Raw genomic sequence first — 55595 nt, forward strand, 5'->3', positions numbered from 1 at the left:
CAGACGTCTGCGCTGCTCCGCACGACCACAGGCAGCCACCACACGATCCACCAACCCGGGCCGATACACCCAGGTCAGCAATCCCAGCCCCGATACCTCGCCGATATCCGCAGACACCCGCACCACCCCCGGGAAGCACTACGCAGCAGCGTACGCCCGCAGGCTAAAACAACGGCATTGCAGCTAAGGGGTGTCGCAAGTCGCGTGTGTCGGGTCCTTCCAGGGCGGACGCATGCCTACAGGCGACGGACTCCGAGGTCAGCGAGCCGCCGGGCTGTGAGCGGAGGTCCGGCACATGGCGGACACATCCTGTCCGCTATTCCTGGAACGGTGAGCGCCGAGCCCATCGAAGGAGTCCCACCATGACCGTCCTCGGCGTCCGCGCCCTCAACCGCGCGGCCCTCGCCCGCCAGTTCCTGCTCGCCCGCGGCGACGTACCGGTCCATGACGCGGTCGCGCGGTTGTGCGGGATGCAGGCGCAGGAGCCGCAGGAGCCGTTCGTCGGCCTGTGGTCGAGGCTGCGCGGCTTCGCACCGGGCGCTCTGGACGGTCTGCTGACCGGGCGGGAGGTGGTCCGCACCCATCTGATGCGCCGTACCGTCCATCTGGTCACGGCCGACGACGCGCTGGCCTGGCGCGCCCGTCATGACGCCATGCTGCGCCAGCGGGTGCTGGCCACCTACCGTCGGGAACTCGCCGGTCTGGACCTGGCGGAGGTCGCGGCGGCGGGCCTGGCGGTGATGGCCGACGGCGAGCCGCGCACCATGGCCGAACTGGTCCGGGCGCTCGACGGCCGCTGGCCCACGCCCCCGCCCCGGGCGCTGGGTGAGCTGCTCGTCGCCGCCCTGATCCCGATGGCCCAACTGCCGCCGCGCGGGCTGTGGCGGGCGCGGGCGGGCGTCCGCAATGTGCCCCTCGCCCGGTGGCTGGGCCGCGAGATCGCGCCACCGGCGCCCGAGGGCTCCGACCCGACGGGTCAGGCGCTCGTACGCCGCTACCTGGCCGCGTACGGCCCTGCCGCCACGGCCGATGTGCGCGCCTGGTCCGGCCTCGCGGGGCTCCCCGCGGCGGTGAAGGCCCTGCGGGAGGAACTGGTCACCTTCCGCGACGAGCGGGGCCGCGAACTCCTTGACCTCCCCGACGCCCCGCGCCCCGACCCGGACACACCCGCGCCGGTCCGGTTCCTCCCGGCCTTCGACAACGCGATCCTCGGCTACGACGACCGGAGCCGCATCATCGACGACGCCCATCGCGGGCTGTCGGTCGCCGGTGAGCGGGTGGTCCTGGTGGACGGCCGGGTGTCGGCGACCTGGACCGTGCGGGAGGGCCTGCTCGACGTCACCCCGCTCCGCCCCTTCTCGGCGGCCGAGCGCGCCGACGTCCTGGAGGAGGGTCAGGCGTTGGCGGCGTTCCTGACCGAGGGTGGGAGTGACGTCGTACGGATCGAGGCCGTACTCCGCTGAACTGTCCAGGCCGTACTCCGCTGAGTCACCGCGCGCTGCGGGCGTCCGCCGCGGCGAGCAGCTCGTGGGCGAGCGCGTTCACGGGCTCGGCCGCGCCCTGGAGGTCGAAGCGGAAGAGGACCGTCCCGCTGGTCTGGGCCCAGGTGCGGGCCTGCGGGGTGTAACCGGCGAGGGAGAAGAAGACGCCCGTCTTGCCCTCGTTGACGGCGACACCGTGGAGCTGCTGCACCACGGGCCGACCGGTGGCCTTCGCCTCCATCTTCACCTGGGCCACCGCCCGCGCGCTGGTCACGTCGATGCCGCCGTCCGCGCCGACCGGGGTGGCCGCCGCGTCCTCGAAGCCGAGGTAGCGCATCCACTCGACGGCGACCAGCTCGCCGTCCCGGGCCTCGCGCAGCAGGCGCTCGGGGGGCCTGCCGGACGGCACGGCGACGGTACGGCGCTTGGCCGCGGCGAACTCACGGGCGGCGAGCGCCACGTCCAGGCCGTGGTTGTCGGAGAAGGTGAAGACGCGCGGACCGGAGCCGAGGAAACCGTATTCGCCGGGCTGGGTGTCCGGGGCCTCGTCGCGGTAGACGACATCGCGGTCCTTCACCACCACCGCACGGTCGGTGACGATGACCAAGGCCTGGCTCGCGTTGCCCGTGCCCCGCTCAGGGCCGGTGGCGACCCCGAGGATCCACTCGTCGGCGGCGACGTGGGCGCGCGCCAGCTTGGTGAACCGCACCTCCAGGGGCTTGGAGTCCCAGCGTCGCAGCCGGGCGACGCACGCGGCGATCGAGTCCTCGATCGTGGCGCCGAGCGGGGGCAGTTCGGCCAGCAGTTGTCGGGCTTCGCTCTCGATGTCCCGCGCGGGCGGTGTCACGGATGCCGCGCCTGCCGCCGCCCGCTCCACCACCTCGATCGCCCGGCGGTCCGCGGCGGCCACCCGGGCGGCGGGGCTGAAGCCCGCCTTCCACACGACCGCGCCCGAGGCGGCGGCGAGGCACACCCAGAACACCGTCCAGGACGTGGAGCCGATCCCGGCCACCACACTGGCGACGTAGGCGAGGCAGCCGAAGGCCGGAGTGTTCAGCCCGGCGGCTGCCTCCGGCGGGCACAAGGCGCCGTCCGCCCGCTGGTGGCGAGCCATTCCCTGCCGGGTCGCCGGGACCTGCTGACCGCACAGCGGACACGCCAGTGCGCTCATCCGCCCACCCCCCCGTTTGGCTTGGTCGTTTCCCCCGGCGCGGAGGATAACAGCCGGACATGCCGGGTTTCGCCCCAGCGGGCGGGGGCGGGCCCGGTCGGCGGGCGGTCCAGGTGCCGGGTTGCCGTCGGGGCGATACGGCTCCCGGTGGCGGCGTGGTGACCCCCGTGCCAGTCGCCGGTCACCGGTCGGCCGCCCCGTCGGGGTCGCCGTCCAGGGAGTGCAGGGTGATGCCGTGCTCGGCGGCGAGGGTGTCCGGCAAGTCGGCCAGGGCGGGGAGCTGTTCGATGTGGTGGACGCCGGGTGGCGGGCCGCCGGTGAGGAGATCGCGGGTGACGTACGCGGCGACCAGGCCGGTGACCCGGCTCTGTCCCCGGCCGGTGAGGGCGCGGGCCGCGTGCCGGTCGTCGCGGGTGGCGTCGGCGCGGATCGCGAAGGCGTCGCCACCCAGGTGGACGCCGCGGAAGGCGCCGGTCAGCAGTCGTTGCACGCGTGGGCGTCGGGCGGCCCGCAGCAGTCCGGTGCGGCGCAGGGCGAAGAGGGTGGCCGTCAGGGGCCGGGAGTCCAGGCAGAGCCGGGTGGTCACCTGCGGGACGCCGAGCGTGCCCGGCAGGGTGTGCTGGTCGGAGAAGGGGAAGGGGTGCGCCGTCCGTGTGCCGTGGCCGGGGAGCGGGGTGCGGCGGGGGCGGGCCGTGACCGGGTCGGCGAGATGCTCGACCGTCCAGCGCACCGCGTCGGCGCCGTGCCGTTCGCCGGAGCCGAGGAGCACCGTGAGGTCGAGGCGTGCCGCGCCGCCGACGGCTTCGTGGGCGCGACGGGCGAGCAGGTTCGTCAGGCCGGGGGCGACCCCGACGCTGAGCACGGCCGTGGCCCCGGCGTTCACGGCGGTGTCGTGCAACGCGGCGACGGCGTCGAGGAGTCGCGGGGTGGCGCCGATGTCGACGACATGGATGCCGCGTTCCAGGCAGGTCCGGGCGATCCCGGAGTCCGGGGGCTCGACGCACAGCACCACCACGGCCACGTCACCGAGCCCGTCGAGCACCTGCCCGAAGCCGTCGGCGTCCGTCACGTCGACCCGTACCCCGCCCCCGCGCCGCGCCCTCGCACCGTCCCGCCCACCGGGCAGCACTCGGCCCGGGAACCATCCGGCGAGCGTGGCGGTCACGACCTCGCCCACGGCGCCGTAGCCACCGACGACCAGGATCCGCCCGGCGATGCCCGACTCCCCTGTTTTCACTGTAGTCATACTACAGTGACTAACACTGTAGTCTCACTACAGTCAAAGGGCGTTGTGCACCAAGGAGGCTCCGTGGCCGCCCCCCTGACCCGCGCCGAGAAGGCCCGCCGCACCCGGCGCCGGATGCTCGACGCCGCCGCCGGACTCTTCACCGAACGCGGCTGGGCCGGTACGACGGTCGAGGACATCGCCCGGACCGCCGAAGTCGGCGTGCAGACGGTGTACTTCACGTTCGGCAACAAGCGCGCCCTGCTGAAGGAGGTCCTGGACACCGCGATCGCCGGAGACCTCGACCCGGTCGCGACCCTCGACCGCCCCTGGGCACGCGAGGTCCTCGACGAACCCGACCCCGCCACCCAGCTCGCCCTCCAGGCCGCGGGCGCCCGCCGGGTCCTGCGCCGTGCGGCACCGGTCCTGGACGTCGTACGTGGCGCGGCGGCGGCCGACGCGGAGCTGGCCGCGCTGTGGCGGACCAACCAGGAGCAGCGCCACACCGTCCAGCTCCGTTTCGCCGAGGCGCTGGTGGCCAAGACGGGCGGCGCCCTGCGGGACGGCCACGACGCCGCGTCCGCCGCCGACATCGCCCTGGCGGTCCTCGGTCCCGAGACCTACGGCCTGCTGGTCACCGGTCGCGGCTGGTCACCGGCGCGCTGGGAGACGTGGGCGGCGGACGCGCTCGTACGCCAACTGCTGCCGTGAGCACGACCGGACCTCGTACGCCAACTGCTGCCGTGAGCACGACCGGATCCCGTACACCAACCACTGCCGTAAGCACGACCGAATCCCGTACACCGACTACTGCCGTCAACGCGGACGTATCCCGTATGCCATAGGCGAAGGCCCATCAGGAACCGTCCGGCGCCGTAAGGAACGACAGGTGCGCCAGATCACCGGGTGGGGGCGTGCTCACCGACCAGAGCGGGGCTGCCGTGCCGTCGGCGACCGCGGCCGGGGCGTCGGTCAGTCGCATCCGGTCGCGCAGTCGGCCGTAGAAGTCCATCGGCCCCAGCCGTACGGCCCGCAGTCGGCGGCGGGCGGCGTACACGCCGATCCAGTCGCCCGGACCGAGGACGCCCCGCAGTTGGCCGTCGATGCTGACCGCGGCCCGCCCCGAGCGTTCCAGCACGCGCAGCCCGACGGGCTCGTCGGGGGCCGTGACGACGGAGCGGTTGAACGCCATGTGCGGGGCGACCGGGGTGAAGACCAGGGCCTCCGCGCGGGGCGAGACGACCGGTCCCCCGGCGGCGAAGCTGTAGGCGGTCGAGCCGGTCGGGGTGGCCACCAGCAGGGCGTCGGCGGAGTACGACGCCAGCAGGCGGCCCGAGACATAGACCCCGATGGACACCTGCCGGTCCCGGGAGAGCTTCTCCAGCACCACGTCGTTGAGGGCGGTGACGCGCAGCGGGATGCCCCACTCGTCGTCGACCTCGCAGTCCGTCCGCACCTGGGGAGGCGGCAGGAGCGGGCCGCGGCCGTACCGCATCAGCGCCTCCATGTCCTCCGGGACCTCCAGCCGACGGGAGGCGCGCAGGGTGAGCAGCATGCGGCTGTCGACCCTGATCCGCTCCTCGCGCACCGCCTCCAGCGCCGAACGCACCGCGTCGGCCGACACCTCCGTGAGGAATCCGACGCGGCCCAGGTCGACGCCGAGGAGCAGGGCGTCGTTCTCCGCCGCCAGCCGCGCGCCGCGCAGGAAGGTGCCGTCGCCGCCCAGGGTGACGACGAGGTCGGGGTCGCCCGCGGCGTCGACCTCCTCGCGGGCGCTGTGCCGTCCCCCGTCGCCCCACACGTCGATCTCCGCGCACCGCACGGCGTGCTCCGCGCACCACGCGCGGACCACGTCCGCCGCCTCCAGCGCCTCAGCGCGCCCACCGTGTACGACCAGTCCGAGCCGGTTCACTGTCATGTCTGCCTCCGGGCCATGCTCGTCGCCCGGCGGCGGGGACGGGGGGAGCGCGGCGCGGGTGTCACCTGTCCGGACGCGGGCGGCCGGTCGCCCCGGGAGCCCGCGCCCTCGCGTCAGTCCCCGCCCTTGGACTCGACGCGGCCCAGCGGGGCGGCGCCGTCCGCCAGCGTGCGCCGCACGTCCGTCCAGCCGGTGTCGTCGATGCCGAGGGCGTGACGCAGGTAGGCGAGGGTGGCCCGCTGGACCAGGGCGAGGCGCTCGGGGTGTTCGTCGGTGGTCTCCCTGACCTCGTATCCGGCGATCCCGCCGAGTGAGTGTTCCGCGCCGAACAGGGTGAGCAGGCTCTTGGGGCCGGGGCTCAGGTGGTACGGGTCGGTGAGCCACTCCGGGCCCCTGACGGTGAACGGCAGGTCGTCCTTGTCGCCGACGACGACCAGGGCCGGGGTCGTCATGTGGGTGAAGTCGGGGTTCATGAAGGGGAAGTTCTCGGCGGCGTACGGGGTCAGGCTGGAGCCGCCGGTTCCGGCCGTGGCCAGCAGGACGCCCGCCTTGACGCGCGGGTCGGACAGGTCCTCCCCCTCCCCGCTGACGGGATCGATGACGCGCAGGCCCAGCAGGTTGCCGACGGTCTGGCCGCCGAAGGAGTGTCCGGCCGCGGCGATCCGGCCGTGGTCGAGACGGCCCGCGAGACCGGGTACGGCGGCGGCCAGCAGGTCCAGGTTGTCGAGGACGCGCTTCAGATCCTCCACGCGGAACCGCCACACCCGCGAGTGGCGGGCATCGTCCTGGGGCAGGCCGACGGTCCTGGAGTCCAGATGTGTCGGCTGGATCACCACGAAGCCGTGCGCGGCCCAGTGGTCGGCGAGGGGGCCGTAGCCGTCGAGCGAGGAGCCGTGGCCGTGGGAGAGGAGCAGCACCGGCAGCTCACCGCCGGTCACCGGCGCGGAGACCCGCACCCTCAGGTCCTCACCGCGTCCCGGTGCCGCCAGCACGATCGGTTTCACCGAGACCACGGGGATGTGTGCGGACATGGGGAGACTTCCTTCCGGCTGTCTGTCATCATGCGTGCGGAGACGTAAACGAGACGACGTCCCGTTTACGTTGTCGCCGAATATACGGGACACTGTCCCGGTTAGCCAGGCCCGGCCGGGCCGACAGCGAAGGGAACGGTGCGGTGAGCGGCAGCGACCAGGGCACAGGACGCGCCCCCAGGCCCAAGCGGGCGGACGCGCGGCGCAACGAACAGGTGCTGCTCGACGCCGCCGCCGCGGTGTTCGTCGCGTCGGGCGTGGAGGCGCCGATCCGCGACATCGCGGCCCGGGCCGGGGTCGGGACGGCCACGATCTACCGCCACTTCCCGACCCGGGCGGACCTGATCGTCGCCGTCTACCGGCACCAGGTCGAGGCCCTCGCCGAGGCCGGTCCCGCGCTGCTGGCGTCCAGTACGACGCCGTATGCCGCCCTGGAGCGCTGGATCGACCTCTTCGTGGACTTCGTGGTCACCAAGCAGGGACTCGCCTCGGTGCTCCAGTCCGAGGACCCGTGCTTCGACCCGCTGCACTCCTACTTCCTGGAGCGCCTCGTGCCCGTGTGCTCCCAACTGCTGGACGCCGCCGCCGGGTCGGGAGAGATCCGCTCCGGTATGGACGCCTACGCGCTCATGCGCGGCGTGGGCGGCCTGTGCGCGGGCGCGGGCAACAACCCCCGCTACGACGCCCGCCGAATGGTCGGGATCCTCGTCGCCGGGCTGCGCCGGACGGACTGACCGTCGCCCGGGGGAAGCGGCCGACGGGCGATTGTCAGTGCCGGGTGTCACTCTGGGGGGCACACAGGATCTGCGGAAGGGCCAGCACCATGATCACCACAGATTTCGTCCCCGGTTCCCCCTGCTTCCTCGACCTCGGCGCCCCGGACGTCCGCGCCGCCGCGGCCTTCTACAGCGCCGTGCTCGGGTGGGACTACGAGTCCATGGGCGAGGAGGGGGAGATGGAAGGCGGCATGTTCCGCAAGGACGGCAAGATCGTCGCCGGACTCGGCAAGCTGACCGAACAGGGCGCGCGTTCGGCCTGGATGATCTACCACTCCGTGCCCGACGCCGATGCCACGACCCAGGCCGTTGAGCGCGGCGGCGGCACCGTGCGGGTGGCGCCGATGGACCTCGACGAGTGGGGCCGGATGGCGCAGTACACCGACCCGCTGGGCGGCCAGTTCGCCGTCTGGCAGCCGGGGACCAGCAAGGGCGCCGAGCTGGTCGACAAGCCGGGCTCGCTGTGCTGGACCGAGCTGCTCACCAGCGACGCGGCGGCCTCGAAGGACTTCTACGCCAGCGTCTTCGGCTGGCAGTTCGGCGACATGGAGCTGCCCGGCGGCGGGGGCACGTACTCCCTGATCACCCCCGCCGGACAACCGGAGGAGCGGATGCACGGCGGCGTGATGGAACTCCCCAAGGAGGACCTCGCCCTGACCGGCGGACAGCCGTACTGGCACCCGGTCTTCGCCGTCGACGACTGCGACGCCGCGGTCGCCCGGGTCACCGAGAACGGCGGCAGTGTGCAGATGGGCCCGGAGGACGCGGAGGGCGTGGGCCGACTGGCCGTCTGCCTCGACCCGGCGAACGCGGACTTCGTGGTGCTCGTCCCGGCGGAGGGCTGAGCCCGCCCGGGGAGCGGCCCGGGGAACGGTCCGGGGAACGGTCCGGGGAACGGCCCGGGGAGCGGCCTGGGGAACGGTCAGTGGCCGATGTCGTGTTCACCCGCCTCGACCAGGCCGCTCTCGTACGCGAAGATCACGATCTGGATCCGGTCGCGCAGCCCGAGTTTGGTGAGGACGCTCGACACATGTGACTTCACCGTGGCCGCGCCGATGACGAACCGTTCGGCGATCTCCGCGTTGCTCGCGCCCCGGGCCACCGCGGTCATGATCTCGCGTTCGCGGTCGGTGAGGCGTTCCAGGCGCTGCGTGGCGGCGGTGTTGACGACCCGGCGCCGCGCGAACCGGTCGATGAAGCGCCGGGTGATCGAGGGGGCCAGCAGCGTCCCGCCCTCGGCCACGGTGCGTACGGCGGTGGCCAGTTGCTCGGGCGGGATGTCCTTGAGGACGAAGGCGCTGGCGCCGGAGCGCAGCGCCTTGTAGACGTACTCGTCCGGGTCGAAGGTGGTCAGGATGAGTACCCGCGCGTCCCAGTCGGCCTCCGTCAGGATCCGGGAGGTCGCTTCGAGGCCGTCCATCTCCGGCATGCGGATGTCCATGAGGATCACGTCGGGGCGGTGCCGGTGGGCCGCCTCGACCGCCTCGACGCCGGTGCCCGCCTCGGCGACCACCTCGATGTCGGGGTGCACCCGCAGGATCATGGCGAAGCCCCGCCGGACCAGCGCCTGGTCGTCGGCCACGACGACGCGGATGGTCACGCGGGCTCCCCCTTGGTGGGCAGCCGGGCGGTGAGCCGGAAGCCGCCGCCCGCGCGTGGCCGGGCGTCGAGGGCGCCGCCGAGCAGGAGGGCGCGCTCCCGCATGCCGACGATGCCGTGCCCGGGAAGGCCCTCGTGCGCGGTGGCCACGGCCCGGACGGCGGCGCCGTGGCCGTCGTCGAGCACCTCGACGGTGATGCCGTCACCCTCGTCGCGCAGCCGCACCTCGGTGCGGGTGCCCGGCCCGCTGTGCTTGAGCACGTTGGTCAGCGCCTCCTGGACGATGCGGTACGCCGAGAGGTCCACGCGGGCCGGGAGCGGCCCCGGTACCGTGCCCGTCAGCGACACGTCCAGACCCGCCTCCCGCACCTCCGCCACCAGCCGGGGCAGATCGGCCAGGCCCGGTTGGGGTCCCAGTCCGTCGCGCTCGGCGTCCGGGCGCAACACTCCCAGCAGGTGGCGCAGTTCGTCCAGCGCCTGGCGTCCGGCCTCCTCCACCGCCGCCATCGCCTCCAGGGCGCCCCGCGGGTCCTCGGCGGCGACCATCCGCGCCGCACCGGCCTGCACCGTCATCATGCTCACCCGGTGGGCGACCACGTCGTGCAGTTCCCGGGCGATGTGGGTGCGCTCCTCGGTCACGATCCGCCGTGCCTCGGCGGCCTGTTCGCGGCGCTGCCGCGCCGCCCGCTCGGCGCGCAGCCGCAGTCGGCGGCCGAGGTACCAGATGCCGGACATGACGAGCGCGCCGAAGCCCACATCACCCCAGGCGGTGGAGTGGAAGAGGGCCTCGACGACGAGGGCGGCGACGGCGACGGCGACGCCCGGCGGGCCCCACCGGTTGTCGTCGGCGTACCGTCCGACGCTGTACAGCGCGACGATCACCAGGCCGCCCATGATGGAGTAGCGGGTGCCCAGTGTCGGCGCCCAGGCGGCGAGTATCACGCCCAGGACGGCGACCGGCCTGCGCCGACGCTGGCAGAGCGCGGCGGCGGCCACCACGAAGAGGAGCAGCGCCGGGTGGAGGATGTCCCGCATCGGGCGGACGGCCATCGTGTCCCCGGGGCCCTCCTCCAGGAACCCCGTCAGCAGGAACAGCACGGCGGCGAGGGTGGCGTCCGCGCTTCTCGGCCAGCGCCTGAACGGACCGCGGAGCCCACCCGGCGCGCGGCGGCCCGGTGTCTCGGCGTGCGGCACCGTGCGGTTCATCGTCGCTCCCACAGAGGCCTCCGGTGCCCTGGCGCGGGCCGTCGGGGCCGACCGGGCACGCCATCGTAAGTCCGGCCGCGCGCCATGGTCACCCGCCTGCGGGCGGATACGGCCCTCCCCCGCCGGACGGAGACCGCACCCGCTGCTCCCCGCCGGGGGCGGGAGGCCCGAACCCCCCGGGCGGCGGGAGACGGCACCGGTGGCCGACGCCCACGATGGAGCCGCTCAACTCCCGGCCACCGCAGGCCTCGTCGGCGCGTCCGACCCCTCTCAGAGGAGCCCCAGCCATGAACCGACTCACACGCCGGATCGGCGACGCGAGCGCCCGCCGACCATGGGCGGCCATAGCCGCCTGGATAGCCGCCCTGGCCCTGGTCCTGCCGCTGGCCGGGCTGGCCGGGAGCGCGTTCGTGGACGACCTCGTCGCCCCCGGCAGCCAGAGCGAGGAGGCGATGGAGCTACTGGAGGAACGGTTCCCCGAGGCGTCCGGCGGCAGTGCCATGGCGGTGTTCGCCGTCCCGCAGGGAGAGCGGATCGACCGGCATCGGACCGCCGTCGAGGCGGCGGTCGCCCGGATCGCCGACGTGGACCAGGTCGCCACGGCCACCGACCCGTTCGCCACGGGCTCGGTCTCCCCGGACGGCCGCATCGCCTACGCACAGATCGCCTTCGACGTACCGGCGATGGAGGTGGACCCGGAGCACATCGAGGCGCTGGACGGCGCGGTCGAACCCGCGCGCGGCGACGGTGTCGTGGCCGAGCTGGGCGGTGACGCCGTGTTCATCAACGGGGAGACGCCGACCTCGGGCGCGGAGGCGGCGGGGCTGCTGACGGCGCTGGTCATCCTGGTGGTCGTGTTCGGCACGGTCGTGGCCGCGCTGGTCCCGGTCGCGCTCGCGCTGGTCGCCGTCGCCCTGGGGCTGGGCGGCATCACCCTGTTGTCGCACGCCATGAACGTCTCCAGCGCCGCCCCCACGATCGGCGCGATGATCGGGCTGGGCGTGGGCATCGACTACGCCCTGTTCCTCGTGGCCCGTTGCCGGGAGAACCGTGCCGCGGGCCAGGACGACCGCACCGCGCTGTCGAACGCCATGGGGTCGTCGGGCGCGGCGGTGCTGTTCGCCGGGGGCACCGTGGTGGTGGCGATGAGCGCGCTGGCGCTGACCGGGCTGGGCTTTCTGACCTCGATCGGGCTGAGCACCTCACTGGTCGTGCTGTTCGCCGTGGCGACCGCGCTGACCCTGCTGCCCGCCCTGCTGGCGCTGCTGGGCGAGCGCGTCCACCGAAGCCGACGGCGTAGGGGCGTCTGGTCACGCCCGCGCCCGAAGCGGCCCGAGGACACGGCCTGGTGGCGGTTCGCGCACCGGGTCTCGGGCCGCCCCTGGCCGTATCTGCTCGCCGCGTCCGCCGCGCTGATCGCGCTGGCGCTCCCGTCGCTGCGGATGGAGACGGGTTTCCCCGACGCGGGCGACGACGCCACGACCACCACGCACCGCCGCGCCTACGATCTGCTGGCGGAGGGCTTCGGCCCCGGTTTCAACGCCCCGCTGCTGATCGTCGCCGACCTGCGCGCCCCCGGCGTGGACTCCGACGGCATCCCCGCGCTGTCCCGGCTCGTCGCCGAGGACCCGGGCATCGCGTCGGTCGGCGCACCACAGGTCTCCACGGCGGGCGACACCGTCGTACTCCCCACCCTGCCCACCACCGCCCCGGCGGACGCCGCGACCTCCGACACCCTCGCCCGGATCCGCGACTCCGTCCCCGACAACGTCGCCGTATCGGGCCTGACCGCCATGACGGACGACCTCACCCGGCAACTCTCCGACACCCTTCCGGTGTTCATCGCCGCGATCATCGTGGTGTCGTTCCTGCTGCTGATGCTGGTGTTCCGCTCCGTCGCGGTACCGCTGAAGGCGGCGGTGGTGAACCTGCTGTCCATCGGCGGCGCGTACGGCGTCGTCGTCGCCGTCTTCCAGTGGGGCTGGCTCGGGGGCCTGTTCAACCTGGACGAGACCCTGCCGATCGCCTCCCCCATGCCGACGATCTTCTTCGCGGTCCTCTTCGGGCTGTCCATGGACTACGAGGTGTTCCTGCTCTCCCGCGTCCGCGAGGAGTACGACGCCACCGGTGACCCCGCCGAGTCGGTGGCCCGCGGCATGGCGGTCACCGGCCGGGTGATCACCTCCGCGGCGCTGATCATGACGGTGGTCTTCCTCAGCTTCGTCGCCAACCCCTCACCGCTGGTCAAGATGATGGGCCTGGGCCTGGCCACGGCCGTCGTGCTGGACGCGACGATCGTCCGCATGGTGCTCGTACCCGCGACCATGGCCCTGCTGGGCCGCCGCGCCTGGTGGCTGCCCACCGCACTGGACCGGCGTCTGCCCCGCATGACGCTGGACGTCCCCTCGGAGCAGGCGCCTCTCGCATCCGACCCCCGGCCGACGGCCGCGAAGCGACCGGCAGCGCGATGACGGCGTTGCCGAGGAAGAGGGCACGCTCCCGCGCAGGGCCGTGCCGGGACCTCGGGCCCCGTGTCACACCGCCGGACCCGGTGTCGCTGGGCAGGGGGAACTGTCGGCGTTTCCGTGCGGTGACGAGGTGGGCTTGGCCATGCTGGGTCCCCTTGTACGACGGCAGTTGATGCCACCGGAGGAGAGAGCCGTGGGTCGTGCCCACGGTGGGGGGAACGGCGTGTCCGAGGCTGAGGTGGACGGCGACTCGACGAGCGGTGCGGTACCGCAGGTACGTGGCGGGGAGCGGGGGCGCCCGGCCAACGTGCGAAGGGATCAGGGGGAGTTCGCCCGGCTCGTGCGTGAGCAGATCTTCGAACCCCTGCGTGCCCGCGGATGGACGTATGCGCGGATCAGCGAACGGCTCGGGGCGGGGCCGTGGTTCGGCGCGGAGGCGCTGCGCCGTATCGCCGCCGGGGAGTGCCTGCCCGACGATCCGGCGCTGGAGGCGGTTCTGGACCTCGTGGGCGAGGTGTCCGGCGTGCCGGTGACCCGGGAGGCCAGGGATCATGTGCGCAGGGAGTATCTGCGGGCCCTCGAGGCGGTGCGGCCGAAACTGCACCAGGAGTACTTGTGGACCTTCGTCAACGAGCAACTCCGGGCGGACACCGCTCGCGTACGCCACCAGCACCAGGTGCAGCCCACTCACGACGAGGCCGAGCGGCCGGGACCGCACCCCGCGCTGGAGTTGCGCCGTGAGGTGGTCCGGCACGTGGACGAAGCCGTCCGCGGTGGTGTCGTCGTCCCCGTCCGGCTGCTGGGCCCGGAGCCGCCAGCCCCGGTCGATGTGACGGCGGTCCTCGATGAGATCGACGAGGCCCTCCAGCACATGGCCCGTGCGCTGCGCCGGGCCGTCGCGACGGAGGAGGCCGCCATGGCCGGGGCCGACGCCCACAGCCCCGAGCCCTCCTCGGCACCGCCGACGGTCCTCCCCCAACCGGACCCCGGCGACGACACCCTGCAGCGCGCGGGCCGTGCCGCCGCCTACACCGTCACGGCCGTACTGCTGGCCGCGGTCGTCCTGCTGGGCTACTTCTTCCTGCCGTCCCTACGGGACAAGATCGGCGGCGATGGAGCGGGGGCGGCCGGTCCGACCCCGTCCACCCTCACCGACGCCCCCGACGACGGCGACGCGGACGGCGGCGACTCCGATCACGGCTCGACTCCCGACCCCGCGACCCCATCCGACAAGGGCGATACGGACCGAGACGGCCCGGACGGCAACCAGAGCCCCGGCTCCACCACCCCCACCCCCGAGGACGAGGGCGCCAACGGCAACAACCGGCCCAGCCCCGACGTCACCGAGCAGCCGAGCCAGTTGGAGACCGACGAGGACACCGGACCGGTCCTCGGCGGCGCGGGCATCAACGCCTCGCCCCGGCTGGACAGCGCCGACTGCTCCCAGCCGGTCGTCTTCACCTTCTCCGCCGCCGCGCAGCGCCCCGGCACCATCGAGTACACCTGGCTTCCGGACGACCGGCTCCTCGCCCGCGGCGTCCAGGGCCGCACCGGCACGATGACGTTCACCGCCCCGAACGAACAGCACGACGAGTTCGCCGTCCAGCTGACCGGCGCCCAGCCCGGCGAGCGCGTCCAGGGCGGCATGAACCTGGAGGTGACCTCCCCGGAGGCGGACCGCACCGTCATCGGGGACGCCTTCGACATCACGTGCGCGTGACGGCGCTGGCGGACGAGACTCGAGGGCGACCACGGTCAGGACCACGAGCCCGCAGCCCGCCCTCTCGGCGGGGATGTCAGCGACCGGCCGCACCCCGCCCCGCAGTCCGACGGGCCTGCGGCGCGCTGGCCTGCGGTTACCAGCCCCCGGCGACATCGGCGCGGGGCCACTGTCAGTGCCGTGTGGCACGATCGGGAAATGACCAGCAAGACCGCCACGGCGCCCCAGCACCTGCGTGATCTCGCGTTGCTGCGCCGGGTCCGTGACCGGATCGACCGGGAGTACGCGCAGCCGCTGGACGTCACGGCGCTTGCTCGTGGCGTGAACATGTCGGCCGGGCATCTCAGCCGCCAGTTCCGGCTCGCCTACGGGGAGTCCCCGTACGCGTACCTCATGACCCGGCGCATAGAGCGCGCGATGGCGCTGCTGCGGCGGGGTGACCTCAGTGTCACCGAGGTGTGCTTCACGGTCGGGTGCTCCTCGCTGGGCACGTTCAGCACACGCTTCACGGAACTGGTCGGTATGCCGCCCAGCACCTACCGGCGTCTCGCGGCGAGCGCGACGGCGGGGCTGCCGTCGTGTCTGTCGAAGCAGGTCACGAGGCCGGTCAGGAATCGAGAAGCAGCCATCGGCCGGGCGCACTAGCGTGACCGGCATGAGCATCACGATTCACTCGAGCTTCCTCCCGCACGACGACCCGGGCGCCGCGCTGGGGTTCTACCGCGACACCCTCGGCTTCGAGGTCCGCAACGACGTCGGGTACGGCGGGATGCGCTGGATTACGGTCGGTCCCCCCGACCAGCCCGGCACGTCGATCGTGCTGACTCCCCCGGCCGCCGACCCCGGTGTCACCGACGACGAGCGGCGCACCATCGCCGAGATGATGGCCAAGGGCACCTACGCGGGCATCCTGCTCGCCACCGCCGACCTCGACGGCACCTTCGAGCGGGTGGAGGCCAGCGGCGCCGAGGTCGTCCAGGAGCCGACCGAGCAGCCGTACGGGGTGCGTGACTGCGCCTTCCGCGACCCCGCGGGCAACATGGTCCGCATCCAGGAACTGCGCTGACGAAGTAACCGACGCAGCCCGCGAGGGCGGACCGACCCCATCGGATGGAGAGACGAACAGCATGACCACGAGGACGGACACGCAGTCGACCGCGCCGCGGCACATCGCCGACAGCCACGAGATGATCCGCGTGCACGGCGCGCGCGTGAACAACCTCAAGGACGTCAGCGTCGAGATCCCGAAGCGCCGTCTGACGGTGTTCACCGGTGTGTCCGGATCGGGCAAGAGTTCGCTGGTGTTCGACACGATCGCCGCGGAGTCGCAGCGGCTGATCAACGAGACCTACAGCGCCTTCCTGCAGGGCTTCATGCCGACGCTGGCGCGCCCCGAGGTCGACGTGCTCGACGGCCTGACCACCGCGATAGCCGTCGACCAGCAGCGGATGGGCTCCGACCCGCGCTCCACCGTGGGCACCGCCACCGACGCCAACGCCATGCTGCGCATCCTCTTCAGCAGGCTCGGCAAGCCGCACATCGGCCCGCCCGGCGCGTACTCCTTCAATGTCGCCTCGGTCTCGGCGAGCGGCGGGTTCACGGTCGACCGCGGCGCCGAGAAGACCAAGACGGAGAAGGTGACCTTCAGCCGCACCGGCGGCATGTGCACGCACTGCGAGGGCCGGGGCACGGTCTCCGACATCGACCTCACCCAGCTCTACGACGACTCCAGGTCGCTCGCCGAGGACCCGTTCACCATCCCCACCTACACCGGGGACGGCTGGGTGGTGCGGGTCATCAGGGAGTCCGGTTTCTTCGACCCGGACAAGCCGATCCGCACGTACACCAAGCAGGAGCGGCACGACTTCCTCTACCGGGAGCCCACCAAGGTCAAGATCAACGGGATCAACCTGACCTACGAGGGTCTGATCCCCAAGCTCCAGAAGACGTTCCTGTCCAAGGACCGGGAGTCGATGCAGCCGCACGTGCGGGCGTTCGTGGACCGGGCGGTCACCTTCGCGCGGTGCCCCGGGTGCGACGGCACCCGGCTCAGTGAGCTGGCCCGGTCGTCGCGGATCGGTGACGTCAACATCGCCGACGCGTGTGCCATGGAGATCCGTGACCTGGCGGAGTGGGTGCGCGGGCTGAACGAGCCGACGGTGGCGCCGCTGCTGGCCGCGCTCCAGCACTCCCTGGACTCGTTCGTGGAGATCGGCCTCGGCTATCTCTCGCTGGAGCGGCCGTCGGGCACGCTGTCGGGCGGTGAGGCACAGCGCGTCAAGATGATCCGCCACCTGGGCTCCTCGCTCACCGATGTCACCTACGTCTTCGACGAGCCCACCATCGGTCTGCACCCGCATGACATCCAGCGCATGAACGACCTGCTGCTGCGCCTGCGGGACAAGGGCAACACGGTGCTCGTGGTGGAGCACAAGCCGGAGATGATGGCGATCGCCGACCATGTCGTGGACCTCGGCCCCGGCGCGGGCACGGCGGGCGGCACGGTCTGCTTCGAGGGCACCGTCGAGGGGCTGCGGGCCAGCGACACCGTCACCGGCCGCCATCTCGACGACCGGGCCGCGCTCAAGAAGTCGGTGCGCAAGCCCACCGGCACGCTGGAGATCCGGGGCGCGTCGGCGAACAACCTGCGGGACGTCGACGTCGACATTCCGCTCGGCGTGCTCACCGTGGTCACCGGCGTCGCCGGGTCCGGCAAGAGTTCGCTGATCCACGGCTCGATCCCGGCCAGCGAGGGCGTGATCTCGGTCGACCAGACCGGCATCCGCGGCTCGCGGCGCAGCAACCCGGCGACGTACACCGGGCTCCTGGACCCGATCCGCAAGGCGTTCGCCAAGGCCAACGGCGTGAAGCCCGCGCTGTTCAGCGCCAACTCCGAGGGCGCGTGCCCCACCTGCAACGGCGCCGGGGTGGTCTACAGCGACCTGGGGATCATGGCCGGTGTCTCCACCACGTGCGAGGAGTGCGACGGCAAGCGGTTCGAGGCGTCGGTCCTCGAGCACCGCTTCGGCGGGCGGGACATCAGCGAGGTGCTGGCGATGCCGGTGACCGAGGCCGAGGAGTTCTTCGGCGCGGGCGAGGCGCGTACGCCCGCCGCCCACAAGATCCTCCAGCGGCTGACGGACGTCGGGCTCGGCTATCTGACCCTCGGCCAGCCGCTCACCACGCTGTCCGGCGGTGAGCGGCAGCGGCTGAAGCTGGCCACGCACATGGCCGACAGGGGCGGCGTGTACGTCCTGGACGAGCCGACCGCGGGCCTGCACCTCGCCGATGTCGAGCAGTTGCTCGGCCTGCTGGACCGGCTCGTCGACGCGGGCAAGTCGGTGATCGTCGTCGAGCACCACCAGGCCGTCATGGCGCACGCCGACTGGATCATCGACCTCGGCCCCGGCGCCGGTCACGACGGCGGCCGGATCGTCTTCGAGGGCACCCCGGCCGACCTGGTCGCCGCCCGCTCCACCCTCACCGGCGAGCATCTGGCGGCGTACGTCGGGGCCTGACCCGGGGTCCCCGGAGTGCGGGGCTCGATGACGGTCGACTGCGCCAGGCGTCGGCGGCGGCCGTCCCGGCGGCTTCGCGCTCCATCCGGAACGCGGGGTGGAGGAGGCGAGGGCCGTCTGGCGGGAAGGGGAGAGATCACCCGGGCCATGAGCTGGTAGCGGGGTGCCCCTCGACGCCACCGGCCAACGGTCGAGCGGGACGGCCGTCCGGTGGGCGATCACGGGGTGCCGCCGCGTTGGGTCATGGTCCATGTGATCGAGGAGTACGCCCGTCACAGAGGAGTACGCCTGTCACAACGGCCACGCCGATCTGCTCCGTGAGCGCGTCGACGGAGTCACCGGGGCGTGAGCGGGCCTCAGCCGGGTGGTCGCACCGCCGTCAGCAGGGCGTAGCCGAGGACCCCGTCCGTGACGGCGGTGCGGGCGGCGGCCAGTACGGCCGGGGCCGCGTCGAGGTGCACGGCGGCGTCGGTGAGGCGGTCCGGTGCGGTGATGCGCAGCAGGTTCAGCCGGGCCTCGATCTGGTCGATCATGCGGAGCAGCGCCTGGTCGTGCCGCTCGGTGACCTGGGTGCGCAGCCCGGCCGCGGCGAGGATCCCGGCGTACTCCTCCAGCGGCCGGGCGTCGGCGACGCAGGCGATACGGGCGCTCAGGCCGCGCAGTTCGGGCGGGAGCCGGGCGGTGTCGGCGGTGACGTCGGTGATGCCGAGGCGTCCGCCGGGTCGCAGAACGCGGTGGAACTCGGCGGCGGCGCGGGGCTTGTCGGGGAAGGTGCACAGGGCGCACTCGCACACTACGGCGTCGAACACCCCGTCTCCGTAGGGCAGTTGCTCGGCGTCGCCGGTGGTGAAGGCGGCGCGGTCGGTCAGCCCGGCGGCTTCGGCGGCCCGCCGGGCGTGCGCGGTGGAGGCGGGGGCGTAGTCGACGCCGTCGGCCTGGACGCCGTAGCGGTCGGCGAGCAGGAGTGCGGTGGTGCCGCGGCCCGAGGCGACGTCGAGGACCCGCGTGCCGGGGGCGAGGGCGAGCCGGTCGGCGAGGCGGCGGGTCAGGGCGGTGCCGCCGGGGTGGTAGGAGTCGCCGAGCAGCAGCGCCACGATGTCCCGCGTGTAGGCGTCGGCGCAGCAGGACTTGATGTCCTCATCGGTCACGGCCGTCCGCTCCTGGTGTCTCGGTGCGGCTGGTCCTGGAGCCGTACGGGGTGGTCGTCAGCCGTCCGGTGAGGGGCAGGGCGTTGGGTACGACCGGGGCGACGGGCACGCCGGACTGCTCGGCGCGGACCTGTTCGCGGTAGCCGACGGAGTTGTAGGCGCAGAAGGGGATGAGCCGTCCGTCGGGGGTGATCTCCTCGACGCAGCACTTCATCAGTTGCCTGACGTTGAGGGTGTACGGGTCCTGGAAGTCCTGCACGACGACCATGAACGCCTTGTCGTCGAGGTCCTTCACCGCCTCGGGCAGGTCGATCCCGCAGGCATCGGCGCAGTCCAACGCCTCGGCGGCGGCCCGCAGTCGCTCCTCCGTGGTCGCCGTTCCCATGACCGCGGAGGCCGACCACAGCCGCTCCAGGGCCTCGCGGACCCCGGCGTCCGGCAGGACGCGGTTGGTGACGTAGTCGAGGTGGTCCTCGATGTTCAGCAGCCGTGGGATCGGTACGACGGTGCGGTTGCCCGGTTCGCCGTCCACCAGGAGGTAGGTGATGGAGCGGCAGGTTGGGAAGCAGCAGGGCACGGGGAAGAAGTCGCCCTTGCGGAACCAGTCCGGCCGCTGTTCGCCGATCAGCCGGATGACGTCGGGGTTGGTGAGCCGGTGCAGCGGGTCGAACTCCCGGTGCCGCCCGGAGTGGGTGACCGGCTGGAACGCCACGGAGCGTACGGCGGGATGGTCGATGCCGTACTCGATGATCGCGCCGAGTTCGTGCTCGTTGAGGCCGCGTTCGACGGCGGCGACCAGGGTGACGGTCAGGCCCGCCGCCGCGCAGTTGTCCAGGGCCCGCTGCTTGAAGGCGCGCAGGTCACGGCCGCGGATCTCGCGATGGGTGCGTTCGTCGAAGCCGTCGAACTGGAGGTAGACGTTCACGGACCGGCCCGGCACCCGGTTGCGTTTGCCGAGTTCGGTGACGAAGTCCCGGTCGGTGGCCAGGCGGATGCCGTTGGTGTTGAGGGTGACGTTCCTGATCGGGCGGGTCTGGGCGAGGTCGATGAAGTCGAGGATGTGCTGGTGGATGGTGGGCTCCCCGCCGGAGAACATCACCACCTCCGCCTCCCCCTCGGACGCCACGAACACGTCGAGCATCGCCGCGCACTGCTCGGCGGTGATGGAGTAACCGTCCGGCTGGTGGCCGGAGTCGGCGAAGCAGATCGGGCAGTCCAGGTTGCAGCCGGTGTTGACCTCGATGATCCCGAGGCAGGCGTGCTGTTTGTGCTCGGGGCACAGCCCGCAGTCGCTGGGGCAGCCGTCCCGCACCTCGGTCTGGAAGGTGAGCGGGAGGGTGCCGGGCTTGTTGAAGCGCGCAGAGCCGAGGTATTCCTCGGCGTCGCCGTACACCAGCGCCTCGAACTCACCGTGGTCGCGGCAGCGTTTGCGCAGGTAGACCTTGTTGTCGCGGATGTTCACCTGGGCGTCGACGGGGGTCTTGCACAGGGGGCAGACGGACTTGGTGAACTCCACGAACACCTCGTCCCGGTCCTTCTTGCGGCGCGGCGCGGGTGTCTGGGTCATGACGGGCTCCGTCCCGGGGGTCGCTGCTCTTGCGCCTTGTCCCTCTCTACGGCCTTCGTGGCAGGGACGAGCGCCGTTCCGCCTCCTGGCGGACCGCCACGAGGGACGCGGCGACGGTCGCCTCCCACCGCGGGGCGACCAGGTTGCCCCACCACTGCCCGGCCCGCCACAGGTCCGTGGCGAGTTCCCCCTCGTACACCAGCCGGGTGCCGGTTCCGTGCGGCGTCAGCGTGAACGACTCGGTGACGGCGGGCACGGGCCCGCGCACCAGACGGAAGTCGATCCGCTCCGGGCGGGTGAACCGCACCGTCTCCACCGTCGTCGCCGTCAACCGGCCGTCGGCGACGGGGGTGCGGTGGGCGGCGAGCACCATGTCGGTGCCGCGTTCCAGCACCCGCACCTTCTCCCGTACCGCCCGGGTGGCGCGGCCCAGATACGGCTGGGCGATGACGTCGAACACGACGTCCCGCGGCGCCGCGATGTCCATCGTCCGCGGCCCGAGCGGACGGCTGCGCCGCCCCACCCCCACATCCAGGGGCAGCGCCCCGGTCACCAGTCCCAGATACCCGGCGGCCGCGCTCCCGCCCGCCACGGCCACAGCCGTCACCGCACCGATCCGCACCATCGTCCGCCCTCCACGCGTGTACGTCGTCCCTCACCGACGCTAGACGGGTCGTACCCGGCGATCCGTGAGCGCGCTCCCGTGCGCCCGGCGCGCCCCGCCTACGCTGAACGCAGGAGGGGCCATCACCCGGCGAAGGACGGGAGGGCGAGGGAACGTGGAGTCCGTGTCCCGGCTGGCCGACAGCCGCGCCGCGACGGACGCGCTGCTGGCCGGTCCGCGCGCGGAGTCCTTCACCCTGGCGGCCGTCGCCCGCTTCCTGGGCCGCGCCACACACCGTTCGCTGGTGCAGGCCGCCCGGCGCCCACGGGCCCTGGCCGAGCTGACCGCCCTGCACGGCGGCTGCTGGGCGCTGGCCTCCGGCCGACGGCCCGGACGGCGCTGGGTGCTCGCCAGCTGGGCCCTCGCCGTCACTCACCTGGGGCTTTTGGAGCACCGCACGCGGCTCGCCCCCGCCGACGTCCTGACCCTGCTGCGCGCCAACCTGCCCGCGCTGCCCGCGGGAGCCGGGCGGATGTCCGGCGTACTGGCGATCGGCCTCGATCTCGCCGACGGCCGCCTGGCCCGCCGCCGGGGCACGGTGTCTCCCTTCGGTGACTACGCCGACACCTTCGCCGATGCCGCCTACTGGACGTGGCTCACCCTGCGCCATGAACGGAGCCGCGCCGTGCGGGCGGCGGCGGTGGCCGCCTGGGCGCTGCCCGTCGTCACCGTCACGGCCGTCGCCCTGCACCGTGGCACCATGCCGGAGCGGCCCCGCCCCGCCGTGCTGAGACCGGCCGCCGCGCTCCAGTGCGTCGTGGCGTTCCGCCACCTCCGCAGGCCTTAGGGCAGCGCGGCGAGTACGGCCCGGTGGACCGCCCGGGCCAGGCGGGCGCCCCACAGGGAACGGGGCCCGGCGAAGACGTGCGGCGGAGCGTCCGGGGTGGGGACGGGAGCGGCGACGCACACGGCGTCGGTGGGGGTGCCGGAGCAGTCCAGGCCCGCTTCCAGCAGCGCCTGCACCTTGGCCTCGGTGGCGGTGGTCACCGCGTTGACCAGGGCGGCGTCGGTGAGCGGCACGGGGAGGGCGACGAGGATGTTGATCGTGCCGGGCGCGGCGAGGGCGGCCGTGCCCTCGGCGTCGGAGGCGGCCCAGCCGCGTACGTTCACGCCCGCCGTGACGACGGCCTCCACGCCGCCGTCCCGTGCCTGGGCGTACGCCGACACGTCGGCCGCCGTCATCAGGCCGACGCCCGCCGAGCGCAGGCCGAGGCCGTCCGCCAGCTCGGCGAGGTGCCGGTCGGGGTCGGTGCGCCGGTAGCCGTGGGCGACCTGGGCGTTGAGCACCCAGGCGCGCTCGCCGATGCCGCCGCCCAGCACGGCGTTGCTGATCATCCGCCGTCCCGGCCCCGGGGACCACAGCAGGGTGTGCAGTTCCTCACCGTCCTCCCGGCGGGGCAGGCACCGCACGGACAGCGGGACGGGCGCGGACCGGGGCGGGGGGACGAGCGTGGACAACGGACGGGGCTCCTTCGCGGGCGTGGGACCCGGTGATCGTACGTGGGGCCGTCCGGGTGTCGGGAATGCGGCGGTGGGGGTGTGTGTTGACGGAGGCGTGGCTGGCATGCACGGGTCAGTGAACGAGGACCTGGAACCCGTGGTGCCGGTGGAAGGAGGAACCCATGGCCCGCAGCACAGTGCGGCCCGTCGTCACCCTGCGGTCGACGGCCGGGACGGGTGTCACCTACGTGACGCGCAAGAACCGGCTCAACGACCCCGACCGGCTGGTCCTGCGCAAGTACGACCCCGTGGCCGGGACGCACGTCCCGTTCCGCGAGAGCCGCTGAACCCAGCGTTCGCAAGGAGGTGCACGGTCATGAAGGTGCGCAAGTCGCTGCGCTCGCTGAAGTCCGTGCCGGGGGCGCAGGTGGTGCGTCGCCGGGGTGTGACCTACGTGATCAACAAGAAGAACCCGCGCTTCAAGGCCCGCCAGGGCTGACGCCTCGGGCTCCCGGTCGTACGGCCCGGCTCCACATCCCGTGGGGCCGGGCCGTTCGCGGTTCGGGGCTCCTTGCCTCAGGCGCAGCCCCAGGCGCCCATGCCCTGGATCCTGGCCAGCCGCTTCGCCACGGCGATCTGCTGTTTGCGGGTGGCCAGATCCGCGCGCGCGGCGAACCGGAGGCCTCCGGCCGCGACCCAGCTGCGCATGGTGAACTGCAGTCCGCCGTAGTAGCCGTTCCCGGTGTTGGCCCTCCAGTTGCCACTGGACTCGCAGGCGGCGATGGCGTCCCAGTCGGGGCCGAGGGGGGCGGACGGCTGGGCCGCCGCGCCGGTGGTGGTGAGGGTCACGGTGACGGCCAGTGCCGCCAGGGCGGTCCGCGGACCGCGGCGCGCACGGACTCGGGGGCGCGCTACGCGTTCATCGTTCGACATGATCATCACACCGGGACCGTGGCACATACTCACGCGCAGTCGCGGTATTGAGTGGGCGACGACCGGCCGGTAACCCTCCGACGGCCCAACGGGGGCCTCCGCCCGCCGCTAGGGCCTCGGCGTCAGCACGTCCTGGAGCAGCGCGCCGTAGCGGACGACGCGTTCCTTGCGGTCGGCGCGGTGCAGGCCCTCGCCCCTGGCCACCCACAGGGCGTAGCGCAGCCCACCGGCCAGGGCGCCCCGCCAGCCGGGCGCGGAGGTCGGCGTCGGGGCCGGTCAGCCGGGCGCGCAGGTCGGCGTCGGGGCCGGTCAGCCGGGCGCGCAGGGGTTCGGCGAAGAGGGTCTCGTGGGTGGCCCGCAGGCAGGTCCGCCGCCGCCTTGCCCCGCCCTTGACCCCGCCTTGAGAAGTTCCGTCAACAATGTTGACGTGCCGTTCGGGCGACCGCACATTACCTATGAGTAAAACCCCTCGGTAACCCCACACCGGACCACGGGCACCTTCCGCCGTGAGCCGCCCTGTCGACGACGAGAAGAGAGCACCCGCCGATGAAGTTGCCCCGCAGCATCCGCGATGTCCGTAGTGTCATGCTCGCGTCAATCACCGCGCTGAGTGCGGTGACCCTCGGCCTCACCGCCCCCACCGCCCAGGCCAACGCCAGCGCCACGGCCCTCGACTACGTCGCCCTCGGCGACAGTTACAGCGCCGGTAGCGGAGTGCTGCCCGTGGACCTCAGCTCACCGCTGTGCCTGCGGTCCCTCGCGAACTACCCGCGCGTCATCGCCTCCAGAACCGGCGCCCGGCTGACCGACGTCACCTGCGGCGCCGCCCAGACCAAGGACTTCACCGAGGCCCAGTACCCGGGCGTCCCGCCCCAGGTCGCGGCGCTCCGTGCGGACACCCAGCTGGTGACGCTGACGATCGGCGGCAACGACAACGGCACCTTCATCAACGCCCTGACCGCCTGCGGTACCGCGGGCCTGCTCAGCGGGGGCAAGGGCAGCCCCTGCAAGGACAGGCACGGCACCACCTTCGACGACCAGATCGAGGCGAACACCTATCCCGCGCTCAAGGCCGCCCTGCGCAGTGTCATGGCCAAGGCCCCGAACGCCCGTGTGGCGGCGCTGGGTTACCCCTGGATCATGCCGCCTGCCTTCGATCCGTCCTGCTTCGTCAAACTGCCGGTCGCCTCGGGCGACGTGTCCTACCTGCGCGGCATCCAGGCACATCTGAACGCGGTCGTCGAGCGGGCGGCCCGGGAGACCGGCGCCACCTTCGTGGACTTCGCACAGGTGTCAGAGGGCCATGACGCCTGCAAGCCCAGCGGCACCCGGTGGATCGAGCCGCTGCTGTTCGGCACCAGCCTCGTGCCCGTCCACCCCAACGCCCTGGGCGAGTCACGCATGGCCCAGCAGACCATGAGCACCCTCGGCCTCGGCTGACCGGCCGCGTCCCGCCCCTCACGCGGCCAGCGTCGCCGCCCGCCTGACCGTGACCGCGCCGGCCGGGCGGGCGGTCCGGACCCGGTAGGTGGTCTTGGCCGGATCGACGAGGGGCTCGCCGAGCACGATCCGGTGCGCGGCGTACAGCTCGTCGCACACGGCGGTGGGCAGGGCGACGTAACAGGCGCCCTGCCCAGGGGTGGAACCCAACGGCCGCCAGTAGCCGTATCTGCGGCGACCGCCCTCGTGGACCGTGACGAAGACCGGCGTGCCGGGGTCGGAGACGATGCGCAGGACGTCGGCGGCGGTCCGGCTGACCGGGGCGGAGGAGCGGGAGTTCACCAGCGGCCTTTCCACGAGGGATTTCGAGACCGCCTACCCGGTCCGGCCGGAGTTGATCTCGCTTGACCGCAGTCTTCACCATGGCACTGACATCGGCCCGCGCCTCCGCGCCCGGTCCTGACCTGCCGTCAGAAGGTCAGCTTCCAGCTGTCGATGTAACCCGTGTCCTGCGCCGCGACGTCCTGCACGCGCAGCCGCCAGGTGCCGCTCGCCGACTCGCTCGACGCGTCGACCGTGTACGTGGCGATGACGTTGTCAGCGGAGTCCGAACTGCTGGAGTTCTTCAGCCGGTAGGCCGTGCCGTCCGGCGCCAGCAGGTCGACGACGAGGTCACCGCGCCAGGTGTGCTTGATGTCCACCCCGACCCTGAGCGCCGCCGGGGCGTTGCCGGTGCGGCCGGAGACGGCGAGGGAGGAGGTGACGGCGGCGCCGTTGTCGGGGATGGCGACGTCGGCGGTGGTCTCGTACACCTCGCCCGGCGGCAGCGGATCGCCGGTGCCCAGGGTCCAGACGGCGTGCGCGAGGGCGTCGCTGTTGCGGTCCAGGGCGGTGTCGTTGATGTTCGAGGTGGTGTCGCAGGAGGAGTGGTAGCAGCGGTCGAAGGCCTGCCCGGCCGTGCCGCCCCACTTGGCCGCCTGCGCCGACGTCTTGGTGCGGCTGGCGCCGGTGAACAGGCCGCCGACCGGTATGCCGACGTTCTTGAAGGAGGCGTGGTCGGAGCGGCCGTCGCCCTCGGTCTCGATCTCGGTCGGCACCCCGATGCCGGTGTACCAGTCCTTGAAGACCTTCTCGATCGCCGGGTCGTCGTCGTAGACGAAGTAGCCGGGGTTCGGGGAGCCGACCATGTCCAGGTTGACGTAGCCGGAGATCTTCGCGCGCTCGGTGGCCGGGAGGTTGTTGACGTAGTACTTGGAGCCGACGAGCCCCAGCTCCTCCGCGCCCCACCAGGCGAAGCGCAGGTGCTTGGTGGGCTGGAGCTGGGCGCGGGAGACGGCGAGGGCGGTCTCGAGTACGGCGGCGGAGCCCGAGCCGTTGTCGTTGATGCCCGCGCCGGAGCTGACCGAGTCGAGGTGCGCACCGGCCATGAGCACCTGGTTCGGGTCGCCGCCGGGCCAGTCGGCGATGAGGTTGTAGCCGGTGCTGCCGGAGGAGGTGAACTGCTGGACGGTGGTGGTGAATCCGGCCGCGTCCAGCTTGGCCTTCACGTAGTCGAGGGAGGCCCGGTAGCCGGTGCGGCCGTGGGCGCGGTTGCCGCCGTTGGCGTTGGCTATCGACTGGAACTGGGTGAGGTGCGCCTTGACGTTGGCCAGCGGGATGTCCGGGGCCGCGAGCGCCGCCGGGGCGGCTGAGGAGGTGGCCGTCGGGGCCGCGAGCAGGCCCGCGAGGACCAGCACGGCCACGGCGGTGGCGCGTCTCGAGGTGGTTCGGGGCAGTCTTCGGGAGGTCGAAGAGGTCATGTGGGGGCCGCACTTTCTCGTCGGTGGGGATCTCGAACATGTGGGGTTCGAGCGGTGCCTGGAACGGTGGTGCCAGAGCGGTGCGAGTGCGGTACGCCGACTGCTGTGCGTCGGAGGTGCGAAGTGCGCGCCTGATGTTCAGCCAGATGTGGACGGATGGTCAAGAGCTGTATCCGGTCACGACCGTCCGCTTTGCGGACACCATCGGCTTCGACGAGTGGCGTTGCCCAGGACAGCGGGCTCTGATGATGTGGGGCGCATGGCTGATGCAACGATGAACGTCCTGTTGGTGCGCAACGCCCCGCGCAGCGGTCCCGGCCGACTGGTGCCCTGGCTGCGCGACGAGGGACTGGTCCCGACGGAGCTGCCCGGACGGTCGGCGCCCTCCGACCCGGCCGGTTTCGCCGCCGTGGTGCTGCTGGGCGGCGGCTTCCTGCCCGACGCCGACGCGGACGTGCCCTGGCTGCCCGCCCAGCGCGGCCTGGCCCGGCAATGCGCCGCTCACGGCGTGCCGTTGCTCGGCATCTGCCTCGGCGCCCAGGTGCTGGCGGTGGCCACCGGCGGCGCGGTGACCGGCGCGCACGGGCGGCCGGAACGCGGGTCCTGCACGGTCGTACGGCGTCCCGAGGCCGCGCGCGATCCCCTGCTGGCCGGGGTTCCGGAGTCGTTCCCCGTCATCCAGAACCACCGCGACCAGATCACCGCACTGCCGCCCGGCGCCGTCCATCTGGCGCGGAGCGCGGACTGCCCGGTGCAGGCGTTCCGGGTGGGCGAGCGGGCCTGGGGCGTGCAGTTCCACCCCGAGGTCGGTGCCGAACGGCTGGCCGACTGGGACGAGGCCGCGCTGGCCGAGTCGGGGGTCGACGCGGTCGCGCTGCGCACGGCCGCCACGGCCGCGGAGCCCACCGCGCGCCGGGTGGCGCGGCGCCTGGTGGCCAACTTCGCCCAGGTCGTGCGGGATTCGGTGCCGCTCGGCCGCTGACCCAGCGGGGAGCCACCGCCGCCCGGCTCACCGCCGGGCGGCCCGCAGTCCGTCCAGGAGCAGCCGCAGCCCGAACTCGAAGTGCGCCGTGAAGTCCGTACCGCTGAGCACCGGCAGGGCGGCGGCGAGATGCGGATACGCCCCTTCCGCCACCGCCTCGCGCAGGGCCTCCGCACCGGTGGGCCCCCCGTCACCGGGCCGCAGGGCGGCCTGTTCCTCCAGGGTGTGGCCCACGGTGAAGTTGGCCACCGCGTAGAGCGCCCGCGCCGCTTCGGCGCCACCGAAGCCCGCCGCGCGCAGCACGCCCATGAGGCTGTCCGCGAAGCCCAGGGTGTTCGGGCCGGTCGCGTGTGTACCGGCGAAGACGCGCGCGCCGTCGCGATGGGCGAGCAGGGCCGCCCGCAGCGCGCGGGCGAGGCGCGCCACCCGCTCGCTCCAGTCGCCGTCCCCCTCCGGCCCCGCCGCGTCGGCGACGCCGCCGACCATGCGCTCGGCCATCGCGGTGAGCAGGTCCTGCTTGGTCGCGAAGTAGCGGTACAGCGCACCGGCCTGCACCCCCATCGCATCGGCGAGCCTGCGCATGGTCAGCGCGTCGAGACCGGACTCGTTCAGCAGGTCTAGGGCGGTCTGGACGGTACGGGCCTGGTCGAGCCGGGCGGGTCGGCCCCTGGTCGGGCTTGACGGAGAACTCATGGGCCCCACTATAGTGAACAGCGTTCACGTGAACATCGTTCACTAAATAGAGGAGGTCATCTCCGATGAACACCGACGTCATCGTCGTGGGCGCGGGCCCGACCGGGCTGATGCTCGCCTGCGAGCTGGCACTGGCGGGCGTAGGGACCCGCATCCTGGAGCGCCGCACCGAACGGCAGCGCGATTCGCGGGCGCTGAGCCTGCACGCGCGCAGCGTGGAACTGATGGACCAGCGGGGGATCCTCGACCGGTTCCTCCCGCTCGGCCGCACCGTGCCGAGCTGGCACTTCGCGGGGCTGCCCACGCAACTGGACTTCGGCACCCTCGACTCCCGGCACGGCTACACCCTCTTCCTGGCCCAGGAGCGCACCGAGGCGGTCCTGGAAGCACGGGCGCACGAGCTGGGGGTGGAGATCAGCCGGGGACACGAGACCCTCGGCGTGAGCCAGGACGCCGACGGGGTCGAGGTGGAGGTGCGCACCCCCGAGGGCGGCACCGAAACCGTGCGCGCCCGTTACGCGGTCGGGTGCGACGGCGGGCGCAGTGTGGTGCGGCAGGCCGCGGGGATCGGCTTCCCCGGCACCGACGAAACCCTGACCGGGGTGCTCGGGGACTTCGGGGTCGTCGACCCGCAGCCCGGCGCGCTGGAGGCGGCACGGGCCCGTGGCGTGATCATCGCGCCGCTGGAGGGCGGGCTCACCCGGTTCGTCTGCCTGGATCCGGAGCGGATACGGGTACCGGCCGCGGAGCCCGTGACCCTGGAGGAGTTCCGTACGTCGCTCACCCGCGTCACCGGCTCCGACTGCGGGGTGGCCGAGCCCCGCTGGCTGTCGCGCTTCGGCAATGCCACCCGGCTCGCGGACAGCTACCGTTCGGGACGCGTCCTGCTGGCGGGCGACGCCGCCCACATCCACTTCCCCGCGGCGGGCCAGGGCCTCAACACCGGGCTCCAGGACGCCATGAACCTGGGATGGAAGCTGGCCGCCGTGGCCAACGGCTGGGCCCCGCCCGGACTGCTGGACAGCTACGACGGGGAGCGCCGCCCGGTCGGCCGGTCCGTGACCGGGAACACCGAGGTCCAGACCCTGCTGGTGGAGCTGACGCTCGTCGCGCGCTACGAGCGCCCGGCCGCGGCCCTGCGCGAACTCCTCGACGAGTTGCTGGGCATGGCGGAGGTCAACCGCCTGCTCGCCGGTCGGGTCTCCGCGCTCGGCACCTGCTATCCGCCGACGGCCCCCGGCGCCGATCCGCTGGTGGGGCGGCGTATGCCCGATGTCGGGCTGGTCGCCGCCGACGCGGAGGCCAAGCGGGTGTACGAACTGCTCGCCCCGGGCCGCTTCGTGCTGCTCTCGCTGGCGGGCGACCCGGCACTCCGGAAGGCCGTCGACGCGGGCTGGGGCTCGCGGGTCACGGCCGTCACCGTCGGCACCCACGACGAGCACCCGGACCTCGACGGGGTGACCGAGGTCCTCGTACGCCCCGACGGCCATGTCGCGTGGGCCACCCGTGCCACCGACGGCGGCACGCGCGGCGACGAGCGGGCCCGGGCACTGACCGCCTGGGCGGGCACGCCCTCCTGAAAGGAGCCGACCATGCCGGTGCACCGCCTCAGTCCACCGTCCGTGCACACCCCGTCCGACCAGATCAGCCAGGTCGTCACCGTCGAGGGCACCCGGCTCGCGCATCTCTCCGGGCAGGTCGCCTGGGACGCGCGGGGACGACCCGTGGGGCGCGGCGACCACGGGGCCCAGGCGGCACAGATCGCCCGTAACCTCGACGCCGTGCTCGCCGCGGTCGGCGCCACCCGCGACGACATCGTCGAGGAGACCGTCTACGTCGTCGACTACACCCCGCGGTTGTTGCCCGCGATCTTCGGACCGCTGCGGGCCGGTGTCTCGGCGGCGCCCGCGAGCACGCTGGTGGGCGTGTCCGCGCTGTTCGCGCCGGAGTACCTCCTCGAGGTCACGGTGGTCGCCGCGCTCCCCTGACGAGGGAGCCCTGGCCGGGGGCGCGCGTGACCCCCGGGGTGACGGAAGCGCGCTGTGCTACGTCGCCCCGCCCCCGAAGCGTCCCGGCGCCGCCGTACGCCCCACCGCCGCCGCCAGTTTGCGCAGTCGGCGCCAGTCCAGCCGGGGCGGCGGTTCGGGGATGCCGGGCCGGTCGCGGGGGAGGCGGACGCGCAGGGCGCGGCGTTCGATGCGGCAGCGGACGGGGGTGGGCAGGGTCACGGGCTCACCGTCGAGCCCCGCCTCCACCTCGGGCGCGTCGGCGTGGATGACCACCTCGTGGGAGGTGGTGGTGGCGAAGCCCCTCGGGTCCAGGAGGAGTTCGGCGGCGTCCACCGCGCTGTCGACCTTCACCGCGACGACGCCGAACCGTCCGGAGTCCAGGCGCGCCCGGCGGCCGAAGCCGAAGGGGTCGTCCATGCGGTAGGGGTTGTTGCTGACCAGGACGGCGTGCGGTTCGCTGAACGTGGCCCGGCCCACCCGGGCGGTGAGCCGTGGGCCGCGCTGCCGGGAGAGCAGGTCGGGCAGCAGTTCCAGGGCCGTGCCGACCTTGTCGGCGCGGTAGCCGGGGCTCTGCACCACCGCCCCGTACACCCCGAAGGAGGCGTTGTTGACGAAGGGGAGGTCACCGGCGAAGCACAGGTCCACGCGGACCTCGACCCCGTCGGTGAGCGCGTCCAGGCAGGCGGCGGGGTCGTCGCGGTCGAGGCCGAGGTCCATGGCGAAGTGGTTGCGGGTACCGGCCGAGATCACCATGAACGGCAGCCCGTGCTCGGCGGCGACGGCGGCGACCTGCGCCTGTGTCCCGTCGCCGCCGCCGACGCCGAGCAGGTCGGCGCCGTCCGCCACGGCGGCCCGGGCCAGCGCGACCACGTCCTGCGGCTCGCCCGGGTCGAGCAGCACGACGCGGGCGCCGAGCCGCTCGGCCTTCTCCCGGAGTGCGAACCGCTCCACCTTTCCGCCGCCGGAGAGCGGGTTGAGCAGGACGAAGGGGCGGCGCGGGGGCGGGGTGCGGTACTCCTTGGCGCGGCTGCGGCGCAGGCCGGTGGTGCGCAGCGCGTACCGGCCGCTCCACACCGCCGCGCACCACAGCAGCGCGGAGAGCATGACGACCCACAGGAGGTTGGCCCGCGCGAAGAGGGTGATCACGGTGACGGGGATGAGCAGGGCCAGGAAGGCCGCCGCCATGCGCACGGCGCCACGGTGGGACAGCGTCCACCACAGCGCGGCGAAGGTGACGGCGAGTCCCGCGAGGCCCAGCAGGAGCAGCAGCAGTCCGGCGATGCCGCCCTCGACCAGCGGCAGCAGGAGGGCCGCGGCGGCAGCCGCCAGCGCCGTCCGGGCCGCCCAGGCCTGACGGCGGTGCGTACGCACCTTGAGCATCGGTTCCCCCCTCTCCCCTCGCGGCGGCGTCCTCTTCCGACAACCTTCCCCGAAACCGCCCGGTCAGCCCAGTGCGGGGCCTCGGGTCAGCTCTGCCCCGCGTGCACGGGACTGTGCGACATGTCCTCGGGGCAGCGCCGCCGGGTGTCCCTGCGGTGCCTTCGCCAGTCCCGCACGGCGAGCCAGAGCGCGGCCAGCACCGGCAGGACACCGCACATCACGGCGACGGTGACCGCGGCCCGGTAGCCGTCGTGGTCCTCGGCGAGCACCAGGTAGAAGAGGCCGGGCAGGGCGGCCGTACCGATGGCGCCGCCGATGCGCTGCCCGGTCTGGAGCGCGCCGCCCGCGGCACCTGCCATGCGCACCGGCACATGGCGCAGGGTCATGGTGACGTTCGGCGAGATGACGCAGCCGCTGCCGACGCCGCCGAGGAACAGCAGGGGCGCGGGCAGCCAGGTCGCGAGGTCGGCGGGCGCCCAGTGCAGCACCAGCGCCGCCCCGCCGAGGCCGACGGCCACGGCGACCAGCCCGCACACCGTCAGCAGCCGCCCGAGCCGCTCCACCAGCCGTCCGGCCACGAACGCGGCCAGCGCCGAGCCCGCCGCGAACGGCGTCACCGCGAGGCCGGAGCGCAGCGGCGCATAGCCGAGGCCGTTCTGGAAGAAGAGGGCGAAGACGAGCCAGACCCCGCTGAACCCCACGAAGTACAGGGTGGCGATCGCGGCCCCGGTCGCGTATCCGCGCGTCTCGGTGAGCAGCCGCGGGTCGAGCAGCGGCTGTCCGTCGCGGGTGGCCACCCGGCGCTCCCAGCGGGCGAACGCCGCGAGCAGCGCCAGGCCGACGAGGAACAGCCACCACACCGTGCCCACCCCGCCGGACTCCGCGAGCACCAGGGGCAGCATGAGGGCGAGGACGCCGGTGCCGAGCAGGGCCACGCCGGGCAGGTCGAGGCGCTGTCCTCCGGCGGGGTGGGCGCGGGGCAGCAGGCGCAGGCCGAGGACCAGCGCGACCACGCCGACGGGGACATTGACGTAGAAGATCCAGCGCCAGCCCTCGGGACCGCTGGCCACGGCGAGGATCAGTCCGCCGGTGACGGGGCCGACCGCGCTGGAGATGCCGACGGTGGCGCCGAACAGCCCGAAGGCCCGGCCGCGCTCGCCGCCGCGGAACATCTGCTGGATGAGGGCGGAGTTCTGCGGGGCCAGGCAACCGGCGCACACCCCCTGGGCGATCCGCGCGGCGATGAGCGTGCCGATGCCGGGGGCCGCGCCCGCCGCCGCGCTGCACAGCACGAAGCCGCCCAGGGCCAGCAGGAAGATCCGGCGGCGGCCGATCGCGTCGCCGAGGCGGCCCGCGGTGACCAGGACCAGGGCGAAGGCGAGGGCGTAGCCGGAGACGACCCACTGGATGGCCGGTGCCGAGGCGTGCAGGTCCTTCTGCATCGTCGGCAGGGCGACGGCGACGATGGTGACGTCCAGCAGGCTCATGAAGCCCGCCACCAGCGTCACCCACAGCGCCTTCCAGCGCCGCGGGTCCGTCCCGTCCTGCGGCCGTTCGGGCTCGCTCCCCGCGCTCTGCGGCCGTGTCCGTGCTCGCACCGCGACTCCTCACTGTCAGCCGCCGAAGCGGTGTGCGCCGTACGGAGTACGACTGTCCGCCCCCGCCCGCCCCACTCCGCGCCCAACGAAGTACGACTCTCCGCCCCCGCCCGCCCCACTCCGCGCCCAACGAAGTACGACTCTCCGCCCCCGCCCACCCCACTCCGCGCCCAACGAAGCACGACTCTCCGCCCCCGCCCACCACACTCCCGACGGCGTTTTGCCGGATCGGCAAAGATGTTCGTCCTCGCCGGAACCCCCGCAGCATGATCGTCGGTGAGCAAGCCCGACCCACGCACTCGGAGGACCCATGCAAGCGCACGTCAAGGATTTCACCCACCGCCTGGTCACCTCGCCAGCGGGCCGGATCCATCTGGTGGAGCAGGGAACCGGGCCGCTGGTCCTGCTGGTGCACGGCTTCCCGGAGAGCTGGTACTCCTGGCGCCACCAACTGCCCGCGCTGGCCGCGGCCGGATACCGCGCGGTGGCCATCGACGTCCGCGGCTACGGACGTTCCTCCCGCCCCGACGACCCGGCCGCCTACCGGATGCTCGATCTGGTGGCGGACAACGCGCGGGTCGTGCACGCGCTGGGCGAGGAGTCCGCGGTGATCGTCGGCCATGACTGGGGCGCGACCATCGCCGCGAACTCCGCGCTGCTGCGGCCGGACGTCTTCCGCGCGGTGGGACTGCTCAGCGTCCCCTACACCCCGCGCGGCGGCCCCCGGCCCAGCGACATCTTCGCCGGGATGGGCGGCGACGAGGAGTTCTACGTCTCCTACTTCCAGCGTCCCGGCCGGGCCGAGGCCGAGATCGAACCCGACGTGCGCGGCTGGCTCGCCGGGTTCTACGCCGCCCTGTCCGGCGACACGATGCCCGCGCCGGGCGCCCCGGACCCGCACTTCGTCGGCCCCGGCGGCACGCTGCGCGACCGCTTCCCCACCGGGCCGTCGCCCGCCTGGCTCGGCGAGGACGATCTCGACGTCTACGCCGGGGAGTTCGAGCGGACCGGTCTGACGGGGGCGCTGAACCGGTACCGCAACATGGATCGCGACTGGGAGGACCTGGCCGCCCAGGACGGCGCCCCGATCACCCAGCCGTCACTCTTCGCGGGCGGCCTCCTGGACGCCTCCACCACCTGGCTGAAGGACGCCATCGACGCCTACCCCGTCACGCTCCCCGGGCTGGTCTCCTCCCACCTCCTGGAGGGCTGCGGCCACTGGATCCAGCAGGAGCGTCCCGCCGAGGTCAACCGGATCCTGACCAACTGGCTGGCGGCACTGCCCACTTGATGCGATGCCCTTCCGTTCCCCGCCGCCTCCCGCGGGTGGTATGGACCTGTCCGGTGCGGAGCGCTAGGCTCCGCACCAGCACGCTTGAGAGCGCTCTCAGTTCGCTGTTCCACCCCCACATGACAGGAACGACGAAGGGCAACTCCCCATGAGACGCACGCCCATGAGACGTGGCATCAGGCACTTCGGCCTGGCCACCCTCCTCGTCCTCGGCACCTGGGCCACGGCGGGCACGCTCCCCGCCTCGGCCGACAGCGGTACCCGGACCGCCAACGAATCCGCCTCCCCCGGCCTGCTGGCCGCCATGGAACGGGACCTCGGTCTCTCGCGGTCCGAGGCGGAGGCGCGGCTCGCCGCCGAACGCCGCGCCACCGACCTCGCGCCCACGGCCCGCAAGGCCGCCGGATCCGCCTACGCCGGTTCGTGGTTCGACGCCGGGAGCGGGAAACTGACCGTCGCCGTCACCCCGGACGCCACCGGCGCGACCGTCCGGGCCCTGCGCGACGCCGGGACGGCGGTCCGCACCGTCGAGCACAGCGCCCGGCAGCTCGACGCGGCCAAGAAGCACGCCGACGGGTTGCGCGCCCCCGAGGGCGTCAGCGGCTGGCACGTCGATCCGGCCGCCAACTCCCTGGTCGTGAGTGTCGTCGACGGCGAGCAGCGCGACAACGATGTCCAGCGGTTCGTCGAGCGGGCCCGCGAGGCCGGGCCGGTGACCGTGCGGACGGTACCGTCGGCTCCGCGGACCTTCGCGGCCGGAACGGTCGGCGGCGACCCGTACTACACGGGCAACGTCCGTTGCTCCATCGGCTTCTCGGTGCACGGCGGGTTCGTCACCGCGGGGCACTGCGGCCGGGCGGGCGCCGGGGTCAGCGGCTGGGACCGCTCCTACATAGGCACCTTTCAGGGCTCGTCGTTCCCGGACAACGACTACGCCTGGGTCAGCGTCGGCAGCGGCTGGTGGACGGTGCCGGTCGTCCTCGGCTGGGGCACCGTCCCGGACCGTCTGGTGCGCGGCTCGGCCGAGGCCCCGATCGGCGCCTCGATCTGCCGCTCCGGCTCCACCACGCGCTGGCACTGCGGCACCGTGCTGGCCAAGAACGAGACGGTCAACTACAGCCAGGGCGCGGTCCACCAGATGACCAAGACCAGCGTCTGCGCCGAACCCGGCGACTCCGGCGGCTCGTTCATCAGCGGCGACCAGGCACAGGGCGTCACCTCCGGCGGCTGGGGCAACTGCTCCACCGGCGGCCAGACCTGGTTCCAGCCGGTCAACGAGATCCTCAACCGGTACGGGCTGACCCTGCACACGGCCTGACCCCGCGCCGCCGCCCCGTGTGCTCGCGGGGCGGCGGCACCCCCGCCGAGTGCGGCGCGGGGACTCGGGGAAAGAGGCTCCGCATGAAGCCGACCACAGGGACGACTTCCCCGGCGCCCGCGACGCGGGTCACCCTGCTCACCGAAGGCACCTACCCGCACGGCCACGGCGGCGTGAGCGTCTGGTGCGACCAACTCGTCACCGGAATGCCGGACGTCGACTTCGACGTCATCGCCGTCACCGGCACCGGACGCGAACCCGTCCTCTGGAAGCTGCCGGACCATGTGTCGGGCGTCCGGTCCGTGCCGCTGTGGGGACCCGCGCCACCGGGCCGCCCACCGCGCGGCCGGTCCCGGCGCCGACTGGCCGACGCCTACGAACGCTTCCTGACCGCCCTGCTCGACCCCCGCGCCGAGAACGGCTTCGCCCCCGCCCTGTACGCGATGGCGCGGGCGGCGGCGGACGGAGCCCTGAGCCCCTTCCTCCGCGGCGATACGGCGGTCTCGGTCCTGACCTCCGTGTGGCGCCGCCCGGGGTTGGTGGTCCGGGAGGCCGGACCGACCCTGCACGACGCCCTCACCGCCACCACGCTGCTGGAACACGCCCTGCGCCCGCTGGCCACCCCGCCGCCCCGCTCCGGGATCGCCCACGCCGTCAGCGGCGGAACAGCCGTACTGCCGGGGCTCGCCGCCCTCGCGCGGTACGGGGTTCCGCTGCTGCTCACCGAGCACGGCGTGTATCTGCGGGAGCGCTACCTCGGCCACCGCACCGCCCCCTGCCGCTGGCCGGTGAAGGCCGTCGTCCTGGGGTTCTTCCGGCTGCTGGCGGAGGAGAGCTACCGGCGCGCCACGCTGATCACCCCCGGCAACCGGTACAACCGCCTGTGGGAGGAGCGGGGCGGCGCCGACCCCGCGTCGATCCGCACGGTCCACAACGGCGTCGACCCCGAGGCATTCCCACCCGCCGGGCCCGAGCCCGGGGCACCCACCCTCAGCTGGGCGGGCCGGGTCGACCCGGTCAAGGACCTGGAAACGCTGATCCGCGCCTTCGCCCTGGTCCGCGAGCAACTCCCGGACGCCCGGCTGCGGTTGTTCGGCGGCACGCCGCCGGGCGGTGCGGCCTACCGGGAACGCTGCGAAGCACTCGCGGCCGAGCTGGGGCATGCCACCGCGGTCACCTTCGAAGGACGCGTCGACGACATCAGGGACGCCTACGCGGCCGGGAACGTCGTGCTGCTGTCCAGCGTCAGCGAGGGCTTCCCGTTCACGCTCATCGAGGCGATGTCGTGCGCGCGGGCGACGGTCTCCACCGATGTCGGCGGGGTGCGGGAGGCCGTCGGGGACGCCGGTCTCGTCGTACCACCGCGCGATCCGGAGGCGATGGCCGCCGCCGCGCTGGAGCTGCTGGGCGATCCGGAGCGGCGGCGGACGATGGGAGAGGCGGCGCGGCTGCGGGTGGTCGAGCGGTTCACGCTCCGGCAGACCATCGACGCCTTCCGGTCCCTCTACCGGGAGCTGCCGGGCCTCGCCGCCCGGTGAGCGGGCCCATGGCGCTGGAGCCGGGTGGCGCGGAACAGGACACCCTCGCCCTGCGGCTCGCCCGGCCCCGGTGGGCGAAGGACGACACCCAGGGCCCCGGTGACGAGGACACGGTCGACCGGCTCGCCGCCGAACTCGCCGACCACATCGCCCCGGCCGTCCACCCCTACGAGGTGGCCGCGCTGCTGGAGGCGGAGGGCTGCACGGCCGACGTGGTCAGCGGTCGGTACGGACACCGGGACGTCTTCTCCCTCGCCTCGGCGCTGTACGAGCGGGTTCCGCGCGCCTTCCCCACGCCCGCCGCGACGGCCGACCTCTGGCGCCCGGACACGGTGCGCTCGCTTCCCGGCGGGCTGTTGGGGCTGGCCGCCGGTGTGCTGGTGGTGCTGGCGGGGCTGCGCGATCCGTACGCGGTGATCGTGCTGACGGTGAGCGTGGGACCGGCCGAGTGGCTGCTGTACCGCTGTCGCGGCTGGTCGGGTGTCGCGCTGCGGCACAGCGCGACGCCCGCGGGGTTCCGGTGGCGGTGGGCGGCGGTCCTCGGCCGGTGTCTGGGCGGCTACCTGCTCCTGTTGCTGGCAGCCGCGCTGCTGACCGGCTCGGGTCCCGCCGCGCTGCTGGCGCTCGCGGCCACGCTGTGGACGGCCCGGCTGTCGCAGGCGTTCGGGGCGGCCTGGCCGTCGGCCGGGATCTGCGCGGTCGCCGCCGCGACGGCGGCCACGCTCCCCCACCGCCTCCCCCTGGTCTGCGCCGTCGCCGCGCTCTGTCTCACGGGGTGCGCGATAGGCCTGCTCGGCCGCCCGTTCTCGCACTTCACGACGACGTAAGGAGACCGAGTTGACCTCCGCACCGCTCGCCGCGGTCACCGGCGCCGAAGGCTTCATCGGCTCGCATCTCACCGAGGCGCTGGTCGCCTCCGGTCACCGGGTCAGGGCCATGGCCCAGTACAACTCCTTCTCCTCCTACGGCTGGCTGGAGGCGCTGCCCGCCGACGTCCTCGACCAGGTGGAGGTCGTCCTCGGCGACATCCGCGACCCGGGCTCCGCGCACGGTCTGCTGGACGGCGCCGACTGCGCGTACCACCTGGCCGCGCTGATCGCGGTCCCGTACTCCTACCAGGCGCCGCGCAGTTACGTGGACACCAATGTCGTCGGCACCCTCAACGTGCTGGAGGCGGCCCGTGCCCTGGGCACGCCCCGGCTGGTGCACACCTCGACCAGCGAGACGTACGGCACCGCGCGGACGGTACCGGTCACCGAGGACCACCCCGTCAACACGCGGTCCCCGTACGCCGCTTCGAAGGCGGGCGGCGACCGGCTGGCCGACAGCTACCACGCCAGCTTCGGCACCCCGGTGGTCACGCTGCGGCCGTTCAACACCTTCGGGCCACGCCAGTCGATGCGCGCGGTGATCCCCACCGTCATCGGGCAGGTGGTCGCCGGGCAGCGCACCCTCGCCCTCGGGGACCTGCGTCCCACCCGCGACTTCACCTTCGTCGCCGACATCGCGGCGGCGTTCCTCGCGGTGGGCACCGCTCCCGCCGAGCGGGTGGTGGGCCGCACCTTCAACGCCGGTACCGGCGGCGAGATCTCCGTCGGCGATCTGGTCACGCTGATCGGGAAGGTCATGGCCACGCCGCTCGACGTCCGGGAGGACCCCGCCCGTCTCCGCCCCGCCGACTCCGAGGTGATGCGGCTGGTGGCGGACGCCTCCCGGCTCACCGCGGCGACGGGCTGGCGGCCCGCGCACACACTGGAGCAAGGGCTCGCGCACACCGTGGAGTTCTTCCGCGACCCGGCCCATCTCGCCCGCTACAAGACCGGCGTCTACACCATCTGACCCGGCTCAGGGAGGTGAACCGCGTATGCGTGTGCTCGTACTGGGTTCGACCGGCTGGCTAGGCGGTCATGTCTCGGCGGCGCTGCGTGCCGCGCCGGGTGTGCGGGTGCTGGTCGGCGGCCGGGCGGCGGGCGCCGGGTTCGCCGTCGACCTCGCCACCGTGGGCGCCCGGGAGCTGGCGCGGACCCTGGTGTCGGCGGCGCCCGACGCGGTGGTCAACTGCGCGGGCTCGACCGCGGGCGACGCCGTCACCCTCGCGGAGGTGAACGCCCGAGGCCCCGCCGTGCTGTGCGCGGCGCTGCTCGGGGCGGCGCCGAGGGCCCGGCTGGTGCACCTCGGGTCGGTCGCCGAGTACGGCCCGGCGGAACCCGGCAGCCGGGCGACGGAGTCGTCCGCCACCCGGCCGCTGGGCCCGTACGGTGCCACCAAGCTCGCGGGGACGGTGGCGGTGGCCGCGTCGGGGCTCGACGCGGTGGTGCTTCGGGTGGGCAACCCGGTGGGCCCGGGAGCGCCGCCGATCGGGCTGCCCGGCCGGGTCGCCGGGCTGCTGAGGTCGGCCGGACGGGACCCGGGCGCGGTGCTGCGGCTCGGGGACCTGTCCGCGTACCGGGACTTCGTGGACGTCCGGGACGTGGCCCGGGCGACGCTCCTCGCGGTGACCCGGCCCGGTCCGCTGCCGCCCGTGCTCAACGTCGGCGGCGGGGAGGCGGTGCGGGTGCGTGACGTGGTGGGCGTGCTCTCGGAGGTGGCCGGTTTCCGGGGGCGGATCGTGGAGGACGGGGCTGGTTCCGGCCGGTCGGGGCCGGTGTCGTGGCAGTGCTCCGACATCACCGCCGCGCGCGAGGCCCTCGGCTGGCGGCCGTCCCACGCCCTGGACGCCTCGCTGGCCGCGCTCTGGGCGGACGGGGGGCGGACGCCGTGAGTCTGCTGGTCCCGCTGTACGTGCATCCGGCCGAGGACCCCGGCGCCTGGCACCGGCTCATCGCCCGCGCCGACCGCGTCCACGCCGTCGTACTGAACCCGGCGAGCGGCCCGGGCCCGGCACCCGACCCGGCGTTCACGGCAGTGGCCGGGGCGCTGCGGGCGGCGGGGGCCCGGCTGCTCGGCTATGTCGACACGGACTACGGCGCCCGTGACGCCGCCCGGATCACCGCCGAACTGGGCAGGCACCGGCGGTGGTACGGCGTCCACGGCTGCTTCCTGGACCGGGTCACCGCCACCGCGCAGGCCCTGCCCGCCTGCCGCCGCCTGGTGCGCGCCGTGCGCCGGGCGGGGGCGGGGACGGTCGTGCTCAACCCCGGTGTCCATCCCGCGCGCGGCTACGCCCGGCTCGCCGACCTGACGGTCACGTTCGAGGGCCACTGGTCGACGTACGTGTCCGCGTTCAGCCGCCCGGGGTGGGCGGTTCGGCAGCCGCCGGAGCGGCTGTGCCATCTGGTGTACGGGGTGCCAAAGGCACTGGTGCCGCTCGCCGTCCTCACGGCGAGCGAGCGGGGCGCGGGCGTGTGCGGCCCGGTCACGGGGGAGCCGCCCAACCCGTGGTCCGGGCTGACGCCCGCGCTCCGCTAACGCCGGGTGCGGACCAGGAGGTACAGGAAGTACGGCGTCCCGATCACGGCCGTCATCACTCCGGCGCCCAGTTGGGCGGGGGCGATGGCGGTGCGTCCGATGAGGTCGGCGGCGCAGACCAGGGTGGCGCCCAGCAGCAGGGCCACGGGGACGACTCTGGTGTGCCGTCGGCCCACCAGGGCGCGGGCGGCGTGCGGGGCGATGAGGCCGACGAAGCCGATGGTGCCCGCGGCGGCCACGGCGGTGGCGCTGAGCAGCACGCCGACGACGAGGAAGCCGAACCGGGTGGCGGCGGGCCGCAGTCCGAGCAGCGCCGGGGTGTCGTCGTCGAGGCAGACGAGGTCGAGTTCGGCGCGCCGGATCACCGTCACGGCGATGCCGAGGACGAGCACGGCCGCGACCGGCAGGGCGTCGGGCAGGGTGCGGCCGTAGGTGGAGCCGGACAGCCAGGTGAGTGCCTTGGTCGCGTTGAACGGGTCGGTCAGGACGATGAACAGGCTGATGAGCGCGGTCGCCGCGGCGGACACGCCGACGCCGACGAGCACGAGCCGGTTCTGCTGGAAGCCGCCGCGGGCGGCGAGACCGAACACGATGAGCGCGCTGACGGCGGCCCCGGCGAGCGCGGCGCCCGCCACCGCCCACGATCCGGCGAGCGGTGCGGTGGTGACGAGCAGGACGGCGCCGAGGGCGGCCCCGCCGGAGACCCCGAGGATGCCGGGCTCGGCGAGCGGGTTGCGGGTGACGGCCTGCACGAGGGTGCCGGACAGGGCCAGCGCCGCGCCCGCGAGGAGCGCCGCGACGACCCGGGGCACGCGGGTGTCGAGGATGAAGGAGATCGACGGTGCGGCTTCCCCCCGCGCCCAGTTGACGACATCGCCGAGGAGCAGTTTGGCGTCGCCGAGCAGCACCCCGGCGATGGTCACCCCGACCACGGCGGCGACGAGTACGGCGGTGGTCGTGAGGAAGACGGCGCGGCTGGGGATGCGCAGCCGGTCCGGCGCGCTCGCGCCGCCGGTGTCCTTGGCCCGTACCGCCATGGTGACCAGGAACGCGGCGCCGAGCAGGCTGGTGACGACGCCGGTGGGCACGGCGACGGCGGACTGGGCCGTCACCAGCGCCCGCAGCAGGACGTCCGCGCCCAGCACCAGCCCCGCGCCGACCAGTCCGGCGATGGGCAGGGCGAGCCGGGTGCGGCGGTACGGCCCGAGGCGGCGGGCCAGCGGGCGGACCAGGGCGGGCGCGCACAGGCCCACGAAGCCGATGGGCCCGGTCAGGGTGACCGCCGCCGCCGAGAGCAGCGCGGCGAGCACGACGACCGTGATCCGGGTGGCCCGCACGGGCACGCCCAGGCCGCGGGCGGCGTCGTCGCCGAGCGCGAGGGCGTCGACGCGACGGGCCGTCAGCAGCAGTCCGGCGAGGGCGAGCACGGCGACGGGCGCCATCTGGAGGACGCCGTCGAAGCCGTTCTGGCTGATGCTGCCCTGGTTCCACTGGTAGAGGCCCTCGGTCTGCTCCGGGAACAGCAGGAGCAGTCCCTCGGTGACGGAGGACAGGCCGAGGGTGAGCGCGCTGCCCGCGAGGACGAGCCGTACGGTGCCCGCGCCGAGGCCGGACAGTGCCAGCACGACGGCCGCGGCGCCCAGTCCGCCGAGGAACGCCACGCCGGAGGAGGCCAGCAGCGGCAGGGAGACGCCGGTGGCGGCGATCACTCCGAGGGCCAGATAGGAACCGGCGTTGACGGCGAGGGTGTCGGGGGCGGCGAGCACGTTGCGGCTGACCGCCTGGAGGGCGGCGCCCGCTGTGCCCAGCGCGACGCCGACGAGGAGACCGGCGGCCATCCGGGGCAGCCGGGAGGCGATCACCACGGAGGCGTCGGCGGGGTCGGCCCGGCCGGTGAGGGCTTTCCACACCTCGGCCGGGCCGACCGCGGCGGTGCCCTGGGTGATGTCGACGACCGCGAGGGCGGCGACCAGCAGCACGAGCACGGCCGTCACCGCGACCGCGCCTGTCCTGGCGGTGCGTTCCTGCGGACGGACGGCGGGGGTCGTTGCGGTGACGGCCATGGTGTTACTTCGTCAGGGCGTCGACGACGGCGTCGATGTACGCCGACATGGACTGCGGGCCGCCGAACATCCAGATGCCGTCGGGCAGCCGGTGCACGTTCCCCTTCTTGACGAAGGTGAGCGACTTCCACACGGAGTTGTCGGCGAGTTCCTTGCCGAACGGGTCGCTGGCCTCGTCGCCGTCACTGCCGATGTAGGCGAACCGCACGTCGCCGAGTTCGGTGAGGCCCTCGACGTCGGTGGCGGCGAGGCCGTAGTCCTTGTCGCCCTCGAGGGTCCAGGCGTTCTTCAGGCCCAGTTCCTCGTTGACGGCGCCGATGAGGGAGCCGCTGGTGTAGGGGCGTATGGAGACCTGGTTGGACATGACGTAGCCGTCGGCGAAGGCGATGTCGGCGCCGTCGAGTCCGGCGTCGGCGAGGGCCTTCTTGCCTTCGGCCACCTTGGCGTCGAAGGCGTCCTTGGCCTTGGTGGCCTCGGCCTCGGTGCCGGTGGCCTCGGCGATCAGGTCGAGGTTCCTCTTCATCTGCCCGATCTGGTCGGCCGCGTCGGCCGGGCGGATCTGGAGGACCGGGGCGATCTTCTTGAGCTGCTTGACCGCGGCGGCCGGGAGGTCGGTGGTGGCGACCACGAGGTCCGGGCTGAGCGCGGCGATGGTGTCCATGCTGGGCTCGCCGCGGGTGCCGATGTCCTTGGGGTCGTTCTGCAGCGGGGCGGAGGTGTCCCAGGTCGTGTAGCCCTTGACGTCGGCGACGCCGACCGGGTCCACACCGAGGGTGACGAGGCTTTCGACGACGTTCCACTCGGTGCCGACGACCTTCTCGGCGGGCCCGTCGAGGGTGACCTTGGCACCGCTGGCGTCGGTGAGGGTGATGCTCTCGGTGCCCTTGTCGGAGGCGGTGCCGGAGTTCTCGGTGGTGCCGCAGGCGGTGAGGGCGAGGGCGGCGGCGCAGGCGGCGGCGGTGCCGATGAGGGAGCGTCTCATGAGGTGGTGCTGAGCCTTTCGGTGCGTGCGTGGTGGCGGCCGATGGCGCGGGTGCGCAGATGGCCGGTGAGGGGGTCGGTGCCGACCTCGATCCGGATGCCGTAGATCTCGGTGAGGCGGTCGGGGGTGAGGACGTCCTCGGGCGGGCCGTCGGCGACGACGCGTCCGGCGTGCAGCAGGGCGACGCGGTCGGCGACGGCGGCGGCCTGGTCGAGGTCGTGCAGGACGACGCCGACGGCGATGCCGTGCTCGTCCGCCAGGTCCCGCATCAGGTCGAGGAGTTCGACCTGGTAGCGCAGGTCCAGGTAGGTCGTGGGCTCGTCCAGCAGGAGTACGCCGGTCTCCTGGGCGAGGCAGCTCGCCAGCCAGACGCGCTGGAGCTGGCCGCCGGAGAGGTGGTCGGCGGCGCGGTCGGCGAGGTCCGCGACGCCGGTCATGGCGAGGGCGCGGGCCACGGCGACGGGGCCGTCCGGGTCGGGTCGGCCCCAGCGGCCACGGTGCGGGTACCGCCCGAATTCGACGACGTCCCGTACGGTCAGCCCGCTGGGGGTGGGGCGTTGCTGCGTCAGCATGGCGACACAGCGGGAGAACTCACGGGCCGTCAACGCCAGCCCGTCCGTCTCGCCGCCCTCGCCGTCCCCTACGGTGAGCGTGCCGCCGCGCGCCCGCTGGAGGCGGGCCAGGGTGCGCAGCAGGGTGGACTTGCCGCTGCCGTTGGGGCCCACCAGGGCGGTCACCTCGCCGGGCCGGAGCGCGATCGCCGCGTCATGGACGACGTCGACGCCGTCGTAGGCGACGGTCACGTCCCGGGCCGCCAGTTGGCGACCGCGCACGTAGGGGGCCTCGTAGGCCGTTTCACCTCTGCTCACGCGATGAGGTTAGCCTACCCTTATCTTTGGCGCGATCACGGGGGTCTGACTGAATTCATACTAAGGCTAGGCTAACCTCCCTGACCATGGCGACAACACGGCCGCTGATGCCGCAGAACCCCCAGCTGTTCCGGGCCGAGGTGCTCCGCTCCGAGCGGGTCTCCCCCTCCCTCCAGCGAGTGACCGTCTCGGGCCCGGACCTCACCGGCTTTTCCTGGCTCGGCTACGACCACTGGTTCCGCCTCTTCCTGCGCCTGCCCCACCAACGCGGGCTGCGGCTGCCGGAGTTCGAGGGCGGCCGGTGGTGGCAGCCCTACCTGGCCATCCCCGAGGACGAGCGCCCGCACTGCGCCAACTACACGGTCGCCGGCTTCCGTCCCGCCGCCGCGGAGATGGACATCGACTTCGTCGTCCACCACGGCCCGACCGGCGAACCCGAGGGCGGCGCGGCCATCTGGGCCTGCCGGGCCCGCCGCGGCGACGAACTCGCCCTGCTCGACCAGGGCCTGCTGTTCGACCGGCCCACGGGCGCCTCCGAGGTCCTGCTGGTGGCCGACGAGAGCGGACTGCCCGCGACCACCGGCATCCTGCGGTCCCTCCCCCGCGACACCGTCGGCCACCTCATCCAGGAGGTCCCCGCCCCCGGCGACCGGCGCACCCTGGACGCGCCCGCCGCGATGACCGTCACCTGGGTGGTCCGCGACTCCACGGCCACCGTCCCCGGCACCGCCGCCCTCACCGAACTCCGCCGCCACACCCGTGTCGACCCCGTCGGATACGCCTACGTCGTCGGCGAGTCGACCCTCGCCGCCGAGGGCCGCCGCCATCTGCACGCCTCGGGCCTGCCCAAGGACCGCATCACGTTCTCCGGCTACTGGAAGCACCGGCTGCACGAGGCGGCCTGAACCTCCCTCACCCGGACAGCGGCGGCAGCTGGCGGGCGCCCCACGCCGCGAGCACGTCCGCCACGAACTCCGCGTCGCGTGCCCGGGTCAGCAGATGGTCGGCGCCGTCGATGGCGACGAAGCTCTTGGGGTGCCGGGCGGCGTCGAAGATGCGGCGCGCGTTGTCGACGCCGACCAGTTCGTCCACGGGCGAGTGCAGCACCAGCAACGGGACCCCGAGCCCGGCGACGCGCTCGCGCTGGGGCTGTGCGGCGATGTCGTCGAGGAAGGCGCGGCGGATCCGGAAGGTCCGCCCGCCGAGCCGCACCGCCGCCTCGCCCGTCCGCTCGATCTCGGCCCGGCTGTCGGCCAGCAGCCGCAGTACATGGGTGGTCTCCGCGGGCGCGCCGATCGTCGCGACCGCCCGCACCTCCGGCACGCGCGGCGCCGCCGCGAGGACCGCCGCGCCGCCGAGCGAGTGGCCGACCAGGAGGGCGGGCGCCCTGTGCCGCTCCCGCAGATGTCCGGCCGCCCGCACCAGGTCGTCGACGTTGGAGGTGAAGTCGGTGGTGCCGAAGTCCCCGCCGGACTCGCCGAGTCCGGTGAAGTCCAGCCGCAGGACCGCCACCCCCCGTCCCGCCAGGCCGCGCGCCACCCGGGCCGCGGCCACGGAGTCCTTGCCGCAGGTGAAGCAGTGCGCGAACAGGGCGTAGGCGCGCGGCGGGGTACGCGGCCGGTCCAGCCGCGCGGCGAGGGGCTGGCCCCGCGAGCCGGTGAACTCCACCCGGGTCTCCGTGAGGGCGTCGCGCTCCGGCACGGTCCACCTCCTCGGCTGCGCTCCACCCGACCACTCTCGCGCACCGGCGGCCTCGTGACACCCGCGTCCATGCCGTCGGAGGGCCGACTGCGTGACCTGGACGACAGTCCTCCCGGGTGTGAAGGCAGAGGCCCTTGGGCAGTCAATGCCCGTGCGAAACGAACTGGTGTCGGTGCTGTGGGGGATACCGTGCGCGTGTGCGTGATCGGTGCAGGTCTGTCCGGGCTGGCTGTGGCACGTGCGCTCAAGGAGTACGGGATCGACTTCGTCTGCCTGGAGAAGGCTCCCGAGGTCGGCGGGATCTGGCGGCGGCCGGGTGCCGGGGAGCCGGGCCCGGGCTATCAGTCGCTGCATCTCAACACCGCCAAGCAGCTCACCGCCTACCGCGACTTCCCGATGCCGGACGCCTACCCCCTCTACCCCCGGCATGACGAAATGGCCGCGTACCTGCGGTCCTTCGCCGAGTGGGCGGGGGTGCTCGACCGGGTCGAGACGCGTACCGAGGTGGTCTCGGTGCGGGAGCGGTCGGATGGGATGTGGACGGTCGTCAGCCGGGACGCGCAGGGGAGCATGGCCGCGCGCCGGTTCGAGCGGGTGATCGTCGCCTCCGGGCACAACTCGGTGCCGTCGATGCCCACTCCGCTGCCGCCGGGGGCCGACACCTTTGCGGGAACGATCCTGCACTCCCTGGACTACCGCGACGGCAGCGACTTCGCGGGCCAGCGGGTAGTCGTCGTGGGCCTCGGCGCCTCCGCCGTGGACATCGCGGCCGACCTCTCCCGGCACGCCTCCCGGACCCTGCTGTCGGTCCGCCGGGGACTGCACATCCTGCCCAAGCAGCTTTTCGGCATGTCCCTGGACGAGATCGCCGAGGCGCCCTGGTGGACCGCGATGTCCTTCGACGAGCAGCGCCGGTTCGTGGCGCAGTCCCTGCTCGTGGCCCGGGGCAGGCTGGGCGACTACGGGCTGCCCGAGCCCGACCACCCGATCTTCTCCTCGGCCGTGACCATCTCCGACGAGATCCTCAGCCGGATCCGGCACGGCACGGTCACCCCGAAGCCGTCGATCGCCTCCTTCGAGAGGAACCGCGTCACCTTCACCGACGGCACCTCCGCCGAGGCGGACACCGTGGTCTACTGCACCGGCTTCCGCATGGACTTCCCCTTCCTGCCCGCCGGGTGCCCGGCCGGGACGGACGGCGCGGTCCGGCTCTACAAGCGGGCGGTCGCGCCGGAGCGGCCTGGGCTGTACTTCGTGGGGCTGGTCCGCCCGCTGGGTGCCATCACCCGCCTGGTGGAGGCCCAGGCCCACTGGCTCGCCCGGATCATCGCCGGTGAGACGGGGCTGCCGCCCGCCGAGGCGATGCGGGACGAGATCGACGCCTACCTCGACGGGGTCGTACGGCGTTACGGCCGTACCGAGGGCGCTTCCATCCAGGTCGACGTCGGCCCCTATCTCGGCGAACTGCGCGAGCTGCAGGCCGTCTAGCCGCCCGCGCCCGTACGACGACAGGCTCCCTGCGGTCCGTCCGCCGGGAGCCTCTCGTGTCAGCGGACCGCTTCCAGCGGGGCACTGGCCGTGCCGTTCGGCGGGCGGACGGCGTACGCCTCGCAGGAGAGGTACGCCGTCACCCGCGGCGGGCTGCCCTGCTGGTGGACGAGGGCCAGGTAGGAGATCAGTCCCACGCCGTCCTCGGGCCGCCGGTCGGTGACGGCGGCCAGGGCACGGGCCAGGGGTGCCGGGTCCATGCCGTGGCGGTGCAGGACCGCCGCCGCGCGGGTCAGGGACTCACCGTCGTGCCGGGCGTAGTCGCGGACCGGGATGTGCAGGGTGAAACCGGTCGGGCGGGCCGCCGCCGTGTCGGTGAGTGCATGACAGGTCAGGGCGGGGCGCCGGTTGAGGCTCCGCGCCCCGGCGCCCGCGACCGTGCGGAAGAACTCCTCGACGGTCGTGGGATCGGGGCCGCCGTCCATGCGGGACAGGCCCGGCGCCTCGACGGGCGAGAGGTTGTCGTGGCGGAGGTAGACCTTGACCCTGGGGGTGTCCCAGTCGCCGAGATCCAGGGCGAGGAAGGGGCGTCCGTCGGCTTCCGGCAGGGCCTCCACGGCCCGTCGGTGGCCGAGGCGGCGGAGGGCTTCGCGCACCGTGTCAGCGGAACGTTTCCGCCCCGACGCCGCCGGGTTCAGGTACACCTTCACGCCGGGTACTCCCCCATGCCGCAGCTCCAGCGCGATCCACAGGGCCAGGGGTCCCTTGGGCGACTCGGGCAGGAACAGGTCCTCGAGGTCGTCGAGGCGGTCGGTGCTGAAGTGCCAGCGCCTGGCCATGGCCCGGACGGTCCTGAGCCCGACGCGGCCGTTGCGGGCCAGGCTGCCTGCGCCGCAGCCTGGTTCCACCAGGACCCGCAGGGCGGGTGCCGTGCCGGGCCGGAAGGAGAGCGAGAACTCCACCGGGGTGTGGTCGTCGGACAGGAAGGTCGTGGCGGCCGGGGGCAGATCGAGCGGCCGGTCGGCCACCGCCCCCAGGGACTCGGTCAGGACGTCGGCGTAGGTGTCGGCGTCGGCCTCGGACAGGCCCGCCACGGCGCCGAGCCGGTGCAACTGCCCGGCGGTGCGGGCGCCGAGGGTCGCGAGGGCGGGCTCGTCGCGGTCACCGGCCCGCAGGCGGGTCACCGGGCCGCCCGCGACGGGTCGACGGGGGCAAAAAGATACCCGCCTGGCGGGGCGGGTACCGGGGGGTGGTCCGACGGTTGGGGGTGTGGTCTGCCGGGACGATAAGCGACATCGACAGATATGTGACGCATCACGCCTCCTTAGCCTCGTAAGCGTTCGGATGCCGCGTGCTCACTACCCGTACCGTTGAACCTTCATGCGGTGGGCGAAACTCGGTGCGATGTGGAGTGCGTCACCCCTTGAGCCAGGTGAGGAAGTTGCTCCACAGTCCGCGTTCGGGCTTGCGCTCCTCCGTCGCGGGGGCGGCGGCCGGGGTCTCCGTGCGGGACTGCGCGGCGGACTGGCGCAGCGGGCGGATCGGGGTGTAGCGGGCGGGGAGGGTGGCCAGGGCGCGGTTGAAGGGGCCCGGACGCCAGGTCAGGCTGTCCTCCGGCACGGCGAGTTCGACGTCCGGCAGGTGGTTCAGCAGGTTCTCGATGGCGGTCACCGTGATCTGCCGGGCCGGTTCCTTGGACGGGCAGGCGTGCGGGCCCGCGCTCCACGCCAGGTGGGCCCGGTTGGACCCGGCCTGCCGGGCGGCCGTCAGCGCCGGGCCGGTGTTGGCGGCGGCGAAGCCGACCAGCACCAGGTCGCCCGCGTGCAGGTGCTGTCCGGCGAACTCCATGTCCGAGGCCGGGTAGTGCGGCGCGTAGTTGGACATGGGAGGGTTCTCCCACAGCGTGTCGTCGATGGCCTCCTCGATCAGTCCGCCCTCGCGCGCGTACCGGTCATGGGTGAGGAGCCGGTGCAGGGTGTTGCCGATGAGGTTGCGCAGCGGTTCGGCGCCCGCGCCGAGCAGCAGGGCCAGCTGGTGGACCATCTCCTCGTCGCTCAGGGCCGCCTGGTGCTGCATCAGCCAGGAGGTGACGTCCTCGCCCGGCCGGGACCGCTTGATCGCGACCAGCTCGCCGACCGCCTGGTAGAGCACCCCGACGGCCTTCTCCGCGTTGACGCCGTCGAACATGCCGGAGATCCCGAACAGCACCCGGTCGCCGATGTCGGCGGGGCAGCCGAACAGCTCGTTGAAGACGAACAGCGGAAGCTGCTTGGCGTAGTCGCCGAGCAGGTCGGCCGAACCGCGGGTGCCGAACTGCGAGATGAGGTAGTCGGAGATCTGCTCGGTGGAGCGGGCCAGCCGCCTGCTGTCGACCCGGGCGAAGCTGTCGGTCACCGCCTGCCGCAGCCTGATGTGCTCGGCGCCGTCGGCGAACATGCAGTTGGGCCGGTAGGCCAGCAGCGGCGCGACCGGGCTGTCCGGGCTGATCTTGCCCTCGTTGAAGGCCCGCCAGCGGCGCGCGTCCTTGCGGAAGGAGGAGGAGTCCTGGAGCAGTTGCAGGGCGGAGGCGTAGTCCGTGACCAGGGTGGCCTCGACTCCGGGGGCGAGTTCCACGGGCGCGGCGGGGCCGTAGTGGCGCAGGAACTCGTAGTACGCCTGCGGGTCGGCCGCGAACTCCGGCCCGTACAGCGGCACTCTGCCGCCGGAGCCATGGGCCGGGCACCCCGGCGGGGGGACCGGGGTAGTGGGTTGAGCGTCCATATGTGCTCTCAGCTTCCTAGTGGGCACGGTCCAGCAGATAGCGGACGAGGGTGGTCAACGCGGCGGCCGACGACTTCTCGTCGCGGGCGTCGCAGGTGACGACGGGGGTGTCGTCGAGCAGGTCCAACGCCTCGCGCAGGGCCGCCTCGGTGCGCTCCGGCGACCCGTCGAAGTGGTTGACGGCGATGGCGTAGTCCAGGCCGTACTGCTCGATCAGGTCGATCACGGCGAAGGAGTCCGCCAGCCGCTCGGGGTCGACCAGCACCAGCGCGCCGAGAGCGCCGCGTGCCATGTCCTCCCACATCTGCACGAAGCGCAGCTGCCCGGGGGTGCCGAACAGGTACAGCACGACCCGGTCGCTGATGGTCAGCCGGCCGAAGTCCATGGCGACCGTGGTGGTGGTCTTGCCGTGCACGCCCTTGAGGTCGTCGACGGACTCGGCGGCCCGGGTCATCGTCTCCTCGGTGGACAGCGGCTCGATCTCCGAGATCGAACCGATGAACGTGGTCTTGCCCACCGCGAAGTGCCCGACGACCAGGATCTTCACCGCCGTCTGTGCCGCGCCGCCGCGCACATAGGCCTGCTCACCCAAACTTGGCGCGGAGCCCATTCAGCACCTCCTCCAGGATCTGCCGCTCGGCGAGCGGCGCCCGCTGCACCGGCGGGCGGGTGATGAGGTAGCCGCCCTCCGAGAGCGAGGCGAGCAGGATCCTCACCACGCCCAGCGGCAGCCGGGTGTGCCCGGCGACCTCGGCGACCGACAGATAGCCGGCCGAGCAGACGTCCAGCAGGCTCTGCTCCTCGGGGGACAGCCGGGTCGGCCGCTGCGCGTGGTCCTCCGCCGCGGTGACCAGGGTGATGAGGGAGAGCTGTTCCTCCTGGGGCAGCCCGCGCCCCTTGGTGATGACGTACGGACGCACTAATTCGGCGCCCTCGGGCTGCCACTCCTCCTGCCCCGTCATGAGCGGGCGCCGAGGTTCTCGCGCGGCGGCGTCGTCAGCTCCTTGCCCAGCCGCCCGACGAGCTGCTGCATCCGGAAGGTGATGTCCGCCATGTCCACGTCCGGCGACGCCGAGACCGCGAGGTAGGCGCCCTCACCGGCGGAGATCAGGAAGACCCAGCCGCCGTCGAACTCGACCAGCGTCTGCCGCCACCGCTGGCTGGGGTCCTCACAGAAGAACCCCAGGGACCGGCTGAGCGACTGCACCCCGCTCATCGCGGCGGCGACCCGGTCGGCATCGTCCTTGTCGAAGTCCTTCGTACGGGCCATCAGCAGACCGTCGGCGGATATCAGGACCGCATGCAGTGCGCCGGGAATCTCCAGGGCGCTGTCGAGCATCCACGACAGATCGTTCACGAGACCTCATGCCCTTCGCTGCTTGCTTCACGTGTGCGGCTCGTCTGCTCCCCCGATTCGGGTCGCGCCGCCCGTCCGGACTGCGTCCCCCGCTGGAAGGCGCCCATGATCGCCGCGGTCTCGGCGCCGGAGCGGGAGGCTCCGCCGGAGTCCGCCGGGGCGCTGGAGCCCGGCACGATGGCCATGGGCCGCTTGCGGCGTCGCCGGGGCAGTCCGTCGCTGGTCGAGCCGGTGGTCAGTCCGGGCTCGGGTCCGCCGTCGCGGGCGAGGGCGGCCGGGCTGGAGGCCGGTGACTTCTTCTCGGGCATGCCGGTGAGCAGGTCGTGCGGCAGCAGGACGACGGCGCGTACACCTCCGTAGGGAGAGGTGGAGTCCACGGCCACCTCGAAGCCGAACCGTTCGGCGAGCACACCGATCACCGAGAAACCGAACTGCGGCGGGTTGCCGAGGCCGGAGACGCCCGAGGCGCGCTCGCTGGAGAGCAGCCGCTGGGCGCGCACCCGCTCCTCGTCGCTCATGCCGACACCGGCGTCGTCGACGATGATGCAGATGCCCTTGGGCACGGGCCGGATGTTGATCTCCACCACGGTGTCCGGGCTGGAGTAGCTGGTGGCGTTGTCCAGCAGCTCGGCGAGGGCCAGCGCGACCGGCTCGACGGCCCGGCTGGTGATGCCGAAGTCGGCCTGGGAGAGGATCTCGACGCGGCGGAAGTGCCTGATGCGCCCCTGTGCGCTGCGCACCACGTCGTACACCGAGGCGACGTCGCGACGGCCGCCCAGCCAGCCGTCGCACAGCACCGCGATGGACTGCGCGCGCCGGCCGAACTGCGAGTTGGTGTGGTCGATCTCCAGCAGGTCCTCGAGGATGACCGAGTCGCCGTACTTGGTCTGGAGCCGGGACAGCACGAGCTGCTGTTCGGCGGCGAGACCCTGGAGGGTCCGCATCGCGGACTTCAGTACCGTCTTGGTGGCGTCCTCGGCCTGCTCCTGCGCCGTGCGGACGGATTGTGCGTAGTCGTTCTCCAGCTCCGTGTAGTGAGCCTTGAGGCCCTGGATCTCCTGCCGTAGATTCCGCGCCGCCCTGCGCTGGCGGACCACGAGGGTGACGGCGACAACGATGGCAGCGAGCAGCACCAAAAGCACTGCGATCACTATGTATTCCGTCATAAGACTCTCTTCAGGCGACTGACGGCCCGCTTGCTGAATTCCCGTGTCTTGTGCGGAAGCACCGGCGGACCGCCCGCACCGGGGTTGCCGCCCGGGCTGTCCCTGAAGTCGGAAGATGCCGTCGTGCACCCGTCCACCCGCTCCGCAAACGCGGTGATCGTATCACCGGACAAACACATGAATGGACGTCAACAGAGCTGGCTACGGCGGTCCTTGAGCACGCGCCGGGGCCCGACGGAACGACCGCCTCCGGCGGTGCGGGCAAGCCGCCAGGTCAGACCGCGTCAGTGCGCACCGGAACACTCACTCCAGATGTGAAAAGTCGCGGAATTACCGATTCACCCGGAACTTGCGGCGTGCCCTGAGACGTCTCCCCCTCAGTGGTGCGAGCCGCGCACCGCCTTTCAACGGGGACAACGGGGAGAACCGGGGGATTTCTATGAGTGACCGCCGTTTTGCCGCACGACAGCTGCGTGTACGCGCGGCCGAAGCGGAATTCCAGCGTCACGTACCGGTGCAGACGGCCAACGGAGAGGAGTCCGACTACGCGCCGCTGCCCTTCATCGCCAACTACTCCAAGGGCCTGCCGCACAACGACCAGGGCGAGGTGGACCCGGCGGCCTACAACCTGCTGCGCCGCGCCCTGCACACCGGACGGCCCGAGGACTTCGAGCGGATCCCGCTGGGCGGCCCGCGCAAGCTGGTCAACCCGCAGTGCGGGCTGGCCTTCGACACCCAGGGCCCGGACGCCCAGGCGCTGACCCTGCCGCCCGCACCGCGCATCGACAGCGCGCGGAACTCCGCCGAGGCGGTCGAGCTGTACTGGATGGCGCTCTGCCGTGACGTGCCCTTCAGCGACTTCACCACCCACCAGGACGCCACCGACGCGGCGGCCGAACTGTCCAGGATGCCCGCCCTCGGCGGCCCAGTCCTCGGCGGCGACGTCACCCCGCAGACCCTCTTCCGCGGGAACACCCCGGGCGACCTCGCCGGGCCGTACGTCTCGCAGTTCCTGCTCAAGGACATCCCGTTCGGCACCCTGCTGATCCAGCAGCGGCAGGACACCCTGGTCCGCCCGGTCGACCACCTGACGACCTGGGACGACTGGCTGGAGGTGCAGAACGGCGACACCACCGTCCCGGACAAGCGCGACCGCACCAACCGGCGCTACATCCAGACGCCGCGCGACCTCGCGCACTACGTCCACTTCGACGCGCTGTACGAGGCCTACCTCAACGCCGCGCTCATCCTGCTGGGCTCGAACGCCCCGGTGGACGCGGGCAACCCGTACCACTACTCCCACAACCAGGAGGGCTTCGGCACCTACGGCGGACCCCACATCCTGTCACTGGTGACCGAGGTCGCCACCCGTGCGCTGAAGGCCGTGTGGTACCAGAAGTGGTACGTCCACCGGCGGCTGCGGCCGGAGGAGTTCGGCGGCCGGGTCCACCAGCACCTGAGCAACGAGCGCGACTACCCGATCGACCCCGGCGTCCTCGGCTCCACCGCCGTCGACCGGGTCTTCAAGAAGTACGGCAGCTATCTGCTCCCGCAGGCGTTCCCCGAGGGCAGCCCGACCCACCCGTCCTACGGCGCCGGGCACGCCACCGTCGCGGGCGCCTGCGTGACCCTCCTGAAGGCCTGGTTCGACGAGACGCACCTCCTCGCCGACCCGGTCGTGCCCGCCAAGGACGGCAAGGGTCTCAAGCAGTACACCGGCCCGGACGCCGGGCGGCTGACCGTCGGCGGCGAACTCAACAAGGTCGCCGCCAACATCGCCATCGGCCGCAGCATGGGCGGGGTGCACTGGCGCTCCGACTACAGCGCCTCGGTCCGCCTCGGTGAGGAGATCGCGGTCGGCCTGCTGCGGGAGGCGAAGGAGGGCACG

Annotated in this window: 52 protein-coding genes and 1 pseudogene (1 of these 53 running past the window's edge); 27 read left to right on the forward strand and 26 right to left on the reverse strand. The window is 73.1% G+C overall.

Translation table 11 applies throughout. The annotated features are described in order from the left end of the window. Positions 1-362: 362 nt before the first annotated feature. Positions 363-1463 (forward strand): winged helix DNA-binding domain-containing protein, encoded by a 1101-nt coding sequence (locus tag ACFVQG_RS31685; RefSeq protein WP_383389980.1) that lies wholly within the window; start codon positions 363-365, stop codon positions 1461-1463. A gap of 25 nt (positions 1464-1488) precedes the next feature. On the opposite strand, the gene ACFVQG_RS31690 is transcribed toward ACFVQG_RS31685, so the two are convergent. Together ACFVQG_RS31690 and ACFVQG_RS31695 are read right to left on the reverse strand one after the other, a co-directional pair. Beyond that, the gene (locus tag ACFVQG_RS31690; RefSeq protein WP_383389983.1) at positions 1489-2652 is read right to left on the reverse strand and encodes a restriction endonuclease; all 1164 of its coding nucleotides are present in this window, start codon (positions 2650-2652) and stop codon (positions 1489-1491) included. A gap of 181 nt (positions 2653-2833) precedes the next feature. Beyond that, positions 2834-3898 (reverse strand): saccharopine dehydrogenase family protein, encoded by a 1065-nt coding sequence (locus ACFVQG_RS31695; RefSeq protein WP_383389986.1) that lies wholly within the window; start codon positions 3896-3898, stop codon positions 2834-2836. 63 nt (positions 3899-3961) lie between these two features. On the opposite strand from ACFVQG_RS31695, the gene ACFVQG_RS31700 reads away from it, so the two are divergent. Next, the gene (locus ACFVQG_RS31700; RefSeq protein WP_383389987.1) at positions 3962-4588 is read left to right on the forward strand and encodes a TetR/AcrR family transcriptional regulator; all 627 of its coding nucleotides are present in this window, start codon (positions 3962-3964) and stop codon (positions 4586-4588) included. Between the two features lie 145 nt (positions 4589-4733). Here the strand turns inward: ACFVQG_RS31700 and ACFVQG_RS31705 are convergent, their stop codons facing one another. Beyond that, positions 4734-5795 carry an NAD(+)/NADH kinase gene (locus ACFVQG_RS31705; RefSeq protein ID WP_383389990.1) on the reverse strand — a complete coding sequence of 354 codons (1062 nt, stop codon included), beginning with the start codon at positions 5793-5795 and terminating at the stop codon, positions 4734-4736. A gap of 113 nt (positions 5796-5908) precedes the next feature. After that, positions 5909-6826 carry an alpha/beta hydrolase family protein gene (locus ACFVQG_RS31710; protein ID WP_383389993.1) on the reverse strand — a complete coding sequence of 306 codons (918 nt, stop codon included), beginning with the start codon at positions 6824-6826 and terminating at the stop codon, positions 5909-5911. 143 nt (positions 6827-6969) lie between these two features. On the opposite strand from ACFVQG_RS31710, the gene ACFVQG_RS31715 reads away from it, so the two are divergent. Continuing rightward, positions 6970-7560: a TetR/AcrR family transcriptional regulator gene (locus tag ACFVQG_RS31715; RefSeq protein WP_383389995.1), complete on the forward strand. Its 591-nt coding sequence runs from the start codon at positions 6970-6972 to the stop codon at positions 7558-7560. An 89-nt stretch (positions 7561-7649) separates the two neighbouring features. Further along, positions 7650-8447, forward strand: a complete 798-nt coding sequence (locus ACFVQG_RS31720) for a VOC family protein (RefSeq protein ID WP_383389999.1) — start codon at positions 7650-7652, stop codon at positions 8445-8447. 77 nt (positions 8448-8524) lie between these two features. Here ACFVQG_RS31720 and ACFVQG_RS31725 read toward each other — a convergent pair whose 3' ends face one another. Beyond that, the gene (locus tag ACFVQG_RS31725; RefSeq protein ID WP_383390003.1) at positions 8525-9202 is read right to left on the reverse strand and encodes a response regulator; all 678 of its coding nucleotides are present in this window, start codon (positions 9200-9202) and stop codon (positions 8525-8527) included. Then, positions 9199-10407, reverse strand: a complete 1209-nt coding sequence (locus tag ACFVQG_RS31730) for a sensor histidine kinase (protein WP_383390006.1) — start codon at positions 10405-10407, stop codon at positions 9199-9201. The genes ACFVQG_RS31725 and ACFVQG_RS31730 overlap by 4 nt, the downstream gene beginning before the upstream one ends. A 287-nt stretch (positions 10408-10694) precedes the next feature. On the opposite strand from ACFVQG_RS31730, the gene ACFVQG_RS31735 reads away from it, so the two are divergent. From ACFVQG_RS31735 to ACFVQG_RS31760, 6 genes and pseudogenes are all read left to right on the forward strand, one after another. Then, positions 10695-12878, forward strand: coding sequence for an MMPL family transporter (locus ACFVQG_RS31735; protein WP_383390009.1), 2184 nt, complete (start codon positions 10695-10697; stop codon positions 12876-12878). Positions 12879-13215: 337 nt separating this feature from the next. Then, positions 13216-14595, forward strand: coding sequence for a hypothetical protein (locus tag ACFVQG_RS31740; protein ID WP_383390012.1), 1380 nt, complete (start codon positions 13216-13218; stop codon positions 14593-14595). Between the two features lie 198 nt (positions 14596-14793). Beyond that, complete coding sequence (locus ACFVQG_RS31745; RefSeq protein WP_383390015.1) at positions 14794-15240, forward strand: helix-turn-helix transcriptional regulator; 447 nt, start codon at positions 14794-14796, stop codon at positions 15238-15240. Positions 15241-15250: 10 nt separating this feature from the next. Continuing rightward, positions 15251-15661: a VOC family protein gene (locus ACFVQG_RS31750; protein ID WP_383390018.1), complete on the forward strand. Its 411-nt coding sequence runs from the start codon at positions 15251-15253 to the stop codon at positions 15659-15661. A gap of 61 nt (positions 15662-15722) precedes the next feature. After that, positions 15723-18113, forward strand: coding sequence for an ATP-binding cassette domain-containing protein (locus tag ACFVQG_RS31755; RefSeq protein WP_383390020.1), 2391 nt, complete (start codon positions 15723-15725; stop codon positions 18111-18113). 298 nt (positions 18114-18411) lie between these two features. Beyond that, positions 18412-18462 (forward strand): annotated as a pseudogene (locus ACFVQG_RS31760) (DinB family protein); the annotation flags it as partial. Positions 18463-18469: 7 nt separating this feature from the next. Here ACFVQG_RS31760 and ACFVQG_RS31765 read toward each other — a convergent pair. The 3 genes from ACFVQG_RS31765 to ACFVQG_RS31775 are packed head-to-tail and all read right to left on the reverse strand — an operon-like array spanning position 18470 to position 21453. Then, a complete protein-coding gene (locus tag ACFVQG_RS31765; RefSeq protein WP_383390022.1) occupies positions 18470-19261 on the reverse strand; it encodes a class I SAM-dependent methyltransferase in 792 nt (263 codons plus the stop codon). Further along, the gene (locus ACFVQG_RS31770) at positions 19251-20828 is read right to left on the reverse strand and encodes a radical SAM protein (RefSeq protein WP_383390025.1); all 1578 of its coding nucleotides are present in this window, start codon (positions 20826-20828) and stop codon (positions 19251-19253) included. The genes ACFVQG_RS31765 and ACFVQG_RS31770 overlap by 11 nt, the downstream gene beginning before the upstream one ends. A 46-nt stretch (positions 20829-20874) precedes the next feature. Beyond that, the gene (locus ACFVQG_RS31775) at positions 20875-21453 is read right to left on the reverse strand and encodes an SRPBCC family protein (protein ID WP_383390028.1); all 579 of its coding nucleotides are present in this window, start codon (positions 21451-21453) and stop codon (positions 20875-20877) included. A gap of 154 nt (positions 21454-21607) precedes the next feature. On the opposite strand from ACFVQG_RS31775, the gene ACFVQG_RS31780 reads away from it, so the two are divergent. Next, entirely contained in the window at positions 21608-22279 is a 672-nt protein-coding gene (locus tag ACFVQG_RS31780; RefSeq protein ID WP_383390030.1) for a CDP-alcohol phosphatidyltransferase family protein, read from the forward strand. Here the strand turns inward: ACFVQG_RS31780 and ACFVQG_RS31785 are convergent. Beyond that, positions 22276-22950, reverse strand: coding sequence for an adenosylcobinamide amidohydrolase (locus ACFVQG_RS31785; protein WP_383390033.1), 675 nt, complete (start codon positions 22948-22950; stop codon positions 22276-22278). The two genes, ACFVQG_RS31780 and ACFVQG_RS31785, sit on opposite strands and share 4 nt — an antisense overlap. A gap of 164 nt (positions 22951-23114) precedes the next feature. Between ACFVQG_RS31785 and rpmG the strand changes: the two genes are divergently transcribed. Together rpmG and ykgO are read left to right on the forward strand one after the other, a co-directional pair. Further along, on the forward strand, positions 23115-23279 hold the full coding sequence (gene rpmG, locus ACFVQG_RS31790; RefSeq protein WP_383390035.1) for a 50S ribosomal protein L33: 165 nt from the start codon (positions 23115-23117) through the stop codon (positions 23277-23279). Positions 23280-23308: 29 nt separating this feature from the next. After that, positions 23309-23431, forward strand: a complete 123-nt coding sequence (gene ykgO / locus ACFVQG_RS31795) for a type B 50S ribosomal protein L36 (protein ID WP_383390037.1) — start codon at positions 23309-23311, stop codon at positions 23429-23431. Between the two features lie 77 nt (positions 23432-23508). Here ykgO and ACFVQG_RS31800 read toward each other — a convergent pair whose 3' ends face one another. Continuing rightward, on the reverse strand, positions 23509-23865 hold the full coding sequence (locus tag ACFVQG_RS31800) for a transglycosylase family protein (RefSeq protein ID WP_383390040.1): 357 nt from the start codon (positions 23863-23865) through the stop codon (positions 23509-23511). A gap of 585 nt (positions 23866-24450) precedes the next feature. Between ACFVQG_RS31800 and ACFVQG_RS31805 the strand changes: the two genes are divergently transcribed. Continuing rightward, positions 24451-25305 carry an SGNH/GDSL hydrolase family protein gene (locus ACFVQG_RS31805; protein ID WP_383390043.1) on the forward strand — a complete coding sequence of 285 codons (855 nt, stop codon included), beginning with the start codon at positions 24451-24453 and terminating at the stop codon, positions 25303-25305. A gap of 18 nt (positions 25306-25323) precedes the next feature. Here the strand turns inward: ACFVQG_RS31805 and ACFVQG_RS31810 are convergent, their stop codons facing one another. Together ACFVQG_RS31810 and ACFVQG_RS31815 are read right to left on the reverse strand one after the other, a co-directional pair. Beyond that, complete coding sequence (locus ACFVQG_RS31810; protein WP_383390045.1) at positions 25324-25647, reverse strand: hypothetical protein; 324 nt, start codon at positions 25645-25647, stop codon at positions 25324-25326. A gap of 128 nt (positions 25648-25775) precedes the next feature. After that, positions 25776-27104 (reverse strand): M28 family metallopeptidase, encoded by a 1329-nt coding sequence (locus tag ACFVQG_RS31815; protein ID WP_383390048.1) that lies wholly within the window; start codon positions 27102-27104, stop codon positions 25776-25778. 259 nt (positions 27105-27363) lie between these two features. Between ACFVQG_RS31815 and ACFVQG_RS31820 the strand changes: the two genes are divergently transcribed. Beyond that, entirely contained in the window at positions 27364-28086 is a 723-nt protein-coding gene (locus ACFVQG_RS31820) for a type 1 glutamine amidotransferase (protein ID WP_383390049.1), read from the forward strand. Positions 28087-28113: 27 nt separating this feature from the next. Here ACFVQG_RS31820 and ACFVQG_RS31825 read toward each other — a convergent pair whose 3' ends face one another. After that, positions 28114-28779 (reverse strand): TetR/AcrR family transcriptional regulator, encoded by a 666-nt coding sequence (locus ACFVQG_RS31825; protein ID WP_383390052.1) that lies wholly within the window; start codon positions 28777-28779, stop codon positions 28114-28116. Positions 28780-28844: 65 nt separating this feature from the next. Between ACFVQG_RS31825 and ACFVQG_RS31830 the strand changes: the two genes are divergently transcribed. Further along, complete coding sequence (locus ACFVQG_RS31830; RefSeq protein ID WP_383390054.1) at positions 28845-30359, forward strand: monooxygenase; 1515 nt, start codon at positions 28845-28847, stop codon at positions 30357-30359. 12 nt (positions 30360-30371) lie between these two features. After that, the gene (locus ACFVQG_RS31835) at positions 30372-30767 is read left to right on the forward strand and encodes a RidA family protein (RefSeq protein ID WP_383390056.1); all 396 of its coding nucleotides are present in this window, start codon (positions 30372-30374) and stop codon (positions 30765-30767) included. A gap of 57 nt (positions 30768-30824) precedes the next feature. On the opposite strand, the gene ACFVQG_RS31840 is transcribed toward ACFVQG_RS31835, so the two are convergent. Together ACFVQG_RS31840 and ACFVQG_RS31845 are read right to left on the reverse strand one after the other, a co-directional pair. Further along, positions 30825-32168, reverse strand: a complete 1344-nt coding sequence (locus tag ACFVQG_RS31840; protein WP_383390057.1) for a diacylglycerol/lipid kinase family protein — start codon at positions 32166-32168, stop codon at positions 30825-30827. Positions 32169-32254: 86 nt separating this feature from the next. Further along, complete coding sequence (locus tag ACFVQG_RS31845) at positions 32255-33766, reverse strand: MFS transporter (protein WP_383390059.1); 1512 nt, start codon at positions 33764-33766, stop codon at positions 32255-32257. Between the two features lie 310 nt (positions 33767-34076). Between ACFVQG_RS31845 and ACFVQG_RS31850 the strand changes: the two genes are divergently transcribed. The 7 genes from ACFVQG_RS31850 to ACFVQG_RS31880 all read left to right on the forward strand — a co-directional run bounded on the left by ACFVQG_RS31850 (position 34077) and on the right by ACFVQG_RS31880 (position 41321). Next, the gene (locus tag ACFVQG_RS31850) at positions 34077-35057 is read left to right on the forward strand and encodes an alpha/beta fold hydrolase (RefSeq protein WP_383390062.1); all 981 of its coding nucleotides are present in this window, start codon (positions 34077-34079) and stop codon (positions 35055-35057) included. A 163-nt stretch (positions 35058-35220) separates the two neighbouring features. Then, the gene (locus ACFVQG_RS31855; RefSeq protein WP_383390065.1) at positions 35221-36375 is read left to right on the forward strand and encodes a S1 family peptidase; all 1155 of its coding nucleotides are present in this window, start codon (positions 35221-35223) and stop codon (positions 36373-36375) included. 83 nt (positions 36376-36458) lie between these two features. Then, positions 36459-37913 (forward strand): GT4 family glycosyltransferase PelF, encoded by a 1455-nt coding sequence (pelF, locus tag ACFVQG_RS31860; RefSeq protein ID WP_383390068.1) that lies wholly within the window; start codon positions 36459-36461, stop codon positions 37911-37913. A gap of 8 nt (positions 37914-37921) precedes the next feature. Further along, positions 37922-38740, forward strand: a complete 819-nt coding sequence (locus ACFVQG_RS31865) for a hypothetical protein (protein ID WP_383390070.1) — start codon at positions 37922-37924, stop codon at positions 38738-38740. A gap of 10 nt (positions 38741-38750) precedes the next feature. Beyond that, positions 38751-39752 carry a GDP-mannose 4,6-dehydratase gene (locus ACFVQG_RS31870; protein ID WP_383390073.1) on the forward strand — a complete coding sequence of 334 codons (1002 nt, stop codon included), beginning with the start codon at positions 38751-38753 and terminating at the stop codon, positions 39750-39752. Positions 39753-39777: 25 nt separating this feature from the next. Beyond that, positions 39778-40674 carry an NAD-dependent epimerase/dehydratase family protein gene (locus ACFVQG_RS31875; protein ID WP_383390076.1) on the forward strand — a complete coding sequence of 299 codons (897 nt, stop codon included), beginning with the start codon at positions 39778-39780 and terminating at the stop codon, positions 40672-40674. Then, on the forward strand, positions 40671-41321 hold the full coding sequence (locus ACFVQG_RS31880; RefSeq protein ID WP_383390079.1) for a spherulation-specific family 4 protein: 651 nt from the start codon (positions 40671-40673) through the stop codon (positions 41319-41321). The genes ACFVQG_RS31875 and ACFVQG_RS31880 overlap by 4 nt, the downstream gene beginning before the upstream one ends. Here ACFVQG_RS31880 and ACFVQG_RS31885 read toward each other — a convergent pair. From ACFVQG_RS31885 to ACFVQG_RS31895, 3 genes are read right to left on the reverse strand one after another with little or no spacing between them, the layout of a single operon-like run. Continuing rightward, positions 41318-43384 (reverse strand): iron ABC transporter permease, encoded by a 2067-nt coding sequence (locus tag ACFVQG_RS31885; protein ID WP_383390081.1) that lies wholly within the window; start codon positions 43382-43384, stop codon positions 41318-41320. The genes ACFVQG_RS31880 and ACFVQG_RS31885 overlap by 4 nt on opposite strands. Positions 43385-43388: 4 nt before the next feature. Beyond that, positions 43389-44366, reverse strand: a complete 978-nt coding sequence (locus ACFVQG_RS31890) for an ABC transporter substrate-binding protein (RefSeq protein WP_383390084.1) — start codon at positions 44364-44366, stop codon at positions 43389-43391. After that, a complete protein-coding gene (locus ACFVQG_RS31895) occupies positions 44363-45199 on the reverse strand; it encodes an ABC transporter ATP-binding protein (RefSeq protein WP_383390723.1) in 837 nt (278 codons plus the stop codon). Before ACFVQG_RS31895 ends, ACFVQG_RS31890 begins: the two co-directional genes overlap by 4 nt. A 122-nt stretch (positions 45200-45321) precedes the next feature. Between ACFVQG_RS31895 and ACFVQG_RS31900 the strand changes: the two genes are divergently transcribed. Continuing rightward, entirely contained in the window at positions 45322-46140 is an 819-nt protein-coding gene (locus tag ACFVQG_RS31900) for a siderophore-interacting protein (protein WP_383390087.1), read from the forward strand. Positions 46141-46147: 7 nt separating this feature from the next. On the opposite strand, the gene ACFVQG_RS31905 is transcribed toward ACFVQG_RS31900, so the two are convergent. Beyond that, positions 46148-46936: an alpha/beta hydrolase family protein gene (locus ACFVQG_RS31905; protein ID WP_383390090.1), complete on the reverse strand. Its 789-nt coding sequence runs from the start codon at positions 46934-46936 to the stop codon at positions 46148-46150. A gap of 189 nt (positions 46937-47125) precedes the next feature. Between ACFVQG_RS31905 and ACFVQG_RS31910 the strand changes: the two genes are divergently transcribed. Next, complete coding sequence (locus ACFVQG_RS31910) at positions 47126-48424, forward strand: flavin-containing monooxygenase (RefSeq protein WP_383390092.1); 1299 nt, start codon at positions 47126-47128, stop codon at positions 48422-48424. 59 nt (positions 48425-48483) lie between these two features. On the opposite strand, the gene ACFVQG_RS31915 is transcribed toward ACFVQG_RS31910, so the two are convergent. From ACFVQG_RS31915 to ACFVQG_RS31940, 6 genes are all read right to left on the reverse strand, one after another. Beyond that, positions 48484-49608, reverse strand: a complete 1125-nt coding sequence (locus tag ACFVQG_RS31915; protein WP_383390095.1) for a tryptophan dimethylallyltransferase family protein — start codon at positions 49606-49608, stop codon at positions 48484-48486. Between the two features lie 232 nt (positions 49609-49840). Continuing rightward, entirely contained in the window at positions 49841-51184 is a 1344-nt protein-coding gene (locus ACFVQG_RS31920) for a cytochrome P450 (RefSeq protein ID WP_383390098.1), read from the reverse strand. Positions 51185-51200: 16 nt separating this feature from the next. Then, positions 51201-51794, reverse strand: coding sequence for an ATP/GTP-binding protein (locus tag ACFVQG_RS31925; RefSeq protein WP_383390101.1), 594 nt, complete (start codon positions 51792-51794; stop codon positions 51201-51203). Then, positions 51769-52146, reverse strand: a complete 378-nt coding sequence (locus ACFVQG_RS31930; protein WP_383390103.1) for a DUF742 domain-containing protein — start codon at positions 52144-52146, stop codon at positions 51769-51771. Before ACFVQG_RS31930 ends, ACFVQG_RS31925 begins: the two co-directional genes overlap by 26 nt. Next, complete coding sequence (locus ACFVQG_RS31935; protein WP_383390725.1) at positions 52143-52523, reverse strand: roadblock/LC7 domain-containing protein; 381 nt, start codon at positions 52521-52523, stop codon at positions 52143-52145. Before ACFVQG_RS31935 ends, ACFVQG_RS31930 begins: the two co-directional genes overlap by 4 nt. A gap of 14 nt (positions 52524-52537) precedes the next feature. Then, on the reverse strand, positions 52538-53707 hold the full coding sequence (locus ACFVQG_RS31940) for an ATP-binding protein (protein WP_383390106.1): 1170 nt from the start codon (positions 53705-53707) through the stop codon (positions 52538-52540). 514 nt (positions 53708-54221) lie between these two features. On the opposite strand from ACFVQG_RS31940, the gene ACFVQG_RS31945 reads away from it, so the two are divergent. Further along, on the forward strand, positions 54222-55595 hold the 5' portion of the coding sequence (locus tag ACFVQG_RS31945) for a vanadium-dependent haloperoxidase (RefSeq protein WP_383390109.1). Its footprint extends 57 nt past the window's final position; only the first 1374 of its 1431 coding nucleotides appear in the window; its start codon is at positions 54222-54224; its stop codon lies beyond the right edge, outside the window.

The organism is Streptomyces sp. NPDC057877, from assembly GCF_042796855.1.
Taxonomy (GTDB): domain Bacteria; phylum Actinomycetota; class Actinomycetes; order Streptomycetales; family Streptomycetaceae; genus Streptomyces.

What these genes read in the sequence shown, in the direction of transcription:
- ACFVQG_RS31855 (WP_383390065.1), top strand. Translation starts at nt 35,221, where the DNA reads ATGAGACGTGGCATCAGGCACTTCGGCCTGGCCACCCTCCTCGTCCTC.
- ykgO (WP_383390037.1), top strand. Translation starts at nt 23,309, where the DNA reads ATGAAGGTGCGCAAGTCGCTGCGCTCGCTGAAGTCCGTGCCGGGGGCG.
- ACFVQG_RS31710 (WP_383389993.1), bottom strand. Translation starts at nt 6,826, where the DNA reads ATGTCCGCACACATCCCCGTGGTCTCGGTGAAACCGATCGTGCTGGCG.
- ACFVQG_RS31745 (WP_383390015.1), top strand. Translation starts at nt 14,794, where the DNA reads ATGACCAGCAAGACCGCCACGGCGCCCCAGCACCTGCGTGATCTCGCG.
- ACFVQG_RS31775 (WP_383390028.1), bottom strand. Translation starts at nt 21,453, where the DNA reads ATGGTGCGGATCGGTGCGGTGACGGCTGTGGCCGTGGCGGGCGGGAGC.
- ACFVQG_RS31690 (WP_383389983.1), bottom strand. Translation starts at nt 2,652, where the DNA reads ATGAGCGCACTGGCGTGTCCGCTGTGCGGTCAGCAGGTCCCGGCGACC.
- pelF (WP_383390068.1), top strand. Translation starts at nt 36,459, where the DNA reads ATGAAGCCGACCACAGGGACGACTTCCCCGGCGCCCGCGACGCGGGTC.
- ACFVQG_RS31685 (WP_383389980.1), top strand. Translation starts at nt 363, where the DNA reads ATGACCGTCCTCGGCGTCCGCGCCCTCAACCGCGCGGCCCTCGCCCGC.
- ACFVQG_RS31885 (WP_383390081.1), bottom strand. Translation starts at nt 43,384, where the DNA reads ATGGCCGTCACCGCAACGACCCCCGCCGTCCGTCCGCAGGAACGCACC.
- ACFVQG_RS31840 (WP_383390057.1), bottom strand. Translation starts at nt 32,168, where the DNA reads ATGCTCAAGGTGCGTACGCACCGCCGTCAGGCCTGGGCGGCCCGGACG.
- ACFVQG_RS31770 (WP_383390025.1), bottom strand. Translation starts at nt 20,828, where the DNA reads ATGACCCAGACACCCGCGCCGCGCCGCAAGAAGGACCGGGACGAGGTG.
- ACFVQG_RS31735 (WP_383390009.1), top strand. Translation starts at nt 10,695, where the DNA reads ATGAACCGACTCACACGCCGGATCGGCGACGCGAGCGCCCGCCGACCA.
- ACFVQG_RS31925 (WP_383390101.1), bottom strand. Translation starts at nt 51,794, where the DNA reads ATGGGCTCCGCGCCAAGTTTGGGTGAGCAGGCCTATGTGCGCGGCGGC.
- ACFVQG_RS31920 (WP_383390098.1), bottom strand. Translation starts at nt 51,184, where the DNA reads ATGGACGCTCAACCCACTACCCCGGTCCCCCCGCCGGGGTGCCCGGCC.
- ACFVQG_RS31705 (WP_383389990.1), bottom strand. Translation starts at nt 5,795, where the DNA reads ATGACAGTGAACCGGCTCGGACTGGTCGTACACGGTGGGCGCGCTGAG.
- ACFVQG_RS31730 (WP_383390006.1), bottom strand. Translation starts at nt 10,407, where the DNA reads ATGAACCGCACGGTGCCGCACGCCGAGACACCGGGCCGCCGCGCGCCG.
- ACFVQG_RS31815 (WP_383390048.1), bottom strand. Translation starts at nt 27,104, where the DNA reads ATGACCTCTTCGACCTCCCGAAGACTGCCCCGAACCACCTCGAGACGC.
- ACFVQG_RS31865 (WP_383390070.1), top strand. Translation starts at nt 37,922, where the DNA reads ATGGCGCTGGAGCCGGGTGGCGCGGAACAGGACACCCTCGCCCTGCGG.
- ACFVQG_RS31825 (WP_383390052.1), bottom strand. Translation starts at nt 28,779, where the DNA reads ATGAGTTCTCCGTCAAGCCCGACCAGGGGCCGACCCGCCCGGCTCGAC.
- ACFVQG_RS31800 (WP_383390040.1), bottom strand. Translation starts at nt 23,865, where the DNA reads ATGTCGAACGATGAACGCGTAGCGCGCCCCCGAGTCCGTGCGCGCCGC.
- ACFVQG_RS31720 (WP_383389999.1), top strand. Translation starts at nt 7,650, where the DNA reads ATGATCACCACAGATTTCGTCCCCGGTTCCCCCTGCTTCCTCGACCTC.
- ACFVQG_RS31935 (WP_383390725.1), bottom strand. Translation starts at nt 52,523, where the DNA reads ATGCTCGACAGCGCCCTGGAGATTCCCGGCGCACTGCATGCGGTCCTG.
- ACFVQG_RS31695 (WP_383389986.1), bottom strand. Translation starts at nt 3,898, where the DNA reads ATGACTACAGTGAAAACAGGGGAGTCGGGCATCGCCGGGCGGATCCTG.
- ACFVQG_RS31805 (WP_383390043.1), top strand. Translation starts at nt 24,451, where the DNA reads ATGCTCGCGTCAATCACCGCGCTGAGTGCGGTGACCCTCGGCCTCACC.
- ACFVQG_RS31830 (WP_383390054.1), top strand. Translation starts at nt 28,845, where the DNA reads ATGAACACCGACGTCATCGTCGTGGGCGCGGGCCCGACCGGGCTGATG.
- ACFVQG_RS31820 (WP_383390049.1), top strand. Translation starts at nt 27,364, where the DNA reads ATGGCTGATGCAACGATGAACGTCCTGTTGGTGCGCAACGCCCCGCGC.
- ACFVQG_RS31940 (WP_383390106.1), bottom strand. Translation starts at nt 53,707, where the DNA reads ATGACGGAATACATAGTGATCGCAGTGCTTTTGGTGCTGCTCGCTGCC.
- ACFVQG_RS31835 (WP_383390056.1), top strand. Translation starts at nt 30,372, where the DNA reads ATGCCGGTGCACCGCCTCAGTCCACCGTCCGTGCACACCCCGTCCGAC.
- ACFVQG_RS31900 (WP_383390087.1), top strand. Translation starts at nt 45,322, where the DNA reads ATGGCGACAACACGGCCGCTGATGCCGCAGAACCCCCAGCTGTTCCGG.
- ACFVQG_RS31850 (WP_383390062.1), top strand. Translation starts at nt 34,077, where the DNA reads ATGCAAGCGCACGTCAAGGATTTCACCCACCGCCTGGTCACCTCGCCA.
- rpmG (WP_383390035.1), top strand. Translation starts at nt 23,115, where the DNA reads ATGGCCCGCAGCACAGTGCGGCCCGTCGTCACCCTGCGGTCGACGGCC.
- ACFVQG_RS31930 (WP_383390103.1), bottom strand. Translation starts at nt 52,146, where the DNA reads ATGACGGGGCAGGAGGAGTGGCAGCCCGAGGGCGCCGAATTAGTGCGT.
- ACFVQG_RS31890 (WP_383390084.1), bottom strand. Translation starts at nt 44,366, where the DNA reads ATGAGACGCTCCCTCATCGGCACCGCCGCCGCCTGCGCCGCCGCCCTC.
- ACFVQG_RS31755 (WP_383390020.1), top strand. Translation starts at nt 15,723, where the DNA reads ATGACCACGAGGACGGACACGCAGTCGACCGCGCCGCGGCACATCGCC.
- ACFVQG_RS31750 (WP_383390018.1), top strand. Translation starts at nt 15,251, where the DNA reads ATGAGCATCACGATTCACTCGAGCTTCCTCCCGCACGACGACCCGGGC.
- ACFVQG_RS31875 (WP_383390076.1), top strand. Translation starts at nt 39,778, where the DNA reads ATGCGTGTGCTCGTACTGGGTTCGACCGGCTGGCTAGGCGGTCATGTC.